Genomic DNA, 56,013 nt, shown 5'->3' on the forward strand with positions numbered 1-56,013 from the left:
GCAAGGCAGGCATGGCGGGGCACGGCACGGCCAGGCGGGGCGAGGCGAGGCGAGGCAAGGCAGGCGCGGCCCGGCTTGGCATGGCGCGGCACGTCAGGGCTAGGCATGGCGAGGCAGGCGCGGCTAGGCATGGCGAGGCGCGTCATGGCGTGGCTTGGCCAGGCGAGGCAGGCGGGGCGGGGCCAGGTCCGGCGGGGTCGGGCGAGGCTGGGCTCGGCGTGGCAAGGCAGGTTCGGCAGGGCACGGCTCGTCGTGGCACCGCATGGCCGGGTCGGCTCGGCAGGCATGGCGTGGTTCCGATTCTTCCTCTCACGCAAGGGAACTGACCTATGAGTGATCTTCGAACTCAACTGACCAGCATCTACCAAGAGCAGGGCGAGTTGACTCCGCAATCCGTTGTCGATGTCGCACGCAACGGTGAGCATCCGCTGCATTCGCGGTTCGAGTGGGACAACGAGGTTGCGGGCGAAGCGTACCGGCGGGTGCAGGCGGCCGAGTTGATCCGGTCGGTGCGCATCACTTACAAGGAGACGCCCGAAAGTGGCGCCAGGAGTGTTCGCGCTTTCTCGTCGTTGAACGATTCCGCTGATCCGACACGCAAGGGGTACGCACCGACCGAGGAACTCGTCGAGAACGAGCTGACTCGAAAGATTCTGCTGCGCAACCTCGAACGCGAAATCAACTCGCTGAAGGCGAAGTACGGCCACCTGCAGGAGTTCGCGGATCTGATGTCGGAGGCGGCGTCATGACCTTCTTCGGACTTCCGCGCTGGTGCCTCCCCGGCATCTGGTGCGGGTCGGCGCGGCTTGGGCTCCTCTCACGCCCCGGCGGTCGCGCCGTCGGGTCCGGTCACCCCTCCCCCCGTGGTGGCCGGACCCGACACGATCCGCGGGAGGAACTCGTGATCTCTAAGCAGGCCGACCAAGACAACGTGATCGACGGGACCGTGTATTGCTACGACCCGGTCCCGCATGAAGGTGCGTACGTCACGGTTGGTGGCGTTGACGGCCAAGTCATCATCGTGGCCCTCGACATCGACGACCTCAGGCACCTCGCACACCTCTATGAGTACGTCGCCAGCGGAGCCGGGACTGATCTGCCGCAAGAGGATCGGCTGCGCATCACGCACGCCGGGTTGCAGTGGATGAAGTCAGAGTTCGGATCGGAGCCGTCATGACCGCCCCTGCCCATGATCCGGAGAAGTGGCCGTTGCAGCCGGGTTTGGCTCCTCCGGAGGTGGAGGAGGCGTTGCAGGCGTCGCTTGCTGATGCGCCGGAGCCGTCTGCCGAGACGCGTGCTCGCGTTGCTCACATTCTTCGTCGCGCCGACCGCGAGCACTCCGAGCGTGAGAAGCCGACCGGCACCTAATGCTTTCCCGCCCCGCAGGGGTTACGGGGCGGGAACCTCAACCACCGCAACACTTTCGAAGGGACCAGCCACATGACAGTCACCGAGTTCGTAGTCACCAACGGGGGGTGGTGCACGCTGCTTGCTGCCCTCCTGATCCTCGCGGTCATCCTCCTTGTCGACCTCGTCGTCGGGTCGATGCGCCGATGGGACCCGGACTATCCGATCGAAGTCGACCGCGGCGACCTCGTGACGCCGACCGACGTCCTCGAGCAGCGTGACGGCGGTGCCCGATGACCGACACGACGAACAACGTCGACGCGGTGCACACGCAGCCACATCCGTTGGCAGGCAAAGTGGTTCACGCGACCATCAGACGCATCGACGGTGACACCACAACTCAGCTACGCGTCGAGGACTGGTGGGACCGCATCTCCGGCGGATCGTGGCTGACCGCAAACGGTAATCCCGCGGCGATGCAGTACGCGTTCCGCGCGGGTTTCGCCGGCATCGCACCCGACGACGAGGTGGTGTACTGCCATGACCTCGGCATCGGGCGCGGGCACCTGCTGCATGATTCCGAGATCGTCAGCGAGGTGGCGTCGTGACGGCCGCCGACCGGTATGCGCGCGCCCGCATCGCCGACAACGTGAAAGCCGCGGCGTCGACCGTGACGGCCGGGATGGTGCGGGACAACGACGAAGCACTCGGACGGGCCATCCGGCAACTCGGTGAACGCTGCACCTCGTTAGGTGGCCTCGACTACGGCATCGTCCGCGAGTCCGTGCTCACCGCGACGTCGTACCGGGTGCATGTGGCGAACCAGCGGACCGGCGCCACGATGTCGGATCGGTCGTCGTATCTGCCGGAAGCGGTCGACCGGATTCTGGATCGTCTCGCTCGGGAGGCGTGGTGATGGCGGCAATCGACGACATTCGCGCCCGCTTCCTCAGCGAGGTCGAGTCCTATCCCGTACCCGCCGGATACCGGTGGACCGTCACGACATTCGCCGGATACGACAAGGCGTGCCGCGAGCACCGCCCCACTCTGCACCTCGAAGCCGCGGACGGCGACCAGGCCGTCGCGATGGTGTACCTCGTGGGCCAGGAGGTGTCGTGATGTTCACCGACATCGAGCAAGTGGTGGAGGCGTCGATCGACCTGATGGACGAGGTGGTCGACGTCGACGAGCCGACCGAGATGCTGCGGCACATCGTCCACCGGTTCGGAACGCAACCCGATCGGATGGCGCAGATCGTGATGTGCCTGAGCATTTGGGCGTCGGGTGTTCCTCGTTCGGGCCTCTATCGGGCGGCGAACGACCTGGTGATCGAACGTGCCCGCGACCGGCTGAAAGCCGGTGTCGGCGACATCGACGCCTACATGCGGGTTGTGCAGGAGTTGAGGGCGTCGTGAACAGCATCGACGCGACGGTGTTCGTTCCGGACCCGAAGAAACTCACACGGTGCCGTGGATGTCGCGAACGCATCTTCTTCGCCACCACCCGCGATGGCCGCAACATCCCGATCGACGAAAAGCCTCAGCGTGACGGGAATCTCGCGATCGCACCCGTCCCGCACGGCCAGACGCCGCACGCCGAGGTGGTGCGCCCAGCCCAGGCCGACGGGATGCGCGCCGCCGGCGTCCCGACATGGCGCGCCCACTTCGCGACCTGCCCCTCGGCTGACCAGTTCCGCTACCGCGCCCGCACACGCAAACCCTGAAAGGACCTGCCTCCCATGCCATTTACCCCAACCAGCGCGCCCGGAACGGTGCGCTACGAGGAACTCATCGCCCGCACGCACGAGTCAGCGCCCGCTCTCGTGGAAGGGGATGTGTCGACTGACGACCCCCGGTGGGTGCACGTCGACACCGACGACGGGCTGGTGTCGATCCCCATCAGCAACGTCATCCGCATCGACTGGAAGGAACGACGATGACCGACATCAATGACTACCGGCCGCCGACCGAGTTCGAAAGGGCTGTGCTCAACGGCCTGCAGTCGAAGCACGTGTACATGGGGACGGTGCCCGACGACGTGGTGGCCGATCGGCGACGTCGCAACCGTGTGGCGCGACGTTCGCGTCGCATCAACCGGATTCGGAGTTCCCGATGACTCAATCCACCCAACCAGCCCTCGAGCGGTCGACATCGGCGAGTCTCGACTTCGGGCACGAACTCACCCGCAGTGAACCGATCCGATGGTTCTGCATCGCGGCGGACCGTCCCGCGATCCTCGCGATTGACGAGGACCTCGAGGACCGTCGTGTCGTGACGGTTCGGTTCCACCCGAATGCTGGTGGCATCGCGGATGTGGCGGAACTTGCTGTCCCGCTGCATGATCTGACCGAGTTCGTCCACCAGGTGCGCGAACGCGATCTCCGGCTCGACGGATTCGTCGACGCGCTCGACGGCCGCCCGGCCCGCGGGTTCTCCACCCACTACCTCGACCAGTACTCACTCGGTCAGGTTGAGGCGCGGGAGCGTGCCCTGTGACCGCCGTCGACACGACTCCTGACGTCGACCTCGCGTCGCTGCCCGACCTTGACGCCGAGGTAGCGTGCCAGGGCACGGGGTGCGGCCATCCGGAATGCCAGTGCCCGTCACCCGCCGTCTGGCGTGTCCGAGTCCACGGAGTGCGGAACAAATCGGCGCGACGGTGTGGTGATCACCAGTTCCTCATGTGTCATCGCCACCTCAACCTGATCCGCAATCAGATCGCGATCCAGTTGTCCCGCATGCAGAGCATCGGGGCGCCGCGCTGCGGGTTCTGCGGCCGCGAGTTCCACCACCTGACGGACGTGATCCGCGAGGTGACACCGCTGTGAGCATCACGGAGTTCACTCAGCTCGCCGACAAGGCGCGGGATGCGGGCGCGAAAGCATGGGCCGAGGGGGACGCGCAGTGCCCTTACGCGTCAGCCGAACTCGTCGCCGCGTGGACTGCCGGCTGGGATGGGGCGCAGCAGCGCGCGCTCGGGCACCGCACCGAGATCCCCGCCGAGGACGGCATCTACACCGACATCACCGACGAGCTGTACCACTCCGACCGAGGGTCGCTGTCGTCGTCGGGTGCCCGGCTGCTTCTCGAACCTGGCGGGCCCGCGGTGTTCGCGCACCGCCGCGCGCATCCTCCCGCCCCGTCCGACACGTTCGACCTCGGACACGCGGTCCACACGGCAATCCTGGGCGAAGGTGGGGTGTTCGTCGACACGGGATTCGACGCGTGGACAACGAAAGCCGCGAAGGAAGCGCGCGACGCCGCACGGGAAGCTGGCCGCACACCGTTGAAGTCGGCGGACTACGCACGCGTCATGGCGATGCGCGACGCGGTCCTCGCGCACCCGCTCGGCGAGATCCTGTTCGCCGACGGCCAACCCGAACTGTCGATATACCACCACGACGAACACACCGGTGTCCGGTTGCGGGCGCGTCCCGACTGGATGCCGGGCGGTGACCGACCGATGATCGTGGACCTCAAGACCACGGTGTCAGCGGACCCGGCCGAGTTCGTGCGGAAGTCGGTGCCCGCCTACGGATACCACCAGCAGGACCCGTGGTATCGCGACGCCGTCCGCGTGGCAGGTCTCGGTCACGACCCGCAGTTCCTATTCGTCCTCGTGGAGAAGACCGCGCCACACCTCGTGTCCGTTGTCGAGTTGCCGACCGAGGCTGTCGCGCTCGGTCGTTTCCTCAACCGGCTTGCCGTCGACCTGTACGCCCAGTGCACCGAAAGCGACGAATGGCCCGGCCTGCCCGCCGTCATCTATCGATCCGATCTTCCCCCGTGGGCCTACACGGCCGCGGAATCAACCATCAGACGAACCGAGAGGACCCTCGCATGACCACCACCGATCTCGCAGAAACCACGAACGACGACTCGTTGTCGCTTCTGCCGCCTGCTCAGCCGATGCACGCGTCATCGGTGTCGATGCTCATGGACCACGCGAAAGCCATGGGCGCGGCCTACGACCTGGCTGAGAAGATGTGCGGCACACAGCTTGTGCCGTCCATCTATCGCGGGAAGCCCGAGGATGGGACCGCCGCCATCCTGTATGGCGCGGAGCTTGGACTCACCCCGATCCAGTCGCTGCAGCAGATTTTCGTTGTCCACGGCACACCCGCGATCTATGCCCGCACGATGGTGGCGTTGTTGAAGCGTCGCGGCTACCGCATCTGGACCGAGTCATCGACGGATGAGTCGGTGACGGTGATGGGTCAGGCGCCCGACGGAACGGCGGAGGCATCGACCTGGACGATCGAACGCGCCACCAAGGCGGGTTACGTCCCGACGATCGACGAGAAGACGGGCAAGTTCAAGACCAACTCCAAGGGCAACCTGATCGGGAACGAGAAGTACCTCACCGATCCGCAGGCCATGCTCTACGCCAAGGCCGCCGCCGAGGTGTGCCGCAAACTCGCACCCGAAGTGCTGCTCGGTATCTCGGTCGACGACGAACCAGCCGAGGAAGAAGCGTCGACGCCGCGGAAGGTCCGCAACGAAGTCCAGGCGCCCGGAGTCGAGGAGTTGCGTGCCCGCATGGGTATCGCAGCGGCACCGAAGGCCTCCTCCGATTTGGCCGCGAAACCGGAAACACAGCAGGCCGATGACACGCAGGCCGGAACTCCGGAACCCGAGGTGAAGAAGCCGACCGCGGCTCAGAACCGCGCATTGAACGCGCTCTACGAGCGCGCCGGACTCGCGAAGGAAAACCGTGAGGGGCGTCGCATCGTGTTCGCCTCGTTCTTCCCCGACCGCGAGTTGGGTGCTCAGCCGTCCGCCGACGAAACAGCCCACGTCATCGCACAGCTCGAGCAGCTCGTCGATTCGGGTGAGGACGACAGCGTGTTGGTCGCGTTCGCCGAGGACGTCATCACGCAGCACGCCCAGACGGCGCAGGAGGGCTGATCGGTGGGTGGTATCGCGACGACGGAGGCAAAGGACTCGAACGCCGGGGTGGTGGTGAAGGCACGCCCCGCACGCGACCTCGTGATCTACGCGACGAAGGCCGGCGGGTGGCGGTGGAAACTCCTGTCCCCCAACGGGCAGGTGGTGATCGCGACGTCGGGGCAGTCGTATCGGCGGCGCGAGTACGCGGTCGGCGCGGCGCGGCGTCTCATCCACTTCTTCACCGACCCCGGTGGCGCGGTCGAGCTCCTGGTGCTCAACGCCGACGGCACACCCCACTCCTCCGACACGATTCTTTGAAAGGACACGCCCCCATGGCTCTCGCCACCACCCCACCGTCGGATCTGAAACCCGCTGACGGCGAACAGGACCCGATCGACGAAGCGTATCTACGGTTCCGCACCAACGGGATCAAGCTCGAAGAACCACCCGCCAAAGATGAGGCCATCACCCTGATCGTGAAGGGCACGTGCGTCGGGGTGCACAACGACACGATGAAAGACGGCGAGGAGAAAGTCACCCATGTGATCGAGGTCGACTCGGCCTACGAGCGTGGGAAGGTGCCGATCGTCGACGAGGGGAAACCGGCCGGTCTGTTCGACTTCGTCTCCGACCAGGACCTGTGGCAGGAGGCGCGAGACTCGGCGTTCGAACGCGGCGAGGTGATCGACGACGTCATCACCGACTTCCTCCGCGACTACGTCACGGCGGGCAACGCCGACACCTCGGAAACCCCCAGCTCGGACGACGCCGACACGGCGCAAGCGGAGTTGGACGTCGACACCAAATCCGACGGCGACAAGGTGCTGCGCCCCGCGTTCTCCCACAGCAAGGGCGACGAGTGATGCCCGACCAGCCGACACCTGCCCAGCTCCGCGAGGCCGCCGACGTGATGGAAGCGGCGTGCGACGACCGCGAAGTCAACTGGGCCACACCCGACGACCTCCGCGAGTGGGCACAGCGACAAGAGGAAGAAGCGGCCCGCGGCGGTGTTCCGACGTGCTCACTGTGCCGACGTCAACGCACCGTCTCCGACGCCTACGACTACAACCCGCTGCAAGTCATCACGGGCCAGCCGGTTGGCTGGTACTCCGGCGATGACGGTGAAGTGTGCCCACAGTGCATGGCCAAGACGCTGAATGGTCAACGATGACGCGCCCTGAACCTGCGCTCACGATCCACCGCAAGATCGTCGGGATAATCGACCAGCAGACGTTCACGGTGGCCGGGTATGTGCGGCGGGTTCTCGCCGCCGCGAATCCCCGCGTTCCCGCGCTCCACGACACTGGCCTCGACCTCTGGTACGAGGTGTACCCCACGCTCACCAATAGCGAGAGCGTCGTCACCATCACGATCGTCGGCACCGGAAATCAGATCCCCATCGGCCGTATCGGCGACTACATCGACACGGTCGTCACACCTTCGGGTCTCGTGTGGCACGTTTACGCGCTCGTTGAAGAGACAGAGAGGTGAAGTCATGACCGATACCGCCCACGACCCCACACACCTCGGCGCACTCGAAACCGGCTACGAAGAGGGCCACAACGACGCCGTCATCGCGCTACGCCGAGCCATTCACCAGATCGGCCTCGACCCCGACAACCGCGACGCGCTGCTACGCAACGTCGAATCCGACTACGGCAACCCGTTCACGAAGCTGTTCGACGACCGACGCGAGTACGTGCGCGAGCAAGTCAGCAACGCGTTCGGCACGATCGTCGACGAGGACGGCGACGACCTGTTCGATGGCGAAGTCATCGACGCGATCCTCGACGCACACGCCGACTGGCTCGCGGCCCGGGAGGACATCTGCACTGCCGATCCGTGTGTCTTGCGACCTGGACACGACGGAGAGTGCCGACGATGACCCTCACACTGACCGACCTGTTCTGCGGCGCAGGCGGTTCCAGCACCGGCGCGGTCCAAGTGCCTGGTGTCGAGGTGCGTATCGCGGCGAACCACTGGGACCTGGCGGTCGAGACTCACAACTCGAACCACCCCGACGCCGACCACGCGTGTGTCGACCTGCACCGCGAGAAGCCGTCCTACTTCCCCAAAACCGACATCCTCTGGGCTAGCCCCGAATGCACCAAATGGACTGTCGCATCGGGTAAATCGGCAGAACACATCGACCCCGGCCTGTGGGAGGACCCGCTCGCCGACGAAGCGAACATGCGGTCACGCATGCTGATGTTCGACGTCCCCCGCTTCGCCGAATACCACCGATACCGCGCGATCGTCGTCGAGAACGTCGTCGACGTGTCCACGCGCGCACTGTACGTCGGGGCATTCGAACGCTGGTTGGCCGACATGCGCAACGTCGGCTACCACTGCCGCGAGGTGTACCTCAACGCGATGCACGCGCAGGCCGGCGGTCTGCCCGCACCGCAGTCTCGCGACCGCCTGTACGTGGTGTGCTGGCGCGACGGTGAACGTGCCCCCGACCTCGAGAAGTGGACACGGCCGCGCGCCTGGTGCGAGACGCACGGGTGGATCGATGCGATGCAAGCCTGGAAAGATCAGCGGAAGCGGCGTGGCCGCTACGGGGCACGCGCACAGTACGTGTATCGCTGCCCGCGCAAGGAGTGCCGCAACGCGGTAGTGGAGCCGGGATGGTTGCCCGCGTCGTCGATCATCGACTGGGAGTTGCGGGGCACCAAGATCGGTGACCGGGCAAAGCCCCTGTCACCGAAGACGATGGCGCGCATCCGCGCGGGCCTCGAGCGGTACGGCACCGGCAGTCCAGTGTTGGCGGAGTACTACGGCCAATCCGGTTGCCGCCCAGTGGCCGAGCCGCTGTCGACCGCCACCACACGTGAGCATCACGGTCTGCTGGTTCCGGTCGAGGGGCGTGAGGGCAAGGAAGCGCGCTCCGCTGGCGATCCTCTGCGCACCTTGACGACCCGCTCAGAGACGGGGATTCTCGTCACCCTACGCGGACACAACGCGCCGAAGACCACCGACGATGTACTCGACACGTTCGCGGCATCGGGCAACCATCACGGACTCCTGATGCGGAACAACTCAAGCAAGGGCAGCGGAGCCGAGATGGTCACCCCGACATCGGAGGTGATGCGCACCGTCACAACTGTGGGTCACCAGTCACTCCTAGTGCCCTCAGGTGGCACGTGGAATGACACCGCGTATCCGTCATCGGAGCCGTTGCGAACCCGCACCACGCGCGAGACCGAGGCGCATGTCGTGACCGCTGCCGACATCAACGACTGCGAATTCCGCATGTTGGAGCCGTCGGAGATCAAGCGCGGCATGGCGTTTCCCGCCGAGTACGTGATGCTGGGGAACCGACGCGAACAGGTCAAGATGGCCGGCAACGCCGTGGTGCCGCCCGCCGCGCGTGACCTTGTGGGTGCCGTCGCCGAAAGCCTGGGGGTGGCGTGATGACCGACTACGCCGACTTCCTCACAGCCAAGGTCGATTTTGATCGCAACTTCGGATTCGACATCGATCTCGACGACGTACACCCCACCCTGTTCCCGCATCAACGCCTCATCGTGCAGTGGGCAGTCAAGGGTGGGCGACGCGCGATCTTCGCCGCGTTCGGTCTCGGCAAGACGTTCATGCAACTGGAAACCCTTCATCAGTGCATCACTCGCGAAGGTGGGCGTGCATTGATTGTGTGCCCCCTCGGCGTTCGTGGCGAATTCGCCCGGGACGCCGCCAAGTTGGGGTACGACACCGCATTCATCCGCCGTGACGCTGAGGTTGCCGGGCCCGGCATCTACATCACCAACTACGAATCGGTGCGCGACGGAAAGCTGCATCCGGCGCAGTTCACCGCGGTCAGCCTTGACGAGGCATCGATCCTGCGATCATTCGGCTCGAAGACCTACCAGACGTTCCTCCCGATGTTCGCCGATGTGCGGTTCCGGTTCGTCGCCACCGCCACCCCCTCGCCCAACCGCTACAAGGAATTGATTCACTACGCGGGATACCTCGGCGTTATGGACACCGGGCAGGCCCTCGCGCAGCCGCTCAGCGAGCCGGTGCTGACGCCTGCCGGGTGGTCGACAATGGGTGACCTTCGGCCCGGCGATCAGGTGATTGGCGTCGACGGCAAACCCACCGACATCCTCGGCGTCTACCCCCAGGGCGAGAAGCCGATCTACCGCGTCGAGTTCAGCGACGGCACGTACACCCGCACCACTGGCGACCACCTGTGGCTCACCCGAACCCAGTACGAACGCAACGCCGCAACGAAGTTCATCAAACGCAACCCCGGAACTACTGGCCGACTGTACTGGTCCACGAAAACCACCGACGAGATCGCACAGTCACTCGTCTGTACGTCGACTGGCGCCAAGAACCACCAGGTGCCGATAGCTGACCCGGTGATGTTCGACGCCCGAACCGTCGACCTGGACCCCTATCTGCTCGGTTTCCTGCTCGGCGACGGTCACCTCCGGCAGACGTCGGTGAACTTCACCACCGCCGACGAGTGGATCGTCGATCATCTCGCGGCCACAGTCGCCGACCTCGGCTTGGGCGTCAGGAAGAACCCGCATGTCCGCGCTGACGGTCAACCGAACTACGACTACGCGATCTCGGCTGGCGCGGCCGGACGCACCGGCCGCGGACACGAGTCCAACGCGGTTCTACGTGCTGTCCGCCGGTACGGGATGATCGGCAAGCGCGCGTGGGAGAAGTTCGTACCGGACGACTACCTGTACAACACGCCTGACGTCCGTCTGGCGCTGTTGCAGGGACTGATGGACGCAGACGGCACGATCTCCAATGATCCGCGAAACCGCACCACCAGGCTGTGCACAACGTCCCGGCATCTCGCCGACGACACCCTGTTCATTGCACGATCGCTCGGCGGCACCGCAACCGTCGCTGAACGTGTGGGCCGCAAACCGAACGGTGACCCCGGCCGTATCCAGTTCATCGTGACTCTGCGCCTGCCGAGCGGTACCGTACCGTTCCGGCTGCCACGCAAGGCCGACCTCGTGCGAGACCGCGGCAAGTACCCGCCGCGCCGGTACATCACCGCGGTCATTCCGGACGGCACCGAGTTGGCACAGTGCATTGCCGTCGATCATCCAGATCACCTGTACGTGACCCGCGATTGCCTGGTCACGCACAACACGCGGTTCTTCCAACGTGACTCCACCAAGGCGAACAATCTCACTCTGTATCCACACAAAGAGCGTGAGTTTTGGTTGTGGCTCAACACGTGGTCGATTTTCGTACAGTCACCGGCTGATATCGGGTGTGACGCAACCGGATACGACCTGCCGGGTGTGGACATGGAATGGCACGAGGTCGACGCCGACCACACGGATGTGAAGTTCGACCGCGACGGCGCCGCACCACTCTTCAAGGGCACGGCGATGAGTCTCGTGGATGCGTCACGGGAGAAGCGGGAAACAATCGCGGCGCGTGTCGCCAAGCTCGCTCGACTCGTCGCCACGCACGACTCCGTGACCGGTGGGGATCAGATCATCCTTTGGTGCGACCTCAACGCCGAACAGGCCGCGATCGAAGCAGCGATGGACCGCATGGGGTTCAGCTACTCATCGGTCTACGGCTCACTCGATCCCGACGAAACCGAACGACGCTTACAGGCATGGCGCGATCGAAAGACGAAGTGCCTCATCGGAAAACCCGTGATGCTCGGGCAGGGCATGAACCTGCAACAGTGCAACACCGCGGTCTACGTCGGCATCACGCACAAGTTCAACGACTTCATCCAATCCCAGCACCGCATCGTGCGATTCGGACAGACGCGCCGCTGCCGCATCCATGTCATCTACGCCGACTCCGAGCGCGAGGTCAAAGCCTCGCTGCTCGAGAAGTGGGCACAGCACAAGGAGTTGACCAACAATATGACGAAGGTCATCAACGAACACGGCCTGTCGCAGACCTCGATCCGCGACGCCCTCAAACGCTCCATAGGCGTCACCAGATCGGAAGCATCCGGCGACGGATGGCTACTCGCCAACAACGACTGCGTACCCGAAACCCAAGGCATGGAAGCGAACTCGATCGACCTGGTGGTCACGTCGATCCCGTTCTCCAATCACTACGAGTACACCCCGGCCGTCGAGGACTTCGGCCACACCGACGACAACCAGCACTTCTGGCAACAGATGGACTATCTCACCCCCGAACTGCTGCGCATCCTCAAACCGGGCCGCGTGTACGCCTGTCACGTCAAGGATCGCATCCTGTTCGGCAACGTCACCGGAGCCGGAGTGCCCACCGTCTCACCGTTCCACGCGGAGGCGATTTTCCACGCCCAACGCCACGGATTCGACTACATGGGCATGATCACCGTCGTCACCGACGTTGTGCGAGAGAACAACCAGACCTATCGACTCGGCTGGTCTGAGCAGTGCAAGGACGCAACGAAAATGGGGGTCGGGTCACCCGAATACATCCTGTTGTTCCATAAGCCGCAGACGAACCGCGAGAAGGGCTATGCCGACACTCCGGTGGTGAAGTCGAAAGATACCTACACCCGCGCCCGCTGGCAGGTCGACGCGCACGCCTTCTGGCGATCTTCCGGCGACCGCCTTCTCACCACCGACGAACTTGCAGCCCTTCCGCCCGAGCAGCTGTCAAAGCTGTTCACTGACCAGACGTTGCGGCAGGTGTACGACTACGAGTCACACGTGCGCATCGGGGAGGAGCTCGACGGCCGCGGATCACTCCCCGCGACGTTCATGTCGCTCGCACCTGCATCGTGGCGTGACGATGTGTGGCACGACGTGAACCGGATGCTCACCCTCAATGGCGAGCAGAAGCGGCGCAACGTCCAGATGCACGTATGCCCGTTGCAGATTGACATCGTGGACCGTCTCATCAATCGATTCTCGAATCCAGACGAGCTCGTATTCGATCCGTTCTCTGGACTCGGCACGGTGCCACTCCGAGCACTCAAGGCTGGGCGTCGAGGCCGTGGCGTCGAACTCAACGCCGGATACTGGCTCGACAGCGTGAAGTATCTCGAGGCCGAGGAACGCCGCAACGACATGCCCACCCTGTTCGACTTCGAGGCTGGTGCGTGATGGCCCTGTGGTTTCCCCTGCGCGTCAACCTGACTCAGATCGGCCACTTCGAAGCCCAACGCATCGAGAACGGCCCCATCCCCGACGGCGGCACCGTCGCCGACGCGATCAACACGTACCGCGTGACGATCACCCAAACGGGCCATCCCACCGTCAGATTCGACCTGCAGCACCGCTATGGCGACGGCGCCTGGGCACTCATCACCAAGGCACTCGCACGACTCAACGACGAGACGAACAAGGAGGTGCCGAGCACCTGATGGCCAATACTGGCGGATTCCTCGAAGAATCCATCTGGCGTGACAAAGACTTCCGTGCGTTGCCGCGTACCGCGCAGGCAACGTACGCCCAACTGATCTCACAGAAAGAACTCGACCGCGCGGGCCTGATCCCGCTGCAGATCACCAAGTGGGCCAAGGCGTGCGACTCCATGTCGGTCGACGACCTGTGGGCCGATCTGAAGGTGCTGCAGACAGCCCGGTTCGTCTGCATCGATGAGGACACGGACGAGCTGCTGGTGCGCTCGTACATGCGGCGTAGCAACGTGATCAAGCAACCGAACCTGCTGAAGAACGCACTCAAGTGTGCGGGTATGGCGGCGTCGGAGTGGCTGCGCCACGAACTCGCTGTAGAGCTGCGTCGGATGGGCCGCAAGGACACGGTCGCGGTGGCCGATGAGATCGATCCGAACGAAGGATTCGACAACCCATCCGAAAGGGTTTCAGAACCCATCGACAACCCATCGACAACCCATCCCGAACCCTTGAACCCTTCCGGAACCCATCGCGAACCCCGGGGAGAGGGTGAAGGTGAGGGAGAAGAAGTTACCTCTGGAGGTTTAAGGGTTGGGGGGTCGCGCGCACACGTACACGCACGCGAGGCCGAACCCACCCACCCCGAACCGCCCAATCCCCGCTGCCCCCAACACCTCCACGACGACTACCCGCCCGCCTGCGGTGCTTGCGCTGACGCGCGCCGCCATCGCGAACGCTTCGACGCCGAACAAGCCCTCGCCAACGTCCAGGCCCGCCGCCGAGAACTCGAAACCCTAGCCGCCGCCACCGCAGCCGAGATCGTGGCGTGCGACCTGTGCGACGAACGCGGCTACGTCGGGACCCGGGTGTGTGACCACGACCCGACCGCGGCCGAACGCAACCGGCGTGGCGCCGCCATGGCGCGCGCCGCCCTCGCGAAAGGACGCGACTCGTGAACCAACCCGTCCGCCTCCCCACGGATCACGCACTCATCCGCTGCGACTCCGCCAGCCCCCAAGTCGTGTGCACCGCACCCGCCCGGTTCCGCGTCACGATGCACCCACCACGCCAGCCAGGGCAACGCGTGTGCGGCAACCACGTGACGGTCCTGTGTGAACACTGCCTCGACCTGATCGTCGACCACGTACGCCGTACCTTCGCCCACGCCCGAGCCGGTGGCCCGCCACCCGCATGCCCCGTCTGCGGCATGCCGTTCACCCACATCCACCACATCGTCCGGGAGGTCGAAAACCTGTGAGCACCAACGTGATGCCCCCGATCAACACCGCCAGCACCGAGCAAGCCAACTGGGTGTTCGACTGGCTGACCAAGGCGAACGTGAAGCTCCAACTGTCGACGTCGACCAGCGACGGAATGGGCAAGGTGTTCCAGGCGCTCTTCGGAGACGCCACCGACAAGACGACGACCCCACCCCAAGGCGTGTGGGTCGCCCGCTACAGCGACATGTCGGGTGTCGTGCCGTTCGCCACCGAGCTCGACGCCTACCGCCACGCAAACGGCACGACGATGGAAGTGGTGCTCGTGCCGTGGGGTAGCGACGTCCAGAAGGCCGACGTCCAGTGAGCCGCAGCGACATCATCGACGACATCGACGCGTTGATCGACGAGCAACTCGCCGCCGGCGAATCGGGACACGAGCAACGCGCCCGAACCGCGGACCGTCGGTGTTGGCACTGCGGACGCGACTGGCACGGCCTTGCCATCACGAAGCGGCTCGAGGAGATGCGCGCCGAGTACCGGCGACGTGCCGCCGAAGCCTACGAGCGTGGCGAGGAAGCGGAGTATGCGACGTCCGCGATCCTCGACGGCTACCGATACGACCAAGACGACTCCGACATCCTGTGCCCCGGTAGCGACTTCATCGGCCCGATGCCCGCCACCATGCGACCCTTCGCCGGGAACCCCCACACGGGCTGCACCTGCCCGCTCTGCCGAGTGATGTACGGCCTAGGCGGCGGCTACTCGCCTGGCGGTGTCATCACGTGCGACTCACCTGGTGCCGTGATCCCTGGTGACCGATCACCGTCATGGCTTGGCTCCCTGCCCCACAACCCGTGGCTCATCGCGGCCCGCGAACCAGAACCACGTTGGTGGAGAGTGGATCTCACCCATGTCGACCGCGAGAACGTCTTCATGGAGTTGGAAGGCCCAGATCTCCCCACCCTCACGGTGCGCGTGGGTCGCGGACTCAGCCAATACCAGGCGGTGATGCACCTCGTCCGCACCACGGAAGACGGCACCTACGCTCACCGCACATTCGACGACTCGGGAACTCCCCTCACGCTCGACATCCACACCCCCAACATCGACGATTGCGACGGCCACCTCCTGTGGCACGAGATCACCGGACCCGGAGGCGATTACGTCCACTCCCGCGAGATCGTCGCGGCGTCCCCGCACATCGACTGGTTCACCACACACAACCTCACGCACCTCCTGCCCCGACGTACCCGAATGCGTCTCGCACTGGAACGCTTCAACGTCCAGATGCAGGCATGGCAAGAACGGCTCGTCGAACAGTTCACCGAGATCGGCAACACCTTCCGCCGAGCCACCGACCGGATCGAGTACAGCTACCGCGAGGCATTCACCAACGTCGCCGACGGGATGCGCGTCGGAGTCGACGTCGACGGCCAAGTCCGCACCGGCATCGCCAGCAACGTCGAACAACGAGGTGACGAAACGACATTCGACTTCACACCCGACGACGCCCCACCCCGATTGAGCCTGTTCGGTCTCGACGTATTCGAAGACCCCGCGCTTCCCGCGGATGCCAACTCCGTCGCATTCGACTCCACCCAGTTCACCCGCCCCACGAACCGCGCGACCCGACGCCGCACCCCACCCCGCCAAGACCCCTACTGGGTGCAACGCGCCGACCGACGACGAGGCCGCCAATGAGCCACGTCGTCGGGATCGACCCGAGCCTCACGAACTGCGGCGTCGCGGTCCTCGAGAGTGACATCTCGAGTGAATTCTCTACCGCGAAAGTCACACTCCTGCGGTCCGTCGGACACGCGGGACACAACGCCGACGACTGGGCCACCCGCTCCAAGCGCATCGTGACCCAGGCACGCTACGTGCTATCCCTCATCCCCCGCGACGTCGAACTCGCGGTCATCGAAGGCCCCGCATACGGCACCAACCTCCCATCGACCCACGACCGTGCCGGCCTTTGGTGGGGACTCCTCTCGGGACTGCTCGCAGCCCAAATTCCCACCGCGGTGGTGAACCCCAAGACCCGCGCCAAGTGGGCCACCGGCAAAGGCAACGCGCAGAAACCCGACGTGCTCGCCGCAGTCCGCAACCAGTGGCCCGACATCCGAGTACCGAACCACGACTGCGCAGACGCGCTCGTGATGGCCTCCATGGGTGCCCTGTGGTCTGGCTGGACTCTCCCCTTCGACGTCCAGACGTGGCAACACAACGGCCTCCAATCCGTCACCTGGCCCGAAAGGACACCCGCATGACAACGTACGAACCCTTGGACGTGAAGCGTGTCCAGACATCGAACGGCAGCCACATCGAGCCACCACTGCAAGACACCTGGTCTGAGATCGAGAAACTGCGCTGGCACGCAGGCGTCGTCCTGGTCGACTCGGGAGTGCGAGTCACAATCAACGACAGCGAGAGGTACTCAGTCAACGGCCGCGACGTCCCCGTAATCGGAATCCAGGTCGGCAACACCATGACCTCAAAGCGATTCGACGACGCGTGGAACTACCTCAACGGCGTCTCCGCCGGCGGACAGCAGGCGTCGCGAGCGGCAAGCACCACCCTCGCAGAAGCCCAATCGTGGGCAGCATGGTTCGCAGCCGAACGAGACTGGAACTGGCACAACGAGAACTGCGGATCAATCTGCCGATGCGACCGGGACTGGATCGAACCGTGACGATCTGCCCCCGCTGCCACCTCGAGATCCCGGCCGCAGAACACGACTGCGACTGCACGCCAACACCACCCCGCCCAGCCGAAGCCGAACGCCGCACCGTCACGGTCTACAGCGAAAACCTCCGCGTCAACCAGGACCGCACCGCCAGCCACCGAGGAGCAGCAACCCCATGACGACCCCGGACCCCGGAATCGACCGCACCACCCAAGACACGATCGTGCGGAAACTCCAAGACATCCGCGACTGGCTCGCCGACGACCTCGACTCAACCCTCATCCGCGACAACGCATTCCGCACCGACCAAGAACGCGTCAGCGGATCGAAAGGCGAAACCCCCATCCCCTACGACACCAACGCTTCCGACGCCGCCCACCAACTCCACGGCACCCTCCGCGAAGCCGTCCTCGACACCTGCACCCAACGCGGCTACACCTGGCCCGGCGAACGCCGCACCCCCTACCTCGCCGCCTGGCTCATCCGCCACGTCACGGCCCTCGCCGTCACCGACCACGCGACCCACCACGCCACCGCAATCGTCTCAGCCCATGCCGCCGCCTTCCGCGCCGTCGACACACCCGAACGCCCCCACTTCCACGGCTACTGCGAAATCTGCGGCACCGCACTCTGGGCACGCAACGAAGCCACCGCCATGACGTGCCGAGACTGCGGCAACGTCATCGGCATCGAATACCAACGACAACGCGTCGACGCCCAACTCGAAGCCCAACTGTTCACCGCCAACGAACTCGTCGACATCGTGCGCGACCGCCTCAACCAGCACATCAAACCCAAAACCATCCACGACCTCGCATACCGACGCCGCAACCGACTACCCGTCCGAGGCCGCACCCGCGACGGCCAAAAGCTGTACCGCGCAGGCGACGTCTTCCACCGACTCAGAGAACAAGCACAACGACGACAACACGCATGACCGATCGAGGGTGCTTGACAAACACCCGAAAAGACCGAATCCTAAAAGCTCAGGTTGAGGTGCTGTGCCCACACGAGGGCCAGCACCTCCCTCATTTCCAAGCCAAGCAACACGAGGCACACACCCATGCTCATCCTCTGGCTCCCCCTCCTCCCCATCTACTGCCTCACCCAAGCAGCACGATGGATCACCGAACACCACAAACCCGAAGGCATGCGAGAAGCAGCCTGGCACAACGCCATCCAAGCCGAACAGCACCACTAACAACGTGGGCATCAACAACGGACACCGCTGGCGCACCATCAAGCACGACTTCCAGGCCAGATGCCGCGCGACCAACGCGCCCTGCCACATCTGCCACCAACCCATCAACTGGAACGCCCCACCCCAACACCCCGAAGCCTTCGAACCAGACCACTACTACCCCCGCAAAACCCACCCCCACCTCGCCTACGACCCCGGCAACCTCCGCCCCTCCCACAGCCGATGCAACCGCACACGAGGCGACACACCAATGCCACCACCCACCTGGACCAAAGCCACCGGATGGTGACCGAAACCCCAGGTAGGGGGGGTGAAATCACCACAACCCCCACGCCACGGCGCCTCCGCCGGTAGTGCCCAATTTGGCGGGCTGGGTGGGACATGTACATGTACCGAGGAGGTGTACGCCAATGGGTGACGTACACAATCGGACGCGCTACCTGGCTGGATGCCGGTGTGACACGTGCAAGAAGGCGCAGTCGGAGTATCGGCGGGATTTGCGTCGGCGGAAGAACGCGGAGAAGGCGGGCGTACCGGCGCCGCAGTCGGGTTCGTTGTCGGCGGTACCGCCTCCGAGGTCTGACCCGCCGGACGCGCCAGCCGCTCCCGATGAGGATTCGGTTGAGGCGCAGGTGCGTCGGGAGATCGAGGGTTTCGCGACGGCTGAGGAGAAGCCGGGCCGGGTGGCGGCGGCGATCGCGTTGGCCAGGCTGTTGGACAATTCCGCGGCCTATGCACAGCATTCAGCAGCGGTGGCGCGGTTGAACGAGACGATGGCGATCCTCGAGCGCGGTGGTCGGAAGAAGCGCGGGAAGTTGTCGGCGGTCAAGGAGATGACGGCGAGCTGATGTGGGTATGAAGTCTCGTGAGGTCGAACGAAAGGGGCGCGAGGAACCGCGGGTGTTCACGCCGCCTTTGCGGGAATTGACTCGGGAGACCTCGCACGGATGGGCAGCAATCGCGTTTGCCGAGACGGTGCTGGGTGTCACCCTTTTCCCCTGGCAGAAGTGGCTTTTGATCCATGCGCTCGAGTTGGACGAGGTGAGTCGATACCGGTTCCGCACCGTAGTCGTGCTGGTGGCGCGACAGAACGGGAAGGCGCTCGACATCGATACGCCGATCCTCACCACGAACGGTTGGTCGACGATGGGTGAACTATCGGTCGGTGACGAGGTCTACCACCCAGATGGGCATTCAGCGCGCGTGACGGGTGCGTTCGACGCGACGGCCAACCGTGAGTGTTTCGAGGTGGAGACGACTGATGGGCGGAGGCTTGTCGCAGATGCTGACCACCTGTGGACGGTGCAGGATCGCAGACGCTGTGTGAGCAAAGGCCGGCGTGGAGAGCGGCAGTTGCGAACCTACCTGTGGGAGACACTGACCACGCGGCAGTTGATCGAGCGGGGGTTGATGCGCAGCAAACGTGAGTGCGCATTCCGGCTTCCGGTGCAACACGCAATCCTGTCCCCGGACACCGAGTTGCCGATCGATCCTTGGTTGCTCGGACTCTGGCTGGGTGATGGTTCGTCGTCGTCTGCTCTGATCACAGTCGGCGATCGGGACGTTGGAGAGATCACGACGCTCATCAAAGGTGCAGGTGCTGAGATCGTGTCGTCGAAGCGCGCTCGGACAGCGCACGAGGTGCGTTTTCGGATAGCGCCACGCAAGTTCGGATTCCAGGCACAGTGCACGAGGCTGGGCGTGTGGGGCACTGGAAACAAGCATGTTCCAGAGCGGTACCTCACGGCTGGAACTCGCCAAAGAGAGGCTTTGCTGCAGGGGTTACTCGACAGCGATGGATCGATCAGTGCCGCCGGACAGGTGGAGTTCAGTGCCACCAACCGTCGGCTCGCAGACGATGCGCTGTATTTGGCGAGGTCGCTGGGTTGGCGGGCGACTCTGCGTGAGTCGCGTGCGACGATCGCGGGGCGGGACTGCGGACCGCGTTATCGGGTGACTTTCACACCGAGTGCTCACGACGCCTACCGGCCATTCCGGTTGGGAAGGAAGACAAGTCGCGTCCGCGACGATCTGAAGTCGCGCGGCGGCGAGCGTCACGCTGTATCGATTCGGTGCATCACACCAGTGCCGTCCAGGCCTGTTCGATGTATCAAGGTGGATCGTCCGGATGGGCTGTTCTTGGCCGGACGCGATCTTATGCCTACTCACAACACCCTCGTCATGCTGGTGCTGGCGTTGTGGCACATCTACGCGCTGGAATCTCGAACGGTCATCGGGACGGCTCAGGATCTTGCGAATGCGGAGAAGGCGTGGGATGAGGCTGTCGCGATGGCTCGGGCGGAGCCGGAGCTCGAGGAGCTGATCGAGGATGTGAAGCTCGGTCATCCGCGCCGGTTCCTCGTCCGGCCGTCGTCGGAGGATGACGAGCTGCTGACCGAGTACCGGGTGGCGTCGGCATCACGCCGCGGGGCCCGCGGCTTCTCGGGCGACCTGATCTTGCTGGACGAGCTGCGCGAGCATCAGTCGTGGGACTCGTGGGCGGCGGCGACGAAGACGACACTCGCCCGGCCGAAGGCGCAGGTGTGGGCGTTCTCGAACGCCGGTGACGCCGTGTCAATCGTGCTGCGGTATCTGCGGACACTCGCACACCGGGCCTTGGATTGGCCTGACGGTGACGGCGACCATGACGTACTGACTAGCGCTGATTCCGACGAGGACGCCGCCGAGTGGGAGGACGATCTCGGCGAGGACACCCTCGGATTGTTTGAGTGGTCGGCAGCGCCCGGGCTCAGTCGGCGTGACCGGGACGGGTGGGCGCAAGCGAATCCGTCGATGGGTCACACCGACGTGGTGGAGAACTGCATCACTGAGCGTGCGATCGCGGCGGCGGTCCGTACGGATCCACCGCATGTGGTTGAGCAAGAGGTGTTGTGCCGGTGGATCAACACAGCGGCGTCGGGTCCGTTCCCCTCAGGTGCGTGGGAGTTGACGACGGTGCATGAGGCGGCGATCACGGAGGATTCACGTCGGGTGGTGTGTGTGGATGTGTCGTGGAATCGCGGTCGCGCATACATCGCGCGTGCCGGGTTCGACGCCACTGGAGTCCCGGTGGTCGACATCGGCGCCGACCGTGCGGGCACTGAGTGGGTCGTCGGTTGGTTGGCTGACCATGCGGACCGGTTCGACGGAGTGGTGATTCAGACCAACGGCGCCCCGGTGACGTCGCTGTTGGTTGACATCGAAAGTGCTGATGTCGATGTGACGGTGATCCCTTGGGCTGGGCCGGATCTCGGGATCGGATTCGCGCTGGTGTACGACCGGCTTGAAGCGACGGTATCGGACCCGGGGGCACCGCGCCTGCAGCATCTGCCGCATCCGGGTCTTGATCGTGCGGCATCCACCGCGGTGCCGAAGGTGCTGGGGCAGGGTGCGGTGGTGATCGATCGGGCGAAATCCCCAACTGACGCCGCGCCGCTGCAAGCGATGATCGGCGCGGTGTGGGGTTTGTGGCAGCTACCAGAGGAGCCGGTGTCATCGGCGTACGAAGACTACGATCTCGAGTTCCTGTGAGGGGGTGCACGTGGGAGTGACCTCCTGGCTTGGGTTCTCGCCCAAGCCACTTCCGCCCCCTCAAGTGACGGTGCAACCGATCCTCGATCTGGTGCTCGAGAACATCCGCGGCCAGTCGGTGGAGACGTTGTGGCGGGAACAGCCTCATCTTCGTACGGTCGTGGGGTTTGTGGCGCGGAACATTGCCCAACTCGGTCTGCACGCGTATGTGCGTGACGAGGACGATGGCCGCACACGGGTACGGAACACGCCGCTGGCGTTGCTGCTGCGGAAACCTAACGCAAACACAACTGGCTATGAACTGATCCACGCGACCTGCGCAGATCTTTGCCTGTACGACCACGCTTTCTGGTTTTTCGGTCGGGACTCGAACTCGGATTCCGGCTGGGTGATCCGGTCTATCCCCCCGACGTGGGTGGTCGGGACGTACGACACGAGCGCGTTCGGACACGGCGGCTACAAGATCCGGTTTCCGGAAGCGGCCGGACAGGAGATCCGCGTACCCGCCGACCAGATGCTGGTGTTCCACGGATGGGATCCGATCGACACGCGGCGCGGTCACTCGGCGGTGGCGGCACTGAAATCGATTCTGGCGGAGCAGATTCACGCACAGATCTACCGCGATCAGAACTGGCAGCGCGGCGGACGGGTCGGCGCCTACCTGACGCGCCCAGCGGGCACGAAGTGGGAGCCGGAGGTGCGCAAAAGGTTCATCGATCAGTGGCGCGACAAGTACACCGGCGACGACGGTGCCGAAGCCGGTGGCGTGCCGCTCCTTGAGGACGGCATGGAGCTGAAGCGGCTTGGGTTTTCGGCGAAAGAGGAGCAGTACGTCGAGGCGAACAAATTGTCACTCGCGACGGTCGCCCAGGTGTTCCACGTCAACCCCACGATGGTCGGGCTACTCGATAACGCAAACTACGCCAACGTGCGGGAGTTCCGTCGGATGCTCTACGGCGACACTCTCGGCCCGATGATCGAGATGATCCAGCAGCGCGTCAACGCGTTCCTCGTGCCGGTGGTGACCGAGGAAGACACCGACGACACCTACGTCGAGTTCAACATCGCGGCGAAGCTCGCTGGATCGTTCGAGGAGCAGTCGGCAGTCATGCAGGCAGCGATCGGCGGCCCGTGGATGTCGATCAACGAAGGCCGTGCGAAACAGAACCTGCCGCGCATCGAGGGTGGCGACGATGTGTTGCGCAACCTCAACCAGACGACCGCAACCGAACCTGCCGGCGGCACCGAATCCCAAGGAGGACACGGATGAAGACGAAGTCGTGCCTGATCAAGGTCAAGGCCACCGGCGACAGCGACGACTCGCTCGATGAGGGCCAGTTCATTGCTTACGCAAGCGTGTTCGGCAACACCGACTCCTACGGCGATGTCGTGCAGCCAGGTGCATTCGTCGGAAACCTCGCTCAGTGGGCCGAGTCAGGGAACCCGATCCCGCTGCTGTGGGGCCACAACATGAGCGACCCCGACTTCAACATCGGGCACGTCATCGAGGCGATCGAGGACGATCACGGGTTGAAGGTCACCTGCCAAATCGACATGGATTCACCGAAAGGCCCCCAGGTGTATCGCCTACTCAAGGCGGGGCGTGTGACACAGATGTCGTTCGCCTACAACATCGTGTCGGGCGAGTACGTGCAGCCGATCGGCGACGAGGACGACTACCAGCCGGGCTACTACAGCCTCAACGAGCTCGAACTGTACGAGATTTCGGTTGTCCCTGTCGGGGCGAACCAGGAGACCGAGATCCTCGCGGTGAAGACCGCCGCTGCAGCACTGCAGGCGAAAGCCGGGCGGGTGCTGTCTGCGAAGAACGAAGGGGTGTTGCGCGACATCAAGTCTCAGCTCGAGACCGCGACGGCCTCCATCACAGATGTACTCAACGCCGTCACCGGCGATGAGTCGAAGTCGGGAACGACCCCGGACCCTAAAGACCAGGATGCGACCAGCGGTGAGGAACCGCCCGCGGGGAAGGACGATCAACCTTCTGCCGCCAAGGCCACGCCAAGTCCGTCCGTCCGCCTGGCGGCACACCTCCAATTACTTGCTCTCTCAGGGGCAGAAGGGATTCCATCGTGAATCTGAAGGAACAGCGCGCTGCCGCATATAAGGCGGCGCAGGACATCATCGCCAAGGCGAAGGACGACGGCGTGGAACTCACCGCCGATCAGGCGGGCGAGGTGCAGAAGTTCATCGACCAGGTGACGGAACTCGACGGCAAGATCGCCGAAGCGCTCAAGTCCGAGGCGCTCATCGACGCGATCGATGCTCTCGGCGCCGGGGGAGACAGCACTCCTCCCCCTGCCGGTGACAGCGGATCCGAACCTGCGAAGAGTCTTGGCGCCCACTTCGTCAAGCACGCAGGTCCTCGACTGAAGTCGATCCAGGGCATGTCAGGCGCCTCGGTCGCTGCACCGGAGTTCAAAGCCGCTACCGACGTCCACGGCGCCGGCGGATCGGGCTTCACCAGCGTGCTGACCCAGGTCGATCGCACCATTGTCCAGGGGTACCGGCCAGGACCTGTCATCGCGGACCTACTGGGTCAGGGACAGCTCGCCGCTGGCACCAACGCCATCTCGTACTTCGTCGAGGGGGCGCGTGAAGGCAACTTCACTGCTGTCGCCGAGGGCGCGCCGAAGCCGCAGATCCACTACGTCGACCCCACCCCCGTCACCGATGCGTTGAAGAAGATCGCGGGCTTCGTCAAGTTCACCGATGAGATGCTCACCGACCTCGACTTCGTGAAGTCGGAGATCGACGGGCGGCTGCTCTACGATCTCGCGATCGCCGAGGAGCAGCAACTCCTCAACGGTTCTGGTGCCGGCGCGAACTTGCGGGGTCTGCTCAACAGGTCGGGCATCCAGACCGAGTTGCGTGGCAACGCCGCATCTAATGACACCATCGCCGACGCCTTGTTCCGGGCGATGACAAAGGTGCAGACGGCGACCGGACTCGCGGCCGACGGCATCGTGATCTCGCCGTTGGACTATCAGGAGCTGCGGCTGGCAAAGGACGCGAACCGGCAGTACTACGGCGGCGGCGTCTTCCAGGGGCCGTACGGAAACGGTGGTATCCCGGAGAATCCGCCCATCTGGGGTGTCCGGACCGTGGTGTCGCCGGCGGTAGCTGCTGGCACCGCGTTGGTCGCGAACTTCGCGCAGGCCGCGACCCTCTACCGGTCCGGCGGTGTGCGGGTGGAGTCGAGCAACTCCCACGCCGACGACTTCACCAACAACCTGGTGACGGTGCGGGCTGAGGAGCGCGTCGCGCTCGCGGTGCGAAAGCCGCTCGCTTTCGTGAAGGTCACGACCACAGTCGCTGCCTGATCCAGTCACCTGAACCCGAGGCTGGCCTTGTAGGTGATCTCGCGCCAGCCTCGGGTTTCCGGCCCGAGATGATGAAGGACCCCACCATGGCTGCCACTGACCCGTACACGATCGACATCTACGGGATCCCCCACACCGTTCTCCTCGACGAAGAAGAAGCACAACGCCGCGGACTCAAACCACAACGCAAGGTCGCCGCGCCCGAGAACACGGCGGCGGTGCCGCAGAACAAGGCCACCATCCCCGCTGCGAAGCGGCCTCGCAAGTCTGAACCCGAAACAGGCACCGATGCCTGACCTGGCTCTCACTCCAGACGCTCTCACCCCCGAAGGTCTCGTCGCCCACATGGGCGGCAAGATCAGCGCCAGCACACCTGGGCTGCAAGGACGGATCGATGGAGTCGTTGCCGCGATGCGACGCCGGTGCGGGTGGCACGTTTTCCCCGAGCGCCAGGACACCATGAGGGTCGACGGCCCCGGAGGGTGGGTGCTGAGCCTGCCCACCCTCCGGCTGGTCGACCTAGTCGATCTTCGCGAATGCGGGATTGCCGTCGGCACCGACGAAATCCAGTGGTCTGAGACGGGTTTGGTCAAGAAGAGCGGGCGAAGGCAGTGGACTACCGACTACCGCGGGATCGAAGCGACGATCGTCCACGGGTTCAACGACTGCGCTGACATCATCGACTCGATCTTGACAGTCGCGGGCCGCACCAGTTACCGACCGCTCGGTGAGACGTCCATCCGGGTCGGAGAACGACAAACGGACTACGAAGTCGTCGCTTCCGAACTCGCAACGTGGGATCGGTATCGCATCTGATGGGCTTCTACGGTCAGACCATCACGGTGTTGCGTCCGGCGAAGATCTCGGACCGCTACAACCCCAGGGGCGAGCGCCTCTCCTACGAAATCGCGGAAGGTGCCCAGCGCATTCCGGTGTCATTCGGAGTTGAACTGCAACCGCGACTTGAAGTCGAGACCGACGAGAACGGCACCCGCGTCGCCACCCGCACCGTCTGGTGGTTGTGCACCCCAGACGGATTCGATCTCGACGTCGAAGCAACCGATCGGATCGGGTACGCCGGCCGGGACCTCGACATCGTCGGGGAGGTCCACCGATGGCCGTCAGTCGACCACCCATCCGGCGTCGACCACGTCGAGCTCGCCCTCGAGTACAAGAACGGATAAGGACCTGCCATGCCTGAAGTTCCAAATAAGATCACGATCGATCGCCGACGCCACAAGGTGTTCATCGACGGTGTCGAATTCCCCTGGGTGATCGCCGAGAGCGGCCCCGAGGTCGAGGATCTCGCGAACCGCAACGCTCTGCCGATCGTGACGATCCCCATCATCGCCGCCGACGTCGAGGTCATCCCGTCGGACGGTCAGAAGTCAGTCGCCTACGGCGATCGCGCGGGCAAGACCAGCGCGGACGTGATGAAGGCGCTCGATGACTGACTCGTCGCCGTGTCGTGTCGTGTTGGACTACGACAAGGATCAGGTGGTGTTCGACGGGCAGGTGTTGCCATTTCCGCTCACCGCAGTGCGGGCGCAGGCCGTGGTCGCCGACGGCCGCGCGACCGTCACGCTGGTCCTCGAGGTCGACGAGGTCCAGTCGATCGCCGAACCACCACGCAAACCTGACGACGTCGCTGACACCTGGACGGCGCCCGCTCCGGAGCAGGTGTTCGAGGACCAGCTCGACGCGATCCGCAAGGCCGCACAGTCTCGTGGCTGACGATCTCGTGCGGATCGACGGGAACGCGATGTTTCGCCGTCTGAACCGAATGTCGCTCGTGCGTAACGGTGTTCGCACGCGAGGCCGCACGGTCCTCGCGCGAGCTCGCCGCATCGACCAGACGGAGAACGACGGGCGTGCCGACATCACGATGAGTGAACGCACCATGCGGAACGGCCGTTTCGTCGTGCACATCGAATCAACCGACGCCGACGGCGAACACGGCAACACCACGACAGAACGCCGCCGCACCCTGCGACGCGCAACCGGATCCAGATGACCGACAACGGATTCCCCGACGCCCTCTACAAGGTGATCGGGGCGCTCAACACTGCCCTCCCACTGGCGTACGTCGGCGACGAACTCCCCGCCCAGGCGGCACTCGAGAATCGCCTTCCCATCGTGCTGGTCCAAGACGTACCCGGAGGATCGAAACACCTTCCATGGCAAGCCGCCACTGGCCCCCTGACCGACATCTTCGCCGCCGACTTCTACATCCTCGCGAAATCACGCGCCCAGTCACGTGACCTCGCGGCCCGCGTACGCGGCATCCTGTTCTCCCTCGTGTGGCGCAACGACATCGCGATCCACCGCGTCATCGAGGAATCAGCATTCTCACGCGCACCCGACTGGAATCCACGCGTGAAACGCGAACACGGCGAATACGCCTTCGAAATCGGCCGCGACACCGACTGACGGCCCACGGCGCACCCGCGCCCCACAGATCCGGACCTGCCAGGACCGTTCACCGCAGACCCCGCCCCTGGGGCTGCTTCCACATGCCTACACGCATCAGAGGAGGACGTGATGGCAGTCCCAACCATCGACGGGTTCAAGGCCGAGGCCGCCCGAGTCGGAGTCACCGGCCGCATCGACATCGCGGCATTGATCGCAGTGTTGCCGCACGACATGAGCAACCTGACAACCACGGGCGCCGGCGCCTACACCAACCTCGGATACATTTCCGACGACGGTGTCACGGAGAACCGCGACGAAGACAACCAGGAATTCGTTCCGTGGCAGGAGAACTCGGCGATCCGCTACGAGATCACCAAGTCGGTCACGACGTTCGATTTCACCCTGTGGCAGTCGACCCTCGCGACCGCCGGCTTCTACTACGGCGTCAGCGCGTCCGACATGTTCAAGAACACCGACGGTTCGGTGTTCTTCGACGAGTCGGGCAAGCCCGACGTCACGCAGCACAAGCTCGTCCTCACGGTCGTCGACGGTTCGCGAGCGCGTCGCACCTGCTTGGCCGCGGCACAGGTGACCGAGCGCGGCGAGATCACCTACAAGTCCGACGAAATGATCGGCTACAACGTGACGGTCACGGGATTCCCCGGCACCACCGGCACGGCGAACGAGGACGACATCTCGTGCCGCCGCATCTTCCTCGAGGGCTGGGACACCACGGGTCTCACCGCCTACACCCCGCCCAGCGGTGGTGGCGGTTCGTAACCCGCACAGACGGGTGCGGGGTGGGGAGTTCAACCCTGGCAGGTCCGCCTCACCCCGCGCCCTTCCACCGAATAGTGGCCTGCCAGTTGATGAAAGGGGCCTGCCATGGCTGACATCGATCTCGACAAGTACCTCGCACAGCGTGAGGAAGCACGCGCCAAGGACGGTGCGAAGACGCACAAGTTCGACTTCGGTGACGGAGAAGACAACCAGGTGTTCGAGAAGGGCGACGGCGACGTCTTCACCTTCCGATTCAACGCCCGCGAGTGGGTGGTGCGTGACCCGCAGTTCCTCACCGACCCGGAGAAGGAGCAGCTCGAACCGCTGTCGGCGGACGTCGACGTCGCCGCCTGGTACATGGGCGAAACGCAGTACGACGAGTTCCTCGCGGCGGGCGGCGAGTCGTGGATGTTCAACCAGGCATTCACCGACTACGGCAAGAAGATTCGCGACGATCTGCAGGGAAACCCTACTCGGCGGAATCGCTCCTCGCGCCGCGCGGCGTCGAAGAAACCGAAGCAGCGTTAGACGCGACGTACCCCGGGCTGTGCGATCCGTCGCGCGCGCTCGGGGTACTCGCCCGCTACCACCGCGGTGAGATCACGCTCCGCAAACTGCGCGTCCTGATCGAGAACCTGCCGCAGGGGTCGGCGATTGATCGGGCCCGCACCGACGGTCAGCAGTGGGGCTGGAACGAGCAACTCCTGTGGATGTTGATCCGCCTCATGCAGATTCAGACCGCGAGCATCGCGAACCGGCTGGGTAAGCCGCGGGTGAAGGTGCCGAAAGAGCATCCGAAGTATCCGTGGATCGACACCGACGAGGACGGGCCGCAGAAGTTCGGTGACCGCGGCGACCACAGCAGCGAAGAGGTCATGGACTTCCTCGACTCGCTCTGAGTCGAGGAAGTCCACGCTGCCTGCCTCGCCGTGCCGAGCCCAGCCTCGACTCGCCGAGCCGAACCGTGCCATGCCGAAGACCCACCGTACCGATGCCGTCGCACGGCCTCAACCAGTGAATGGAGGTGACTATCCGTGGCTGACGAAATCTACGTTCCCGTAATGCCTTCCATGAAGGGCTTCATGGCGGAGGTCATCAAAGAGGCGTCGGGTGCGGCGAAAGCTGGCTCGGCCGCGATGCAGAAGGAATTCGGCTCCGGTGGGCGCGAGTCAGGCCGGTCGGCCGCGCGTGGCGTCAACGATGGGCTCAGCCGCGGCGACATCGGGGTCAACTCGGTGAAAGCGCGGATGGCGAAACTCGCCGCCCAGATGCGAGCCATCGGTCGCACCGCTGGACGTCAGGGCGCTGCCGGAATCAACGACGGGCTGAGCGCAACCGACTTCAACCGTGTCGGCTCCGCGCATGGTCGACGCTACGGTGCGGGCTTCGTGTCGGGTGTGCGAGGCGGGTTACGTGGCGTGACAGCCGCTTTCGGCGTCGTTACGGCGTCCGCCGTCATGACGGTGAAGCACATCGGGGGCATCGCGACGGGACTCAAGTGGGCGGCACGAGCCGCAACACTCCTGAGCGGCGCTCTACTCGGTTCTGCCGCCATGATGAACAGGCTCGCCGGTGTCGGCTTAGCGAAGCTCGCGACATGGCTTCGTGTGGTGTCGGCGCTCGTTGGGCGTCTCGCTCGCGACGTCGCACGAGCCACTGCCGCGTTCATGCTCCTCGCTGCCGCCGCACGCGCTCTCGGCACCATCACGCGAATCTCCCGACTCGTCGGCATGGCGACTGTCGGAATCGCAGCTCTTGTCGGTGTCGCGAGCACGGCGGGCCCCGCGCTGGTGGCGCTCGCCGGTGCCCTCGCGACGGTCGGGTCCGCTGCGGGTGGTGCCGCGATCGCCGGACTATCGGCGCTCGGTGCCGCCATCGCGGGAGTGAAGCTCGGGGTGTTCGGGGTGGCCGACGCATTCAAAACGATGGGCACCTCGTCGGGTGGCTCCGCTGCGAAGGCCGCCGACAACACGAAAGAGATTGCTCGCGCGGAGAAGTCGCTCGCCAAGGCGGTCGAAGGCGAGAAGGAAGCCCAGGAGGGCGTCGCCCGAGCACGAGACATTGCACGAAAGAAGCTACGTGACCTCGACCTCCAGTTGCGTGGCGCCGCGCTGTCGGAGAAGGACGCGCAACTCGCCCTGCGTGAGGCACGCGCCGATCTCGCCAAAGGCGGATTCGAATCGGGCCTCGAGCGCGAGCGCGCTGTGCTGCAAGTCCAGGAAGCGGAGCAACGTCTCGCCGAAGTGCAGCGCGAGAACGCCGACACGGCGCAGGAAGCGGCGACCGCCCGCGCCAAGGGCGTCGAAGGCTCCGACGAGGTCGTCGAGGCGCAAAAGCAACTGCGTGACGCGACCCAGTCGACGAAGGATGCGCAGGACGCACTCAACGAGGCGCGCGCACCGAAGGACGACCCGAGCAGCGGTGGTGTCGACAAGCAGGCCGAGGCGATGGCGAAGCTGTCGACCAACGCCCAGGCGTTCGTCAACGCCACCATGGGGGTGAAACCCGCGTGGGACGCGATGCAAAAGTCGGTGCAAGACAACCTATTCGACGGCCTCGACACCCGTGTACAGACGCTCGCTGACACGTGGCTCCCGAAGCTCGGCACGGCACTGTCGACGGTGACGGCCGGATTCAACCGCGGGGCCAAGAACGCCGTCGACTGGGTCAATTCGGCACAGGGTGTGCAGATCGTGGGGACGTGGCTCACCACATCTTCCGACATGGCCGCCAAATTTGGGACCGCACTCGGAAACCTCGTGCCCGGTATCGCGGCGATCGCGGCTGGCGCAGGCCAAGCGTTCGGCCCCATGGTCGGGGACATCGGAGCAGCAGCTAAAGGCCTGTCGGACATGCTCGTGCAGGCCCAGCAGTCCGGCAAGATCAAGCAATTCTTCGAGTCGGCCGCCGCGAGTGTCAAGACGACCTTCCAGAACATCGCGGCGATCGCAGGCCCTGCGATCAGTGCGTTCATGCAGTTGGGCAAGACGTCGGCCGCGGGACTTGCGCCCGGTATCCGGTCGATCGGCCAAGCGATCGCGCAGGCAACGCCCGGTCTGATGCAGATGGCCGAACGCCTCATGCCGGCACTCGGTCAGGCGCTCACCAACGTGGCACCGTTGATTCCGAGTTTGGTGCACTCGTTCAGCCCTTGGGCAACCATTTTGTCGATCATGGCGCCACCGCTCGCGAGTCTCGTCAGTCACCTTGGTCCGATGGGGCCGCTCCTCGTTGCCGGAGCGGTTGCGGTCAAGGGGATCTCGGCCGCGATGGTCGTCTACAACGGCGTCATGGCCGTCGCGTCGGTGGCACAAGGCGTGTTTGTTGCTGCGACTGGACGAAGTACGGCGGGTCTGGAGGGAAACACGATTGCTTTGGCCGCGCATCGAGTCGCTACGCTCGCCGGTGCCGCAGCGTCCGCGGTGTTCGGCGCGGCGCTAGCGGTCGCGCAATCTCCCATCACCTGGATCATTGTGGCGATCGGTGCTCTCGTCGCGGCTCTAGTGTGGTTCTTCACGAAAACCGAACTCGGCCGACAGATCTGGGCCACCGCGTGGAACGGCATCAAGGCGGCAGTCTCGGCCGTGTGGGGCTGGTTGTCCACCACCGTGTTCCCCGCGTTCAAGGTCGCGATATCGGCGATCGGCGCGGCGGCGGTGTGGTTGTGGCAGAACGCGATCCAGCCCGCATGGAACGGCATCAAGGTGGCGATCGGTGTCGCCTGGACCATCATCTCGGGCTACTTCACCGCATGGTGGACCGCCATCAAGGTCGTCGCGTCCGTGGTGATGTGGCTGTGGAACAACGTGGTGGCACCCGCGTTCCAAGGTATCGGCTCAGTGATCGCGTGGGTGTGGAACAACGTGATCAAGCCCGCGTGGGTGGGCCTACAGATCGAGCTCAAGGCGATTGGCGCAGCTTTCGAGTGGGTGTGGAACAACGTGATCAAGCCCGTCTGGGATGGGCTTGGCGCCGGAATTTCGTGGGTCGTGGACAACGTGATCAAGCCGGCATTCTCCGGCATCAAAACGGCGTTGAAGGTGGTGGGCGACTTCTTCGGCGATGTCGTCGAGGGCATCAGGACGGTGTGGGACAAGCTCAAGGGCTACGTCGCGACGCCGATCAACTTCGTCATCAACACGGTGTGGAATCGGGGGTTGCTTCCCGCGTGGAACACGATTGTGAAGTTTTTGCCGGGGCTCAAGAAGATGGAGCCGCTGGCGCCGGTGGCGTTCTCAGAGGGTGGTCCTGTTCCTTTGGCGAAGGGCGCGACCCGCGGTAAGGACTCGGTGCACGGCCTCCTGATGCCCGACGAGCACGTGTGGGATGTCAAGGATGTCCGCAAGTCTGGTGGGCAGGGCACTCAGTATCGGATGCGGCAGATGGTGGACGCGGGCAAACCGTTCACCTGGACGCCTTCGGGTTTGGCTGCCGCTACCTCGGATGGCGGGCAACTCCCCCGCTTCGCCGATGGTGGCGCTGTGTCGGCGGGCGACAAGCTCGCTCCGATGCCGGGTGAGGGCGGGCTGCAGGACATAGCGAAGCTGATGGGCCGCATCATTTCTCGACTCTGGCCGAAGGGCGTGTCGTCGATCGGCGGCTGGCGACCTCCAGACGGATACAACGAGCACTACTCAGGGCGCGCGCTCGACGTGATGATCAACGACGCGAAAACCGGTGATCAGGTCAAGGACTTCTCACTCGCGAACTCCAAGAAGTTCCCCATCGAGTGGACTCTCTGGAAACAGAAAGAGTGGCACCCCGACGGACGTGTGGTCCCGATGGGAGACCGTGGGTCGCCGACGCAGAACCACATGGACCACGACCACGTCTTCTACGCACCACAACCGGCCAATCCGAATGTGGTGCCTGACGGACTGATCACGAACGGTTTCGGCGGCCCGTCCACAGCCGAGATGCTCGGCATCATCAAGAAGCGGATCACCGAGATCGTTGATAAGGCGCTGAATCCGATTAAGGAGGGCATCGCGCGGGTTGTTGGTTCGCCGCCGCCTGAGTGGCTGGGAATCCCGCCGAAGGCTCTTGATGCGTCGAAGACCGAAGCGATCAACGCGGCGTTCGATCTCGCGGGGAAGCTCGGCGACAAGCTGTCGTGGGCGTACGACGAGGCGAAGAAGATCACGTCGTCGGTGACGAGTTTCATCAAGAATCCCTTTGGTCTGTTGCGGGATCAGGGCGGCTTCCTGCCGACCGGAATGTCGTTGGTACGCAACGAGACTGGCAAGCCCGAAGCGGTCCTCAACTGGGATCAGATCGACAGCCTGCGTGAACTGCTGGCCGGCATGTCGGGTGTGGGGCTGTCCGATGACGCGTTCTCGAAGCAGCAGCAGAAGCGGGACGACGATCTCAAGCGCCGTCACGAGGACCAGGTCGCGGCGCTGGCCAACTCGCCGGGTGGCGTGAACCCCGCGACGGCGAAGGCACTCAAGGCGCGCCAGGATCGTGAGACCGCAGAACTGAGTTCGAGCGCGGCTCGCACGAGCCGATACCGCGACGAGGGCAAGACGCTTGCCGATCTGCCGAAGACCGCGGGCCTGGAGATCGGGAAGGACACGGCTGACTTCTTCGGGTTCGGGCAGTTGTTCGACGCGGTATCGGGTGTCGTGCAGAACGCGACACAGCAGGCGAGTTCGCCCGCCACGACCGGAACGTCTGAACTGTCGTCGTACAGCGCGCCGGGCAGTGACGCACAAACCGCTGGCACTCAGGGCGGTTCGTACAGCGCACCGACCTACGGCGACGGATCAACCGTCCAGCAGAGCGACACTGCTCTGACAAAGATGCCCGATCTGAATCACCAGTACGACCCCAAGGGCGGCGCCGAACAGTGGCGCGGAATGATCGAGCAGGCACTCAAGAGGCAGGGATTCCCGGTCAATCCCGCCGAGGTCAACGCGTGGGTTAAGCAGATCGACACCGAGTCTGGTGGCGACCCGAACATTGCGCAGCAGATCACCGACGTCAACGGCACCGGCGAAGCGGCCGGAGTTGGTCTCGGCCAGATGATCCCGACGACCTGGGCGGCATACCGCGACCCGTCGCTGCCAGACAATCGACGCGACCCGTGGGCAATGATCAACGCGATGGTGCGCTACGGCCACCAGAAGTACGGTCCAGGACTGCTGGGCGTGATCGGGCAGGGCCACGGCTACGACCGCGGCGGCTGGCTACCACCGGGCATCACCCACGCGATCAACGCGACGGGCAAGCCGGAAGCGATCCTTACGGCTGGCCAGTGGTCGTCGATCGATTCGATGCTCGAGGAGCTGCCGTCGGCCGCAATGTTCTCGACGGTCGCCGATATGGCGTCGGCTGGCATGTCGACGCTCGGTGGCTCGGCAACTGTCGACGGCGACGGTGCCACAGCCTCGGGCGATCGCGGTCCGCTGGTCTACAACGAGAACGTCTACACGATGGACGTCGACGAGATGGTGTCGAAGCAGACCCGCGAGGTGCGACGCGCATCCCGCTCCGAGGCTCTGATCGGCGGCTGGGGATGACGCGAGCAGTCCTGACCGACCACGTGATCATCGACTGGGTCGCGGCGTCGGGCGAACGAATCCGACTGTCCGGGGCGAAGTCCGCCACCGAGCTCGGCGCCTGGTTGGCCGCAGGCAACATCGGGGACCTCGGGTACACCGACCTCAAGGCGCTATTCGACGCCGCGGCCCGCCAGTGGGGTGAAACGTGGACCGGGTCGACACTCGACCACGCCGAGTGGGATCTCCCCCTGTTCATCCTCGGACGCAATCCGGACGACTTCCGACGCCGCGTGGAGCACGTCAAACGGTTGTGTCGCAACGATGTCGCGGGCTGGCTCATGGTGTACACCAATGCCCTCGGCTGGCGGTGGGTGCGTGCACGCCGGGGCTCACTCAAACCGACACTCGAATTCGATCCCCGCAAGACCAGCGCGGCGAACTTCGACCTCACCCTGATTGTCGAGTTGCCGGTGCCACGCGTTGCCGACGACAACGACTCGTGGAGCAACAAGAACGGGTCCGGTCGCGGAACACTCGCCTTGTATCCCGGTGACACCTGGGATGGGTGGCCGCAGTTCACGTTTCGCGGGCCTGGTGCCCTCACGCTGTCGTTCGCAGGGAACACGGTGAAGCACCCGCAGGTGTTGGCGAACGAGACGATGCTGGTCAACACCGATGAGGCGCGCCCCACCGTGCGGGCGGTGACTGACGCGGGGATGCGACGCAACCTGTGGCCCCTGATGAAGGGGAAGAAGTACCGCAACCCCGTGCCAGCGGGTGAGGTGACGCGCGTCGACATCACGGTGACGGGCGGCAACACCAACACCGCGCTGTATGCCGTGGTGCCGCAGGCTGTTGAGGGTTTGATGTGACGTCGCTGCGTCAACGCTTCGCCGATCTCGCGGCCGAGGAACAGGCCGAACGGGATGAGCTGCTCAATCCGCGCGCTGTCGTCGAGCTCAAGACCAAGACGATGCAGACGTGGGGCTACTCCGGCGACTACCAGGATCTGAAGTTCACCGAGAAGAAGTCTCAGCCCGGCGCCCTCTCGATGCTGCTGCCGTGCGATGACCACTACGCCGAATGGTTCGAGGGGCAGCCGAAAGCCGCTGTCCGGCCGATCGTGATCCGCCTGCCCTACTGGACGACCCTGTGGTTCGTCACGGACTTCAAACGCACCCGCAAGGGGTTGCAGCGGTACTACGAGGTGACGGCCGTCGGGGCGCTTGAGCACCTCAACTGGATCCGGTTGTGGCCGTGCCCTGGCTTTCCTGCCGAGTTCCAGCCGATTCACTATTGGCCGGCGATCGGACCTGCGGCGAGTAACAACGCGTTGGCGTTGGCGGCGAACCTTGTTCGTTTGCAAGCACCGCTGTACAGCATCCCCACGGGCAATCTGTTCCAGCTCAAGACGTGGAACCTGATTCGCAACGCATTCCACCCGATCATGGTGAATCCGCGTGGCAAGTTCCTCGGTGACACTACGAAGTGGATGGCCGCGACGTGGCGGATGGACAAGGCGCTCGACGCATTCCTTGAGGTCGAGAAGGCCACGGGAGTGCAGATCGTCTACCAGTTTTTCGACCCCGAGGTCGACGAGCAGCCGTTCCCCGAGTTCGCCGTCCTGACCGAACCGAAACTCATCATCGACTTCGTCGAGAAGGGTGAACCTGTCGGGTGGACCGGCACGATCGTCGACGGGTTGCTGCGCACGGGGATTGAGACGGCGTCTGACCTCCTCGGGTGGGTGCTGTACCCGATCCTCGGGGACGACGGCTACGAGGACTATCTCGACGTCGTCGACGGGATGATCGCGAACAAGCCGATCGCGGTCTACACGAGCGGAAAGTACTCTCCTGCAGACGAGATCGAGGAGACGACTCACGTTGCTCTCGCATCGCGCGTGACGGCCGGCGGGAAGAGTCCCGAGTGGCTGAACATCGCGATGGTGACGGGCGCGAACATCGGACTTGCCGCCATCGGGACGGCGATCGCCGCGGCCCTTCCCCCACTCGGTGCCATCACGGGCGCCTTGCAAAACCTGTCGCTCGGTGTGTTCGAGCCGCTTGTGAAGAACACGGTGATGGCGTTCCACTCGTCGGAGGATCTCCAGCGGGCCAACGAGTCGGGGCCGTGGCGGTTCAAGGAGACGTTCGCCGAGTCCGGCTCGACTGGTCTGTCGATGGAGACGGCCGCGGGCATGAAGTCGGCGCATTGGGCGACGAGACCGTATGTGTCGATGGCCATCTCGGTCATCAACGGTGCCCCGTACTACGTCGGGAAGGACGTGAACATCGGGGATCTCGTGGGGGTGGAACGCCACGACGGGAAGGTCGAAATCGAGTACGTCGAGGAGATCACCTACGAGGACTCGCGGTCGGTGCGGGGCCGCTACACCCTGCAGATCGGCAAGGGTGACGCCGAACGCGAACCGGGATCGATCGCGCTCGGCAAGATCCGATCGTTCGGCCAGTGGCTCACACGAAACGCGTTGGGAGAGTGACGCGAATGCTTCGTGTATATCCGCTGTGCAAAGCAGATTTCACCATCTCGTCGGGCTACGGCCCGCGGGATGGCGGCTTCCACTACGGGCTTGATTTCGCCGCGAAGGACGGCACACCGTTCTACGCCTGCCAGTCCGGGACCGTGCAGTACATCGGAGCCGCTGACGGCTACGGCCAGTGGATCGTGATCGACTCCGACGACTCGGAGGGCGGCGGTTGCCTCGAGTACGGCCACATGTGGAATGCGTTCGCCACCGGACTCGCTGTCGGATCGCACGTCACGGCGGGGCAACTGATCGGCTACGTCGGCGCCAACGGCCAGGCGTCCGGCCCACACCTACACCTTGCGGTCCATACCTTCAACTACCGCTCCGCGTACACCGATCCGGCGAAATGGCTGGCGGGCAGCGGATATCCCGGCGCGCCCGCGCCCACACCAACACCTTCAGGAGGTACCGCCGTGGCTGATAGGCCAGCGTTCCGCGAGATCGACATGATGGGCAACAACCGCTCCAATCGGTGGGGCGCGAAGATCGTGTACTGGCTGCTGCATACCGAGGAAGGCAACTCGACCGCGGTCCAGCTCGCCAACAGCCTCAACAATCGTGACGACGCCAGCTACCACTACGTCGGCCGCGACTCGATCGTCTGCGATGTCGTCGACACCGACTACGGATCGTGGTCGGTCCTCGACGCCAACAACCGGTCGATCAACTACTGCTTCGCCGGGTCACGCGCCTCGATGTCGCGTCAAGAGTGGCTCAACCGGTACCGCAACGACATTCGGATCGCCGCGTACCTCGCGGTGCAGGACGCCCGCAAATACAACGCCGCGATGCTGACGGTTCAGGGGCGACCGTATCCGCTCGGCAATCGACCATGCATCGCCGACCACAACTTCGTCACCGTGGTCCTCGGTATCGGATCACACACCGACTGCGGCCCCAACTTCCCGTGGGATGTCCTCGCATCCGACGTCAAGACCTACGCGACAGGAGCTCCCGTGACCCCTCCGGTAAATCAGATCAACCTCGAAGCCGACCGCGCGAAGAACTGGATCGGGAAACGACTCGACCCGATCGGCGCGACAGACGAGCACCCAACCCCTGATGGCCGAGGCAAGTGGGTGAAGTTCGAGAACGGCTACATCTACTGGACGCCGACCACAGGCGCGCACGCCATCCCCACATTCATCTTCGAGACGTGGGCCGGGTTGAAGTGGGAGCGCGGTCCGCTCGGCTACCCGACCGGCGACCACACGGTTCTGAAAGACGGTGTGGTGCAGGGCTTCGAACACGGAGCCATCTACCGCAAGACCGGCCAGCCGGGATTCTACGTGACCGGCGATATCCGGTCGCACTGGAATCGCAGCGGCTTCGAGAACGGCCCCTACGGGTGGCCCGTCTCGAACGAGATCGTCACCCGGAGCGGTACCCGCTACCAGGTGTTCGAAAAGGGGCGACTCATCTGGTCGCCCGACAAGGTCGTCGGCCTGGTCCCCCAGGACGGCCCCGACATCATCAACTGAGCAAAGGACATGATCATGACCATCGGACAGAAGATCTCGTACAACGCCAAGGCAATCAGCGCACTGATCGGCGCCACCCTCACTCTCGTGGCCGCGGTGCTCGCATCGGTTCCCGCCGATGTCATCCCGGCGCAGGGCGCCGCATGGATCGCCGTCGCGATCGGTTACGCCACCAGCTTCTCCGTGTGGCTCACCACGAACGGCCCGAAGATCGGTGATGCCGTCGACACCTTCACCGGCGAGACGGGACCCATCGTCGGTGACCTCAAGTCCCAGATCGACGAGTGACAGAGGGGGCGCACTGCCCGTGGTCGCCACACAGTCGCGCCGTAGGCGTGTAGTCGAAAGGTGCTCGGGTGACAAAGAGAGAGCGGCGACGGATCACGCTCGCCCACATCGTGATCGTCGTCGTCCTCACGTTGTGGGCGGCGTCGATGATCCTCGACGCCGTCGTGTCGACCTACGATCCGCCGGAATCGTTGAGCCTCGCGTTCATGGCGATCATCGGTCCACTCGTCGGCACGCTGATCGTGCGGCGAGATCGCGACGACGCGGACGGAGATAAGTCATGACCTGGGTGAGTCTCGCAGTGTTCGTGGCGGGCGTGGTCTTGGGGGCGCTCGTGAAGGCCGGGTATCTGCGTATCAAGGGTGTGCGGGTGAAGGTGCCGTACGTCGACCGATCGGATGCGTCGGTGGCGGTCGCGGTCATCGTGATCACCATCCTGTCGCTCGTGACGATCGTCCAAGCGCAAGCCGCGCAAGAACGTAGTGATCAGTGCAACAAGCAGTTTCGTGATGCCCTGACTTACAATTCGGCGCTCAATATCGAGTACCGCGAGCTTGATCGCGCTCGGGACAAGGCGCTACAGGATCGGCGCGAAGCATTCGACCGGATGATGCAGGCGATTGACCCCCGCACCCGCGTGGCGTCGGAGCCTGCGATCGACGCGTACAACGAGTCCGCGGCACGCGTGAATGCACAGCTCGTTGAGATCGAGCAGCGACAGACCGCGGCTGACGCGTCGCGCAAGCCGTATCCGGATCCGGAGTGCGGCCGATGATCGATCTGCTGTGGCTCGACGGCACGTGGTCCAAGCCCGGTGCGCGGTCTCCGGTGTCGGAAGCATTGCGTCGCGCCGTCGCCGGCGCGCGGGTCCGGTTCCGCTACGTCGACTATCCCGCGGCGTACGGTCCGGCGACCGACCGCTGGGATGTGTCGATCGCCGAGTCGGTCGACCAGGGGGTGCACGCACTCACGGACGCGGTGCGCGCGACACCGAATCTCGCTGTGGTCGGCGGATATTCACAGGGCGCGATGGCGGCGGTCGACTTCGCGCGCGACGTCCTGCCACACGACCATTCCCTCGAGGTGCTGGCGGTCGCGGCGCTCGGGAACCCATATCAGCCGGTGCATGTCGGGCGCGGTGGCATTGCGGCCCAGCTCTCCGTGCCGCGCACCCTGTTGTCGTACTACGTGCCGGGTGACCCGATCGCCGATCTTCCGCTCGGGTCTCCGCTGCGGTCGATCGCCGATGTCACCGAATGGATGTCGATCCGCTCTCCCGAGGCCTCGTGGCTGTGGTGGCAGCGGTCGGTCCTCGACCGCGCGATCGATACGAAGTATCAAGCGTGGTGGCAGCCGTGGCGGTGGCGCGACCTCGCGTCGACTGTCGACTACGTCAACGGCTACCTCGGCACCAAGCACACGGGCGACTACATCACCGGCGGCCACGTGCAGCGGCTCGCCCGACAGATCGAGACGCTGGCATGACCGACCGCCCCACCCCGTACGCGTTCGACGACCCCACGGTTATCCGCCTCGGACGGTTCCTCGAGAACACTCCCCTGTCGAACAACATGCGCGCCCCGCTCCCCGCGCCGCTGTCGCAGTTCATCGCCCAAGCCATCACGAACTACACCCTCGGGTTGGCGTGGGACGCCGACCAGCGCGCCTGGATCGAACTCGGCGCGTGGGAAGCGACAGCCGACCTCGGCGACATCCACATCGAGAACGTGGGCGACGGCGGGGTGGTGCGAATGATCCACCGCAGCACCGGCATATCGGTGCTCGGCGAAAACCATGACGACGCCTACCGGCTCCTCATGGACAAAGTGAGGAAGGTGAACGGTGGCTGACGATCCGATCGAACGGCTCGCGGTCGACCTCGAAATCTACGGGGTACCGCAGGTGGCGGGACAGCCACCGATGACCGACACGTATCTGCATGTGCGGCGCCGCCAGGACGGTGCTGCGGAGCGTGCGGTGATGGGGTTGCCCGCCTATCAGGGTGAGCAGGGTCCGGCGGGGCCGCCCGGTGCGATCCATCAGGGCGAGCGCACGACGGCACAACTCGACGCACTCGCCACTGTCCTCACCGCCGATCAGACGAATTGGGCGTACCGCAACACCGACACCGACGACCAGTACGTGTGGTCGGGCGAGACGTTCATCATCTACCACAACGTGTACGGCACCCCCGGCCCGACGGGGCCAGCGCCCACGATGCAGCCCGGCACGTTGACGATCGATGGCGACACGATCGACGATCCGGACTACGGGGTGCGGATCAACGGCTCGGGCGGCACCTATTCGGTCGGTTTGGACCTTCCCGAGCTGCCCGAAGGCCCACAAGGTCCGGTCGGCCCGTCGGGGTCGGTCTTCACATCTGTCGACGTCGACCAGACGATCACGAAGTCCGACGGCGACACCCTGGTGTACAAGTCATCGACGGGCAAACTGCAGTGGTCGCCCGGTGGTGCGTGGCTGCAGGAGTACGTGGTGCCGCCGGCGGCGTTCCCGACCGGTACCTATTCGTCGTCGACGACGCGGGTCGGACTCGTCACCGTGGTGATCCCGGCGAAGACGTTCCCCTACCGGTTGGACTTCGTCGGTGGCGTCGACTGCTACGCGCCAGGCGGATTCCAGGTGAACCTCGAAGTGCGCAACGGCAACATCTCGACCGGTGATCTCGTGGGACTGGGTAAGGGGCAGCCGTCGGAGGGGTGGCGCGAGGTGGCGTTCCGTGCGCATTCCGACGTCGCGATCAACCCCGAGTCGACGGACGGCATCATCTCCGCCGGTACCGAGGTGACGTTGTATGTGTCGGCGGTCAAGACGGCGGGGGCGTGGAACAACTGGCAGGTGCGTAATACGCAGGCTCAGTTGCGGATTCGGTTGATGCGGGTGCGTTGATGGCCACAGGTCGCGATCGCTTCTACTTTCCGCCGCCCGAGGTGGTGGACTCGACGCCCGTGGACAAAGCCGCGACGATCGCCGACGGCATCAACTACTTCCCCCAGACGATCACCGACAGCTTGGTGCAGGGATACACCGGGAGCGCATCGACGGGGCACAACCCGAACGACATTTCGGTGACGATGGCAAACGTGGACAACCGGCTGACGAACTTGGAGGGAGGCGGTGTGCGGCAAAGTATTACGTCGTCGACGACGATTGATCTGACGGGTAAGGCCAAGGTGAAGGGTGTTCTGATTGGGTCGTCGTCTGCTGCGTCTGCGGGCGGTAATCAGGCGGGTGGTGCGCCGGGCACTCCTGGTGGGTATGTGGAGCTACCGGAGATTGACGTGGCGTGGCTTGCTACGCAGGTGCCTGACATCAGTGCCGTGCAGGTGGTGGTCGGTACATCGGGCGGGGAGACAAAGCTCGGTCAAAGGTCGGATGGGTCTTGGGTTTTCGAGACCCGGATGGGTTTTTCGGTCAAGGTTGACGGGTATTCTTTCGTTCCTTGCGATTCTGGTCCTGGATTGGGCGGTGCGGGCGGCGGCGGTCACGGTGGCGGAGACACGCCAGGTGCCCCTGGTGGTAGTTCCATGCTCGCTCTAGGCGGCGCGGGCGGCGCGCATGGAGGGAACGGACCAGGCCAGGCGGGGGGTAACGGTTCACAAGCCCCCATCGACGGACCTGCCAAGTCTGGCGGTGGTGGCGGTGGGGGCGGTGGTGGTGGTGGCTCCACCAGCTTCGGCGGCATTGGGCAATCGGGCGGCGCAGGTGGACATGGTGCATTCCCTGGTGGTGCGCCTGGCGGTGGCGGCGGACGTTCGAGCAACCCTGGAGGAGGCACAACCCCCGGCGCGGGCGGCAGCTCAGCTAACGGCTACGCGGAATTGGAGGCAGCATGAGCGAGCTAGTCATCAACAACGTGCAGGGGTGGGCACCGACGACTCGCCTGTACCGGGGTGTCATCGAGGATGACGACTACTGGCTGATCTCCGCGATCACTGTGTCGGGGGTTCGCAACGCCACCGTTGATGTGGTCGCTGCCGCCAACGACATCGACTCACACAGCGACACAGCACCCCCAGGGGTCGGGCATGTCGAAATCTATCGAGCCACCGTGACTGAGACGCCCGTGTGCGACTGGGTACAGACCGCGGGGCCTCCTGCGCCCGAAGCCGACGACTACGAACTCACCTATACCGACGACACTCACCTCATCGCCACACGCGATGGCATCGAGTATCGCGCCGAGCTACAGCAGGTCCGCATCGGCTACGCGATCACGGCCATCGACGCTGACGGCGATCCACTCAATGGGCTTACGCCGCAATGGGTTTTACCGCACGGTACCACCTTCGACGAAGCCCTCACCCACATCCAACAACACCAGGAGGCGTGATGCCGACAGTCGAATACATGACCGTCACGGGCCTGTGGTCCCACATCATCGACGACGGAATCGTCGACGGCGACCCTAACCCCGACGTCGTGCACCCCACCGGCAAGGTGATCTTCGCACCCAAACTCCCCGCCGGGTTCGTCGTCGGCGGCTCCCCCTCCGAAAACGTGACGATCGCCGAACTCCCCGCACTCATCGCAGGCGGAATCCTCACCGACCTCCAAGGCAACACCGGCGTCAAGCTTCCCAAGTCGATCGACGGCGCGCCGATCCGATGGGTCGCGAAACCCGATGTGCGATACGGCAAGCAGACACTCGCGTCCCGATCCGTCACGTTCGACCCACCGACCACCGGATCGACGCTGCACCTTAACGACCTGTTCGACGACATCGGCGACCTCTCCCCCCTCGTCACCAACCAGGTCAAGACGTACCGAGACGAAGCACGCACAGCGCGCGACGAAGCACAACAAATCCTCGACGACGTCGAAGCAGGCGTGGTGCCGGACTCGGCCATCGCGTCGAAGATCACCACCGCGGGAACCAACACCCGCGCGGCCGTCGACGCGCGCGTCGCCGCCGGCATCAACGGGATCGTCTACGACGGAGGGATCGACGAATGAGCGTGTTCGGTGCGGGCCTACGCCCATGGAAGCGTCAGACGGAGACGAAGCGGGCTGCGGACTCGTCGGTACCCGGTAAGGGTGAGCTCGTCGTGTCCGACACGGGCAAGGTGTATGCGGGTGATGGGGCGACGCAGGCGAAGAACTTATCGCCGATGCTCCGCAAGACCGACGCGGACGCGACTTATGCCACGGTCTGGCAGCCGTCCACGGTGTACGCGGCGGGCGCTCTGGCGATGCTTCCAGCCCCGATCAACGGTCCCGGTACGCGCACCACGGCGGGAACCTCGCGGTTAGCGTTCGACGCAACCGAGCAGGCGTTGTGGACTCCCACGGGTGGTGGACTCGCCAAGCCCACCGGCACCATGCAGACCAGCAAGCTCTTTGGCTCTGACTCCACCGACCCATCTAAGACGGTGCAGGTCGACATGGTGGAGATCACGAAGGCCGACATTGGTCTCGGATATGTCGACAATACCTCCGATGCCGACAAGCCCGTGTCGACGGCGCAGGCTGCGGCGATTGCGGCTAAGCGTGCCGGCGGGCCGAACCCCGTTGCTGGCCGGTACGTCGTGCCGTGTGGTCCGAATACGGCTTCCACCAATGGTGCTCTCGGGAACGGGACACTCCGTGTCGCTCCATTCCTGGTCGACAAACCCCTCTCGATTGACCGACTCGGCTTCGAGATTACGGTCGCAGGACAGTCGGGATCACACTTTCGGCCCGGTATCTACGCCGACAACGGCAACGGTCATCCTGGCGCACTCGTCCTCGACGGAGGGCAGGGTGCGGCTGATGCGGTAGCGGGTGTGACAGTGACTGCGACCGCGACACTGCCGCCTGGTCTGTACTGGATCGGTGGTGCCGTCCAGGACGCGGACACCACACAGCCGACGATGCGGGTCACCGGAGCCGGATGGATACCGCCAATCCTGCTCGACCTCGGCAAATCGGCCCCATCGAATGGCATCACCTACATAGGCCACTCGATGACCGGCGTGACCGGCGCACTGCCATCGACATTTTCAACCACCGTCACCGGGCAGATCACCATGCCCCGTATCTGGATGAGGACCGCCTGATGCCCGTAGCTGCCGCGCTCCCCGGTGGGCGCTACCTCCAAACACTCAACCCCTCCAACGGTGTCGATGACACCGCATGGCTGAACACCGCCCTCGCTCAGGGCGGCTACATTCGCGCACGCGCAGACGAAACCTACCGGCTCAGCAACCGGCTCATCCTGCCCAGTTCCACCGCGTTTGATTGCCGCCAGTGCCGATTCCAGGCCGTCGACACAGGTAGCGGGTTCGCCACCCAACTGCTCGTGAACAAAGCGGCCATCACGGTCATCGCCTCCGACGAGGACGCGAAATGCTACGCCGGGTCGAAGGTTATCGACTTCTATCCCGGTTCCAACGCGGCCACCAAGTTCACGGTCGGACAGACCGTGGTGATCGACGGGGGCGGTGGTACCGCTGATGCCGTAGTCCCGTTGGTCGCGACCGTGACCGCCGTGAACGCTGACGCCCGCAACGATGGAACCGCAGCCACCCCACCCAACACCATCACCGTGGACAAAGCCGCGAAAACCACCACGAACTACTGGGGCATCAAGGCGTACACCCGCGACAAGGACATTCGCGTCATCGGTGGCGACTGGTATCGCGGCGCTTTCGCTGGCGGCGGCATCGGGGGGCACTCCCTGATGTTTCGCCACGTCGACAACCTCGATGTGCAGATCGAGAAGTTCACCTCCACGAATAACACCGCCCACTACGGCATCTCGGTCGCGGACATCTCGAACTACCGACTCGCCATCGACAACGCACAGTCCGGACGCGACGGCATCCACATCATGGGACCGGCGTACTCGGGCGAAATCGTGCACGTGAAGGGATACACCGCAGACGATTCCGTGTCCTTGACCGCAGCAGACTATGCGGGTGCGCTCACCGACTCGTCCGGCGACATCATCGGCCTGACCATCGGCTCGATCAACACCCAGACCGTGCACTCGCAGCTCAAGATCATGCCCGGTGTGAACAACGTGATCGACGGCGTGAAGGTCACCGGGGTCATCCAGGGGTCGTCATCGCAATCATCCCCGGTATTCATCGGTGAGGACACCGGCAACAAGGGCACGATGGGCGGCACTATCGGCTCGGTCGATGTGGGTACCGTCCTCGCGACTCCGGCCGACACGTCGAAGCCGCAAATCCTGCTCGCCAACCCGAACGCCCGCTCTATCCGAGCCCGCACCAAGCTCGCCGCATCGGCGGGGTGCGTCTGCGCCACCGGCATAGGCGGCACGGGTAGTGCCGGGTCACCCACCCCGGCAACCATCCAACGGCTCATCCTCGACGTCGACGCGACCGGACCAGCAAGGCTGTTCAACGCCGGATCGTCCAACACCCAGATTTCGACACTGGTTCTCGATGGCCGCTACGACCAGGTATCGGGCGCGTCCGTGGCGTTGGCGCTGGGATCGAAGGTTGATCGTGTGGACGCCCGCCTCGATGCCGCACTTACCGCAGCTTTCGGCTCAGGATGGAAGCGGTTGGGTGGGCAGATCGGAGTCGACGTGTCACTACTGACACCCGCTGACGGCGACCTCGCCCTCAACACCAACGCCTCGCTCGGGTGTGGTGTCGGCCCGGTGGTGTGGAACGCTAGCGCCGGGAAGTGGAAACACCTCTACACCGCAGCGACGACCTAGACCCACCCATAATTCGAAGTCACGGCTCCCGCTCCTCATCGAGCACCACAGCGATCCGCTCGGTGAGGTCGGGAGCTTCGGCGCGCTGGCCGTGCACGACCTCGTCGCACTCCACCGCGAGCGCCATGAGCACGGGGTCGGGTGGTTGCCAGCTTTCGGGGTCGGCGGCGTTGCGCTCGGCCTGCCGACGTCGCATCACCGTACGAATGTCTCGCGCGGCAGCCGACAGGAGGTCACGGTCTGTCACGACGTCGAGGGTAGTGACCAGATACTAGAATCTGGTACGTGGCGGAGTTCGCGATCGGTGACCGGGTGAAAGTCGTGTCGTTCGACGCAAGCGTTCTCCGTCGACGTCACACCAATCCTGCGATACCGCGGACTCTGAAAGGATTTGCCGTGATGGACGATGCCGAACTCGAAGCGATCGCCGCGAAACGCGATCCGCACGACATACCGCGACTGATCGCAGAGATACGCCGCGTACGGGCGGCGTTCTCGGTGGCCCCAGGCGGCGGTGGTGTCGGCGGCAGTGGCGGATTCACCCACAGGGGCACATCTCCATCCGGTGGAGGTGGGGGCGGAAGTGGCCCCGGCTCTATGTGGTTGTGACTACGTGGAACGCTATGGTCGTGGTCCCGATGACGGCGACATAGCGCCCGTCGACCGAAGCGGGAATTGGCACCCGCCACCAGAACCACCCTTGATTCTTTCCCGCCTTCGTCACCTCCGGCACACCTAGCAGCACTACGGTGCGCGTTCCATCGGGGCCGAGAATCTCGAGGTCGATGAAGTCGGGTGCCGGTTCATCGGACGCTTGCGTGAGTATCACTATCGGGACCATCGGGTGAACGCCTGCGGGACGGTTAATCTCGTCGCCCACGCCGCCCCAGACGTGCATCTTCCCGTCGACTGCTGCCACCGCATCGGCAAAGAATGCGCCAGTCACTATCATCGGATCATCGACCCCTTTCCGGTCGGTCACGCCCCCGGCAGTTCGCACCTGCGCGGGGGCTTCGTAATGAGCATAGGCTGCTCGTTCAGTCTAGGTGCTCGAGTCTGCTCGGTGCCAGCGGTGAGCCGGTCGGGTGAGTCGTGCACATCTACAACGACGAGCGACTCGCCGATGCACGAACTCGAACACCTCGACTGACGCCAACCACAGCGCCCCATCTCTTCGGAGGTGGGGCGGTTTTCGTTGTGCCGCAGTCGATCTGCTCTATTTGCGTGGCGAACGTGTCCGATTCGGCGTAGAAATGAGAGCGGCCCCGGAGGTGCTGGTAACACCGCCCGAGGCCTGACCCGCTCACTTGAGATAGCAAGGAGGGGCTGCCGTGAAGGCTACCCAACTCTGCCCGAATCCGGGCGCCACCCCCGACATCGACCTCAAGATCGAAGTGTTCCTCCTCCGCTGGGAGAACACCCACACCCGCAACGCCTACCGCGCGGCGATCCACTCCTGGGCCGACTGGTGCGCCGAACGCGGCCTCGACCCGATCTACGGCATCCACCGCACCGACATCGAAGCATGGGTACTCGAGCTGAAAGACGCGCGAAACCTCAAGCCCACCACCATCAACCACCGTGTCTGCGTACTCCGTACGTGGTTTGAGCTCGCGATCGACGACGGACTGATAGACCGCAACCCGTGCAGGCTCGTCCGCAAGGTGCGGGTACCGCGCGACAACTCGCGCAAGTCGCTGTACCGCCACGAGCTACGCCAGCTCCTCATCGTGGCCCGCGATGAACGACCCGCCTACTACGCGCTCGTCACCCTCATGGCGTACTGCGGGCTACGCGTCTCCGAGGCCGTGGGCATCGACGTCGAGGACACCCGCGTCAACGAGCAGTCACACCGCTGCGTCCGCGTCACCCGCAAGGGCGGCGAGGTCGCTCTCATCCCGCTACCCCCGGTGGTGCAACGCGCCGTCGACGACGCCGCAGCCGACCGCACGACAGGGCCGTTGATCGTCGGAGTGATCAGCGGTAAGCGGATCTCCCGGCGCTGCGCCAACGAGGTCATCAAAAGGATGGCCCGCAAAGCCGGGATTGAGCCGGAGGTGTCGTCGCACTGGCTGCGCCACACCTTCACCATCACCGCGCTCGCGGGCGGTATCGACCCACAGGTCGTGCAAGAGTCACTCGGTCATGCCGAGCTATCGACGACGCTCAAGTGGTACGCCAGAGCACGCTTCAGCCTCGACGACCACGCCGCCTACGCCGTCGCCGGAACGGTCGGGTCGGTAGCGTAGGGGTTGCGTGACTACCATCCCAAATCGACGGTTTACCCGGAAACAGCGGTCAGGTGGCTGAGCCCGGCCGCGCGGAACTGATCCCGGACATCTTGCGACAATGCGCTCTCGTCGCCGATGACCAATCCCGGCAGTAATCCCGCGGATTCACCGGTCAGCGCCTGCGCCGAGTTCTGCTGCAGCGTTGTCCGCACGATGCCGGCTCCGCGCTGCAGCGGAGGAGGCCGCCCCAACATCGTCGGCGGTCCCGACGCCGCCAACCTCGCAACACTGAGATCACCCCCTCGAGGTGCGCGCATACTCACCAGGACACGCACGCGCTGACCCGGCAACAATCCGACCCATCCGGGCGCGCGAGCGACGACATCGGCGACGGCGGAGGGAACTCGACGCTCCCCGACGGCCAGCACCGTCACCCGAGTGGTCACCTGACCCCGTTGTGCGGGCCCGAAGTTCCGCGGGTCGTCGCGAATCGACATCGTGACCGTCGCCTTGCCCGACATGCCCGACATCGGATGCGCGTCGCGCGTCTCGAGCCGAAGCCACAGCGCGAGTGCACATGTCACCGCCATCCCCGCGCCGATCACCACGATGCCGACCATTCGCCAGGCCACTTTCCACCGCCGATACGCGAACAGAGCTGCAGCACAGATCATTCCGCCGATCACCAGCACAGCAGGCATCGACCACGACGGCCCGTGCAGCCCGAGCAGCGTGACCAACCACACCACGAGCGCGGGTGTGACAAGCCGTAGATCCACCGGGGTGTCAACCTGCGGTCACGAGGTCGCGAAGCTTGGCGAGCCGTGCGGGTCCGATTCCGTCAACTTCGCCGAGTTGGTCGACGGACGTGAACTTTCCGTGCTGCGATCGCCAGTCGATGATGGCCTTCGCCGTGACAGGGCCGACCCCCGGGAGAGCGTCGAGCTGCTCGGCGCTCGCAGTGTTCAGATCGACCTTTCCGCCCGTGCTGCTCGCCGACCCCGAACCCGTTGTGCCAGTGCCCGACTCGGGCGCATCACCGGCCGTCGGTGGCGACGACGGGCCCGCCCTCCCTACACCTGCGGCGACCACCGCGCTGCGCAGTGAGGCGTTGCCGTCCTTGCTCGCGTAGCCGACAAGCACCTGGTCGCCGTCTCCCAACACCTGAGCGAGATTCAATGACGTCGTGTCGGCTCCCTCGCGGGCACCGCCAGCGCTCGACAGCGCGTCGGCCACCCGCGACCGCGGCGCCAATCTCACCAACCCGGGCTTCCGCACCAGTCCGACGACGCTCACCACGATCTGGGCTGGTGCAGCTGAGGGCGCGGCGTCAGACGGCACTGCGGCAGAAGACGCTGCAGCGTGGGACGGAATCGACGTCGACGGACCCGCCGATGAGGGGAAGGCAACAGTCGGCACGACGTCGTCGTTGCGGAGCAGTCCGAATCCCGCTATCACACAGGCGATTACACCCACACTGATCAGCGCGATGGCACCGGCGGGAGCCACCGCGAATCGGCGTCGGGGACGATACCCATCGTCATCCGAATCGTCATCTGCATCCGGGTCGAGGCCGAAATCATCTAGACGATCGTCGTCGAATCCGTTGGCATGTAGTCTTTCTCGACTATCGAGAGAACGCCTACGTCCCACCTCGGGAGCCAGCCAACCCGGCGTCGTGTCGATCTCCCAGGAATCAGGCGACACATCGTCGTTTGCAGCCGACGAGTTCGCGTCGGGTTCGGGCACCCGGGTGGCTCCGACAGGCGTGCGGGCGGTCGCCGACAACCGGTCCAGCGGGGAGCGCCCGACCGCGGTGGACCCGGTGCGCTGTCCGCGCTCGACAACACCTCGCGCGGCGAATCCACGTGCCGTCCGGATTGGTTTGTCGCTCATAGCCTCTGACGCTACGGCGGGCACACCACGCCTTGGGGTCGGCGGCCACGCACCGACGCAGCGCTGTGGACGACGGTCAGGTTGTGGACAACCCCTCGGCCACCGACGGGCCCCTGGTGATGGGGTCGAGTTGGGTACCGATCACGACGCCGACCGCTCCGGGGCCGACGTGACAGCCGAGCACGGGACCGAGATCGACCGTGATGCTCGACGTCACGCTCCGCAGGCTCTCCCGCAGTCGGACGACGAGATCGGCTGCGGCAGCAGGAGCTTGGCAATGTTGCACGCCAAGGGTCACCGCGCGGCCGTCGGCGTAATCGACTGCTGCGTCTGCCATCTTGTCCAGCGCCTTGGAGAAGGTGCGCGTGCGTTCCCGAAGCGTCAGCGTCCCGTCGACGACGTGCAGGATCGGTTTGATCGACAACGCGGAACCGAGCATCTTGCTCGCGGCGCTGATTCGGCCGCTGTTGCGAAGGTTGTCGAGGTTCTGCACACAGAGCAGTGATTCGACGGTCGCCGCCTGGCGGATGGCGGCTTCGTACGCACGGTCCCGGTCGGCACCGTCCCGGGCGGCCTGCGCCGCGGCGATGGCCACGAACCCGACTGCCAGTCCAACTGACCGCGAGTCGACGACCCGCACCTGCCCCGAGTAGTCCTCTGCGGCGAGGCGCCCTGCGCTCCACGTGCCGGACAGTTTTCGCGACATGTGGACCGCGACGACGCCGTCGCCCTTACTGCGCTCGATGGCTTCGCCATACGCCCGCACCAGATCGTGCGGAGTCGCCCCGGCGGTGGTGACTCCCGGCGTCGACACGATATCGGCGGGGACGTTGTCGTCGTCTTCGAGATAGTCGACGCCGTCGAGCGTCAGATGCAACGGAACCTGGATGATGTCGTAGCTGTCAGCAACGGCAGCGGGCAACCGCGCGGAGGAATCTGTGACGACGACAACAGGCACCCGTCTACGTTAGCCGGTTCGCCGTGCGGCTCGGACATCCGGATCGTCGAGCACGCGCAGAATCGGCTCCGCCACCACATCGGCGACCGCCCGGTGGCACGCGAAGCCCCAGTGGATGCCGTCGGGGTTCATCACAGCATCTGAGTTCATCGCAGCGTCTGGGTTAGTCGCGGCGTCTGGGTTCACGGCATCTGGATCGTCGTATGCGTCGCGTGTCGGTGGATAGAAGTCGGCATAAGAGACGCCGTGCCGGTCGCACCACGCGCGCATCGCCGCGGTCGTCGGTATCCGCCCGGTGTGGACGTAGCCGTAGTAGGGGCTCCGATGCGTCGACGGCAGACACACGACCATCGGCAGGTCGGGGCGCAACTGGGTCAGCGCCTCGTGGATCTTGTCGAGGTAGTCGACGGTCACCGTCGGCGGCAGGGCCACCGGCCACCCGATCTTCGACGCACGCGGCTGGACCCACTGATACGCCGACCGGACGATCTGGCGCAGTCGGCCCGGCCGCACGTATCTGATCTGCTCGCGCAACGCGGTCGGAAGCGGCGACGGCAACGAATCCATTCCGCCGAACGCGAGGATCACCGCGCGTGCGTGCGGTACCGCGGCCCAGATGTTCGGGTCCTGGGTCATCGCCCACCAGACGTCCCGGCTGGTCCAGCCGATCCGTCCGAAGAGCCGCACCGGCAGACCACACCGCGCGCCGACGATGTTCGGCCAGATTCGAGCGTCGTCTGCGGGCAGCCCACCCTGCGGCCCGAAGTAGGCGAGCGAGTCGGAGAGGATGAGTAGGCAGTCGTCGGGCGTACCCGCCGCAACCGAGTCGGTCACTGCACCCCTGCGTCGGCAACCTCGGCCGAGGCGTTCCACACGTCCAGCCGCCACCGCGGCTTCTCACCGGGGAGTCCGTGGCCCGACAGTTGGACCCAGCTCGTGTTGGCCAGTCCGCCGAACACCGGCCAGTTGGCGACCGGAAGGTCGAGCAGTGCGGCGGTCATCGCGGCGATCACACCTCCGTGCGCGACGAGCACGACGGGCGACTCCGGGCTCGCGCCGCTCCCCCAGTCGTCCACACTCGCGAGCAGTTCATCGACGACCGGTAGGGCGCGGGCAGCGACGTCGACGCGGCTCTCCCCGCCCGGCGGGCGCCACGTGGCGTCGTCGCGCCACAGCGCGCGCGCACCGGGCATGATGTCGTCGACCTCGTAGTGCGTCATGCCCTGCCACTCACCGAGATGTGTTTCGCGGAGCCGTTGATCGGTCTCGACAGGCAGGCCGGTCAGCACGGCGAGCGCTTCCGCGGTGTCGCGAGCACGCCGCAGATCCGACGACCTGATGAGCATCGGATTGCGTTCGGCGAGTGCGGCGGCGGCCGACTTCGCTTGTCGCACACCGAGATCGGAGAGGTCGGTGTCGAGTTGTCCCTGCATCCGACTCGTCGCGTTGTACTCGGTCTGCCCGTGCCGCAACAGAATCAGCCTGCGGACCACCGGGGTGAGTCGTTCGACGGAGGTGTCGTGGTCGTCGGGCGCTCCACTCACGCCTGCGGCTCCAGGTCGATGACCGGGCAGTCCTGCCACAGACGGTCGAGCGCGTAGTAGGCGCGCTCGTCGGCATGCTGGACGTGCACCACGATGTCGACGTAGTCCAGCAGCGCCCAGCGACCCTCACGTGTGCCTTCGCGTCGGACGGGCTTGTAACCCGCCTCGCGCATCTTGTCTTCGATCTCGTCGGTGACCGCGTTGACCTGACGCTCGTTGTCGGCCGACGCGATCACGAACAGGTCGGTGATCACGAGTTGTTCGGACACGTCGATCACCGTGACATCGGTGGCGACCTTGTCCTGCGCGGCAGCGACTGCCACCTTCGCCATGTCCAGTGACTCGGCTGCTGCTGTCACGTTCGTCCTTTCGAGCGTTGCGTTTCCGCACGGTGTGTTGAGGTGTCGGAGGTTGTCGGTTCATCGTCGGCGTCGCTCGCCAGTGGCGCCGAGACACCCGGCGAGTTCACCCGCGGCCTGCGGTAGAGCCTGCGTTTGGCGATGTACTGGACGACGCCGTCTGGCACCAGGTACCAGACCGGTCGTCCCGTCGCAGCGCGTGCCCGACAGTCCGTCGAGGAGATCGCCAGTGCGGGAATCTCCATCAGATGAAGCGTATCGGCTGGCAGATGTCGCAGATGCGTGGCCAGATGGCTGGCGTTCAACTCGTATCCCGGTCGGCTCACCCCGACGAAGTTCGCCAGTTCGAACAGTTCCTCCCAGTCCTGCCACGACAGGATCGACTCCAACGCATCGGCGCCGGTGATGAAGTAGAGCGCAGCGTCGGGAAGGGTTTTGCGCAGATCCCGCAGCGTGTCGACCGTGTAGGTGAATCCCTCTCGGTCGATGTCGACGCGACTCACGCTGAACTGAGGATTCGACGCCGTCGCGATGACCGTCATCAGGTAGCGGTCCTCGGGGGGACTGACCTGCTTCGTCCGGTCGGGAACCTCCCCGCCGTCTTCGGTCAGCTTCTGCCATGGCCGTCCGGTCGGGACGAAGATCACCTCGTCGAGCGAGAACCGGTTGGCGACCTCACTGGCTGCCACGAGGTGCCCGTTGTGGATGGGATCGAACGTTCCGCCCATCACACCGATCCGGCGTACACGCGGACGGTCATGTGCCATGAGGGGTCAGTTTACGCGAGCGATCACACCGGCAGGAGGTCGGCGATGACCGCGGACAGCTGCGTGGCGTTGCGACACTCGAACATATCGATGATCTCCGCGTAGTCGTCGGCCGCGGAATCGCCGGTACCCCAGTCGCCATGCGCCTCCGGGTTGAGCCAATACGCGTGACGCGCACGCTCCACCAACTCGCGCAGCGAGTCCTCGGAGGCGTCATGGTAGTTGTTGCGGGCGTCGCCCAGGATCAGGAGCGCTCCGCGATGTGTCAGCGTGTCGCCGTAGGCGTCGACGAACCCGCGCAGCATGTGCCCGTAGTCGGAATGACCGTCACGCGTGATGAGCCGGGCCTGCGTCAACATGCGATGCGTCGCCTCACCGATGTCGGTGCCGCCGAACCCCTCGTCGTCGGTGAAATACTCGGTGACGTCGTCGACAGTGTCGACGAATGCGAAGATCCGAACCTTCGCGAACTGCTGTCGCAGCGCGTAGACGAGTTGCAGCGTGAACTGCGAGAACCCGGACACCGAACCCGATACGTCGCAGATGATCACCAGTTCGGGGCGGCCGGGGCGGGGCTTGCGGTTCTTGAGTTCGATCGGCACCCCGCCCGTCGACATCGACGCACGCAGCGTCGCACGGACGTCGACAGCACCCCGGTGGGCGCGGCGTCGTCGAATCTCCAAGCGGGAGGCCAACAGACGCGCGAGCGGTGCGACGGTCCGTCGGATCTCGGTGAGGTCCTTCTTGCCTGCCGCGAGAAAGTTGATGTTCTCGGGCAGTGTCGGCACCGCGTAGTCGCTGACCTTCTCGCGTCCGTTGCGGTCGGCCATCCGACGCTGCGTCTCCACCTCGATCGCGGTGCGTAGTCGGTTGGCCCGTTCGCGGGCGGCCCTGCGGAACGTCGGATCGTCGCCGACGCTCAGGTCGTCACCCGATCCGCCCGCCATCGCGGCGGCTATCCGTGCGATCAGCGTCTGGGGATCGATACTCGAGAGTGCCTGATACGCCGAGTACGCCTCCCCGCGGCTCGACTGG

The 56,013-nt window shown here is 64.8% G+C and carries 72 protein-coding genes (1 of these 72 only partly in view); 62 read left to right on the forward strand and 10 right to left on the reverse strand.

From position 1 onward, the window contains the following. Positions 1-329 precede the first annotated feature (329 nt). From B3T59_RS18230 to B3T59_RS18525, 60 genes are all read left to right on the forward strand, one after another. Positions 330-749: a hypothetical protein gene (locus B3T59_RS18230; RefSeq protein ID WP_287004605.1), complete on the forward strand. Its 420-nt coding sequence runs from the start codon at positions 330-332 to the stop codon at positions 747-749. A 152-nt stretch (positions 750-901) separates the two neighbouring features. Beyond that, positions 902-1,177 carry a hypothetical protein gene (locus B3T59_RS18235; protein WP_287004606.1) on the forward strand — a complete coding sequence of 92 codons (276 nt, stop codon included), beginning with the start codon at positions 902-904 and terminating at the stop codon, positions 1,175-1,177. Beyond that, the gene (locus B3T59_RS18240) at positions 1,174-1,368 is read left to right on the forward strand and encodes a hypothetical protein (RefSeq protein ID WP_287004607.1); all 195 of its coding nucleotides are present in this window, start codon (positions 1,174-1,176) and stop codon (positions 1,366-1,368) included. The genes B3T59_RS18235 and B3T59_RS18240 overlap by 4 nt, the downstream gene beginning before the upstream one ends. A 72-nt stretch (positions 1,369-1,440) precedes the next feature. Further along, positions 1,441-1,644: a hypothetical protein gene (locus B3T59_RS18245; protein ID WP_287004608.1), complete on the forward strand. Its 204-nt coding sequence runs from the start codon at positions 1,441-1,443 to the stop codon at positions 1,642-1,644. Then, positions 1,641-1,955: a hypothetical protein gene (locus B3T59_RS18250; protein WP_287004609.1), complete on the forward strand. Its 315-nt coding sequence runs from the start codon at positions 1,641-1,643 to the stop codon at positions 1,953-1,955. The genes B3T59_RS18245 and B3T59_RS18250 overlap by 4 nt, the downstream gene beginning before the upstream one ends. Then, positions 1,952-2,263: a hypothetical protein gene (locus tag B3T59_RS18255; RefSeq protein ID WP_287004610.1), complete on the forward strand. Its 312-nt coding sequence runs from the start codon at positions 1,952-1,954 to the stop codon at positions 2,261-2,263. The genes B3T59_RS18250 and B3T59_RS18255 overlap by 4 nt, the downstream gene beginning before the upstream one ends. Further along, on the forward strand, positions 2,263-2,466 hold the full coding sequence (locus tag B3T59_RS18260; RefSeq protein ID WP_287004611.1) for a hypothetical protein: 204 nt from the start codon (positions 2,263-2,265) through the stop codon (positions 2,464-2,466). The genes B3T59_RS18255 and B3T59_RS18260 overlap by 1 nt, the downstream gene beginning before the upstream one ends. Further along, positions 2,466-2,762, forward strand: coding sequence for a hypothetical protein (locus B3T59_RS18265; protein WP_287004612.1), 297 nt, complete (start codon positions 2,466-2,468; stop codon positions 2,760-2,762). Before B3T59_RS18260 ends, B3T59_RS18265 begins: the two co-directional genes overlap by 1 nt. Continuing rightward, on the forward strand, positions 2,759-3,070 hold the full coding sequence (locus B3T59_RS18270; RefSeq protein WP_287004613.1) for a hypothetical protein: 312 nt from the start codon (positions 2,759-2,761) through the stop codon (positions 3,068-3,070). The genes B3T59_RS18265 and B3T59_RS18270 overlap by 4 nt, the downstream gene beginning before the upstream one ends. Positions 3,071-3,085: 15 nt before the next feature. After that, complete coding sequence (locus tag B3T59_RS18275; protein WP_287004614.1) at positions 3,086-3,286, forward strand: hypothetical protein; 201 nt, start codon at positions 3,086-3,088, stop codon at positions 3,284-3,286. Further along, complete coding sequence (locus B3T59_RS18280) at positions 3,283-3,462, forward strand: hypothetical protein (RefSeq protein ID WP_287004615.1); 180 nt, start codon at positions 3,283-3,285, stop codon at positions 3,460-3,462. Before B3T59_RS18275 ends, B3T59_RS18280 begins: the two co-directional genes overlap by 4 nt. Continuing rightward, positions 3,459-3,842 (forward strand): hypothetical protein, encoded by a 384-nt coding sequence (locus tag B3T59_RS18285; protein WP_287004616.1) that lies wholly within the window; start codon positions 3,459-3,461, stop codon positions 3,840-3,842. The genes B3T59_RS18280 and B3T59_RS18285 overlap by 4 nt, the downstream gene beginning before the upstream one ends. Beyond that, positions 3,839-4,174: a hypothetical protein gene (locus B3T59_RS18290; protein ID WP_287004617.1), complete on the forward strand. Its 336-nt coding sequence runs from the start codon at positions 3,839-3,841 to the stop codon at positions 4,172-4,174. Before B3T59_RS18285 ends, B3T59_RS18290 begins: the two co-directional genes overlap by 4 nt. Further along, complete coding sequence (locus B3T59_RS18295; protein WP_287004619.1) at positions 4,171-5,190, forward strand: PD-(D/E)XK nuclease-like domain-containing protein; 1,020 nt, start codon at positions 4,171-4,173, stop codon at positions 5,188-5,190. The genes B3T59_RS18290 and B3T59_RS18295 overlap by 4 nt, the downstream gene beginning before the upstream one ends. Beyond that, positions 5,187-6,254, forward strand: a complete 1,068-nt coding sequence (locus tag B3T59_RS18300) for a hypothetical protein (protein ID WP_287004620.1) — start codon at positions 5,187-5,189, stop codon at positions 6,252-6,254. Before B3T59_RS18295 ends, B3T59_RS18300 begins: the two co-directional genes overlap by 4 nt. Before the next feature lie 3 nt (positions 6,255-6,257). Next, positions 6,258-6,554, forward strand: a complete 297-nt coding sequence (locus tag B3T59_RS18305) for a DUF1508 domain-containing protein (protein WP_287004621.1) — start codon at positions 6,258-6,260, stop codon at positions 6,552-6,554. A 14-nt stretch (positions 6,555-6,568) separates the two neighbouring features. After that, positions 6,569-7,099, forward strand: a complete 531-nt coding sequence (locus B3T59_RS18310) for a hypothetical protein (RefSeq protein WP_287004622.1) — start codon at positions 6,569-6,571, stop codon at positions 7,097-7,099. After that, positions 7,099-7,407 (forward strand): hypothetical protein, encoded by a 309-nt coding sequence (locus tag B3T59_RS18315; protein WP_287004623.1) that lies wholly within the window; start codon positions 7,099-7,101, stop codon positions 7,405-7,407. Before B3T59_RS18310 ends, B3T59_RS18315 begins: the two co-directional genes overlap by 1 nt. Further along, entirely contained in the window at positions 7,404-7,727 is a 324-nt protein-coding gene (locus tag B3T59_RS18320) for a DUF7352 domain-containing protein (protein ID WP_287004624.1), read from the forward strand. The genes B3T59_RS18315 and B3T59_RS18320 overlap by 4 nt, the downstream gene beginning before the upstream one ends. Positions 7,728-7,731: 4 nt before the next feature. After that, positions 7,732-8,121: a hypothetical protein gene (locus tag B3T59_RS18325; protein ID WP_287004625.1), complete on the forward strand. Its 390-nt coding sequence runs from the start codon at positions 7,732-7,734 to the stop codon at positions 8,119-8,121. Continuing rightward, entirely contained in the window at positions 8,118-9,653 is a 1,536-nt protein-coding gene (locus B3T59_RS18330; RefSeq protein WP_287004627.1) for a DNA cytosine methyltransferase, read from the forward strand. The genes B3T59_RS18325 and B3T59_RS18330 overlap by 4 nt, the downstream gene beginning before the upstream one ends. Next, a complete protein-coding gene (locus B3T59_RS18335; RefSeq protein WP_287004628.1) occupies positions 9,653-13,285 on the forward strand; it encodes a DNA methyltransferase in 3,633 nt (1,210 codons plus the stop codon). Before B3T59_RS18330 ends, B3T59_RS18335 begins: the two co-directional genes overlap by 1 nt. Then, a complete protein-coding gene (locus B3T59_RS18340) occupies positions 13,285-13,545 on the forward strand; it encodes a hypothetical protein (protein WP_287004629.1) in 261 nt (86 codons plus the stop codon). Before B3T59_RS18335 ends, B3T59_RS18340 begins: the two co-directional genes overlap by 1 nt. Next, entirely contained in the window at positions 13,545-14,495 is a 951-nt protein-coding gene (locus B3T59_RS18345; RefSeq protein ID WP_287004630.1) for a hypothetical protein, read from the forward strand. The genes B3T59_RS18340 and B3T59_RS18345 overlap by 1 nt, the downstream gene beginning before the upstream one ends. Next, a complete protein-coding gene (locus B3T59_RS18350) occupies positions 14,492-14,797 on the forward strand; it encodes a hypothetical protein (RefSeq protein ID WP_287004632.1) in 306 nt (101 codons plus the stop codon). Before B3T59_RS18345 ends, B3T59_RS18350 begins: the two co-directional genes overlap by 4 nt. Then, positions 14,794-15,123 (forward strand): hypothetical protein, encoded by a 330-nt coding sequence (locus B3T59_RS18355; protein WP_287004633.1) that lies wholly within the window; start codon positions 14,794-14,796, stop codon positions 15,121-15,123. Before B3T59_RS18350 ends, B3T59_RS18355 begins: the two co-directional genes overlap by 4 nt. After that, complete coding sequence (locus B3T59_RS18360; RefSeq protein ID WP_287004634.1) at positions 15,120-16,460, forward strand: hypothetical protein; 1,341 nt, start codon at positions 15,120-15,122, stop codon at positions 16,458-16,460. The genes B3T59_RS18355 and B3T59_RS18360 overlap by 4 nt, the downstream gene beginning before the upstream one ends. Continuing rightward, positions 16,457-17,029, forward strand: coding sequence for a hypothetical protein (locus B3T59_RS18365; RefSeq protein WP_287004635.1), 573 nt, complete (start codon positions 16,457-16,459; stop codon positions 17,027-17,029). The genes B3T59_RS18360 and B3T59_RS18365 overlap by 4 nt, the downstream gene beginning before the upstream one ends. Next, positions 17,026-17,451, forward strand: coding sequence for a hypothetical protein (locus tag B3T59_RS18370; RefSeq protein ID WP_287004637.1), 426 nt, complete (start codon positions 17,026-17,028; stop codon positions 17,449-17,451). The genes B3T59_RS18365 and B3T59_RS18370 overlap by 4 nt, the downstream gene beginning before the upstream one ends. A gap of 169 nt (positions 17,452-17,620) precedes the next feature. Then, entirely contained in the window at positions 17,621-18,382 is a 762-nt protein-coding gene (locus tag B3T59_RS18375; protein WP_287004639.1) for a hypothetical protein, read from the forward strand. Positions 18,383-18,650: 268 nt separating this feature from the next. Then, positions 18,651-18,935, forward strand: a complete 285-nt coding sequence (locus B3T59_RS18380) for an HNH endonuclease (protein WP_287004641.1) — start codon at positions 18,651-18,653, stop codon at positions 18,933-18,935. Between the two features lie 121 nt (positions 18,936-19,056). Next, a complete protein-coding gene (locus tag B3T59_RS18385) occupies positions 19,057-19,494 on the forward strand; it encodes a hypothetical protein (RefSeq protein ID WP_287004643.1) in 438 nt (145 codons plus the stop codon). 7 nt (positions 19,495-19,501) lie between these two features. After that, on the forward strand, positions 19,502-22,177 hold the full coding sequence (locus B3T59_RS18390) for an LAGLIDADG family homing endonuclease (RefSeq protein WP_287004645.1): 2,676 nt from the start codon (positions 19,502-19,504) through the stop codon (positions 22,175-22,177). Positions 22,178-22,193: 16 nt separating this feature from the next. Beyond that, on the forward strand, positions 22,194-23,447 hold the full coding sequence (locus B3T59_RS18395) for a phage portal protein (RefSeq protein WP_287004647.1): 1,254 nt from the start codon (positions 22,194-22,196) through the stop codon (positions 23,445-23,447). After that, positions 23,444-24,271 carry an HK97 family phage prohead protease gene (locus tag B3T59_RS18400; protein WP_287004649.1) on the forward strand — a complete coding sequence of 276 codons (828 nt, stop codon included), beginning with the start codon at positions 23,444-23,446 and terminating at the stop codon, positions 24,269-24,271. The genes B3T59_RS18395 and B3T59_RS18400 overlap by 4 nt, the downstream gene beginning before the upstream one ends. After that, on the forward strand, positions 24,268-25,518 hold the full coding sequence (locus B3T59_RS18405; RefSeq protein WP_287004651.1) for a phage major capsid protein: 1,251 nt from the start codon (positions 24,268-24,270) through the stop codon (positions 25,516-25,518). The genes B3T59_RS18400 and B3T59_RS18405 overlap by 4 nt, the downstream gene beginning before the upstream one ends. A gap of 86 nt (positions 25,519-25,604) precedes the next feature. Continuing rightward, a complete protein-coding gene (locus tag B3T59_RS18410; RefSeq protein ID WP_287004654.1) occupies positions 25,605-25,814 on the forward strand; it encodes a hypothetical protein in 210 nt (69 codons plus the stop codon). Continuing rightward, positions 25,807-26,334 carry a hypothetical protein gene (locus tag B3T59_RS18415; RefSeq protein WP_287004657.1) on the forward strand — a complete coding sequence of 176 codons (528 nt, stop codon included), beginning with the start codon at positions 25,807-25,809 and terminating at the stop codon, positions 26,332-26,334. The genes B3T59_RS18410 and B3T59_RS18415 overlap by 8 nt, the downstream gene beginning before the upstream one ends. Beyond that, positions 26,313-26,702 carry a hypothetical protein gene (locus B3T59_RS18420; protein ID WP_287004659.1) on the forward strand — a complete coding sequence of 130 codons (390 nt, stop codon included), beginning with the start codon at positions 26,313-26,315 and terminating at the stop codon, positions 26,700-26,702. The genes B3T59_RS18415 and B3T59_RS18420 overlap by 22 nt, the downstream gene beginning before the upstream one ends. 9 nt (positions 26,703-26,711) lie before the next feature. After that, positions 26,712-26,972 (forward strand): hypothetical protein, encoded by a 261-nt coding sequence (locus B3T59_RS18425; protein WP_287004662.1) that lies wholly within the window; start codon positions 26,712-26,714, stop codon positions 26,970-26,972. After that, complete coding sequence (locus B3T59_RS18430) at positions 26,965-27,252, forward strand: hypothetical protein (protein ID WP_287004664.1); 288 nt, start codon at positions 26,965-26,967, stop codon at positions 27,250-27,252. Before B3T59_RS18425 ends, B3T59_RS18430 begins: the two co-directional genes overlap by 8 nt. After that, a complete protein-coding gene (locus tag B3T59_RS18435; RefSeq protein WP_287004666.1) occupies positions 27,245-27,532 on the forward strand; it encodes a hypothetical protein in 288 nt (95 codons plus the stop codon). Before B3T59_RS18430 ends, B3T59_RS18435 begins: the two co-directional genes overlap by 8 nt. Continuing rightward, positions 27,529-27,948 (forward strand): hypothetical protein, encoded by a 420-nt coding sequence (locus tag B3T59_RS18440; RefSeq protein ID WP_287004668.1) that lies wholly within the window; start codon positions 27,529-27,531, stop codon positions 27,946-27,948. The genes B3T59_RS18435 and B3T59_RS18440 overlap by 4 nt, the downstream gene beginning before the upstream one ends. 111 nt (positions 27,949-28,059) lie before the next feature. Continuing rightward, the gene (locus B3T59_RS18445) at positions 28,060-28,710 is read left to right on the forward strand and encodes a hypothetical protein (RefSeq protein ID WP_287004670.1); all 651 of its coding nucleotides are present in this window, start codon (positions 28,060-28,062) and stop codon (positions 28,708-28,710) included. Between the two features lie 404 nt (positions 28,711-29,114). Then, complete coding sequence (locus tag B3T59_RS18450) at positions 29,115-29,609, forward strand: hypothetical protein (protein ID WP_287004671.1); 495 nt, start codon at positions 29,115-29,117, stop codon at positions 29,607-29,609. A gap of 135 nt (positions 29,610-29,744) precedes the next feature. Next, positions 29,745-35,231, forward strand: coding sequence for a hypothetical protein (locus B3T59_RS18455; protein ID WP_287004672.1), 5,487 nt, complete (start codon positions 29,745-29,747; stop codon positions 35,229-35,231). Beyond that, positions 35,228-36,085, forward strand: coding sequence for a hypothetical protein (locus B3T59_RS18460; protein ID WP_287004673.1), 858 nt, complete (start codon positions 35,228-35,230; stop codon positions 36,083-36,085). Before B3T59_RS18455 ends, B3T59_RS18460 begins: the two co-directional genes overlap by 4 nt. Further along, positions 36,082-37,716: a hypothetical protein gene (locus B3T59_RS18465; protein WP_287004674.1), complete on the forward strand. Its 1,635-nt coding sequence runs from the start codon at positions 36,082-36,084 to the stop codon at positions 37,714-37,716. The genes B3T59_RS18460 and B3T59_RS18465 overlap by 4 nt, the downstream gene beginning before the upstream one ends. A gap of 5 nt (positions 37,717-37,721) precedes the next feature. Beyond that, positions 37,722-39,245: a peptidoglycan DD-metalloendopeptidase family protein gene (locus B3T59_RS18470; RefSeq protein ID WP_287004675.1), complete on the forward strand. Its 1,524-nt coding sequence runs from the start codon at positions 37,722-37,724 to the stop codon at positions 39,243-39,245. A 15-nt stretch (positions 39,246-39,260) separates the two neighbouring features. Continuing rightward, positions 39,261-39,533 carry a hypothetical protein gene (locus tag B3T59_RS18475; protein ID WP_287004676.1) on the forward strand — a complete coding sequence of 91 codons (273 nt, stop codon included), beginning with the start codon at positions 39,261-39,263 and terminating at the stop codon, positions 39,531-39,533. Between the two features lie 68 nt (positions 39,534-39,601). Then, a complete protein-coding gene (locus B3T59_RS18480; RefSeq protein ID WP_287004678.1) occupies positions 39,602-39,817 on the forward strand; it encodes a hypothetical protein in 216 nt (71 codons plus the stop codon). Beyond that, positions 39,814-40,308, forward strand: a complete 495-nt coding sequence (locus B3T59_RS18485) for a hypothetical protein (protein ID WP_287004679.1) — start codon at positions 39,814-39,816, stop codon at positions 40,306-40,308. The genes B3T59_RS18480 and B3T59_RS18485 overlap by 4 nt, the downstream gene beginning before the upstream one ends. Beyond that, a complete protein-coding gene (locus tag B3T59_RS18490) occupies positions 40,305-41,018 on the forward strand; it encodes a cutinase family protein (protein WP_287004680.1) in 714 nt (237 codons plus the stop codon). The genes B3T59_RS18485 and B3T59_RS18490 overlap by 4 nt, the downstream gene beginning before the upstream one ends. Beyond that, positions 41,015-41,383, forward strand: a complete 369-nt coding sequence (locus tag B3T59_RS18495) for a hypothetical protein (protein WP_287004682.1) — start codon at positions 41,015-41,017, stop codon at positions 41,381-41,383. Before B3T59_RS18490 ends, B3T59_RS18495 begins: the two co-directional genes overlap by 4 nt. Beyond that, positions 41,376-42,440, forward strand: a complete 1,065-nt coding sequence (locus tag B3T59_RS18500; protein ID WP_287004684.1) for a hypothetical protein — start codon at positions 41,376-41,378, stop codon at positions 42,438-42,440. Before B3T59_RS18495 ends, B3T59_RS18500 begins: the two co-directional genes overlap by 8 nt. Beyond that, positions 42,440-43,387 carry a hypothetical protein gene (locus tag B3T59_RS18505; RefSeq protein ID WP_287004686.1) on the forward strand — a complete coding sequence of 316 codons (948 nt, stop codon included), beginning with the start codon at positions 42,440-42,442 and terminating at the stop codon, positions 43,385-43,387. The genes B3T59_RS18500 and B3T59_RS18505 overlap by 1 nt, the downstream gene beginning before the upstream one ends. After that, positions 43,384-43,884, forward strand: a complete 501-nt coding sequence (locus tag B3T59_RS18510; RefSeq protein WP_287004688.1) for a hypothetical protein — start codon at positions 43,384-43,386, stop codon at positions 43,882-43,884. The genes B3T59_RS18505 and B3T59_RS18510 overlap by 4 nt, the downstream gene beginning before the upstream one ends. Then, positions 43,884-44,507, forward strand: coding sequence for a hypothetical protein (locus tag B3T59_RS18515; protein ID WP_287004690.1), 624 nt, complete (start codon positions 43,884-43,886; stop codon positions 44,505-44,507). The genes B3T59_RS18510 and B3T59_RS18515 overlap by 1 nt, the downstream gene beginning before the upstream one ends. Continuing rightward, on the forward strand, positions 44,504-45,589 hold the full coding sequence (locus B3T59_RS18520; protein ID WP_287004692.1) for a hypothetical protein: 1,086 nt from the start codon (positions 44,504-44,506) through the stop codon (positions 45,587-45,589). The genes B3T59_RS18515 and B3T59_RS18520 overlap by 4 nt, the downstream gene beginning before the upstream one ends. Beyond that, positions 45,589-47,223: a hypothetical protein gene (locus tag B3T59_RS18525; RefSeq protein ID WP_287004694.1), complete on the forward strand. Its 1,635-nt coding sequence runs from the start codon at positions 45,589-45,591 to the stop codon at positions 47,221-47,223. Before B3T59_RS18520 ends, B3T59_RS18525 begins: the two co-directional genes overlap by 1 nt. A gap of 19 nt (positions 47,224-47,242) precedes the next feature. On the opposite strand, the gene B3T59_RS18530 is transcribed toward B3T59_RS18525, so the two are convergent. Beyond that, positions 47,243-47,470: a hypothetical protein gene (locus B3T59_RS18530; protein ID WP_287004696.1), complete on the reverse strand. Its 228-nt coding sequence runs from the start codon at positions 47,468-47,470 to the stop codon at positions 47,243-47,245. Between the two features lie 38 nt (positions 47,471-47,508). On the opposite strand from B3T59_RS18530, the gene B3T59_RS18535 reads away from it, so the two are divergent. Continuing rightward, on the forward strand, positions 47,509-47,832 hold the full coding sequence (locus tag B3T59_RS18535; RefSeq protein ID WP_287004698.1) for a hypothetical protein: 324 nt from the start codon (positions 47,509-47,511) through the stop codon (positions 47,830-47,832). Here B3T59_RS18535 and B3T59_RS18540 read toward each other — a convergent pair. After that, positions 47,819-48,205 (reverse strand): hypothetical protein, encoded by a 387-nt coding sequence (locus tag B3T59_RS18540; protein ID WP_287004700.1) that lies wholly within the window; start codon positions 48,203-48,205, stop codon positions 47,819-47,821. The two genes, B3T59_RS18535 and B3T59_RS18540, sit on opposite strands and share 14 nt — an antisense overlap. Positions 48,206-48,554: 349 nt before the next feature. Between B3T59_RS18540 and B3T59_RS18545 the strand changes: the two genes are divergently transcribed. Continuing rightward, positions 48,555-49,472 carry a tyrosine-type recombinase/integrase gene (locus B3T59_RS18545; protein ID WP_287004702.1) on the forward strand — a complete coding sequence of 306 codons (918 nt, stop codon included), beginning with the start codon at positions 48,555-48,557 and terminating at the stop codon, positions 49,470-49,472. Between the two features lie 32 nt (positions 49,473-49,504). Here B3T59_RS18545 and B3T59_RS18550 read toward each other — a convergent pair whose 3' ends face one another. The 8 genes from B3T59_RS18550 to B3T59_RS18585 form a co-directional block, all read right to left on the reverse strand. Beyond that, positions 49,505-50,233, reverse strand: a complete 729-nt coding sequence (locus tag B3T59_RS18550) for a ComEC/Rec2 family competence protein (protein ID WP_287004704.1) — start codon at positions 50,231-50,233, stop codon at positions 49,505-49,507. 7 nt (positions 50,234-50,240) lie between these two features. Then, positions 50,241-51,350 carry a ComEA family DNA-binding protein gene (locus tag B3T59_RS18555; protein ID WP_287004706.1) on the reverse strand — a complete coding sequence of 370 codons (1,110 nt, stop codon included), beginning with the start codon at positions 51,348-51,350 and terminating at the stop codon, positions 50,241-50,243. Between the two features lie 76 nt (positions 51,351-51,426). After that, on the reverse strand, positions 51,427-52,308 hold the full coding sequence (locus B3T59_RS18560; RefSeq protein WP_005205144.1) for a DegV family protein: 882 nt from the start codon (positions 52,306-52,308) through the stop codon (positions 51,427-51,429). Between the two features lie 9 nt (positions 52,309-52,317). Next, entirely contained in the window at positions 52,318-53,142 is an 825-nt protein-coding gene (octT, locus tag B3T59_RS18565) for a diglucosylglycerate octanoyltransferase (protein WP_005205146.1), read from the reverse strand. Then, positions 53,139-53,852, reverse strand: a complete 714-nt coding sequence (locus B3T59_RS18570; protein WP_005205147.1) for a histidine phosphatase family protein — start codon at positions 53,850-53,852, stop codon at positions 53,139-53,141. The genes octT and B3T59_RS18570 overlap by 4 nt, the downstream gene beginning before the upstream one ends. Then, positions 53,849-54,211: a ribosome silencing factor gene (gene rsfS / locus B3T59_RS18575; protein ID WP_005205149.1), complete on the reverse strand. Its 363-nt coding sequence runs from the start codon at positions 54,209-54,211 to the stop codon at positions 53,849-53,851. Before rsfS ends, B3T59_RS18570 begins: the two co-directional genes overlap by 4 nt. Then, a complete protein-coding gene (gene nadD / locus B3T59_RS18580) occupies positions 54,208-54,978 on the reverse strand; it encodes a nicotinate-nucleotide adenylyltransferase (RefSeq protein WP_064864591.1) in 771 nt (256 codons plus the stop codon). The genes rsfS and nadD overlap by 4 nt, the downstream gene beginning before the upstream one ends. A gap of 23 nt (positions 54,979-55,001) precedes the next feature. Further along, positions 55,002-56,013 carry the 3' portion of a vWA domain-containing protein gene (locus tag B3T59_RS18585; RefSeq protein ID WP_064864589.1) on the reverse strand. Its footprint extends 428 nt past the window's final position, so the window shows 1,012 of its 1,440 coding nt (coding positions 429-1,440); the start codon falls outside the window, past its right edge; it ends in the stop codon at positions 55,002-55,004.

Origin of the sequence: Gordonia sp. UBA7860, from assembly GCF_002500165.1 — a bacterium.
Taxonomy (GTDB): Bacteria; Actinomycetota; Actinomycetes; order Mycobacteriales; family Mycobacteriaceae; genus Gordonia; species Gordonia sputi.

Bases quoted from the DNA above. Each gene is read 5' to 3' on its own strand.
- B3T59_RS18230 (WP_287004605.1), top strand. From the start codon at position 330: ATGAGTGATCTTCGAACTCAACTGACCAGCATCTACCAAGAGCAGGGC.
- B3T59_RS18240 (WP_287004607.1), top strand. From the start codon at position 1,174: ATGACCGCCCCTGCCCATGATCCGGAGAAGTGGCCGTTGCAGCCGGGT.
- B3T59_RS18245 (WP_287004608.1), top strand. From the start codon at position 1,441: ATGACAGTCACCGAGTTCGTAGTCACCAACGGGGGGTGGTGCACGCTG.
- B3T59_RS18250 (WP_287004609.1), top strand. From the start codon at position 1,641: ATGACCGACACGACGAACAACGTCGACGCGGTGCACACGCAGCCACAT.
- B3T59_RS18260 (WP_287004611.1), top strand. From the start codon at position 2,263: ATGGCGGCAATCGACGACATTCGCGCCCGCTTCCTCAGCGAGGTCGAG.
- B3T59_RS18265 (WP_287004612.1), top strand. From the start codon at position 2,466: ATGTTCACCGACATCGAGCAAGTGGTGGAGGCGTCGATCGACCTGATG.
- B3T59_RS18275 (WP_287004614.1), top strand. From the start codon at position 3,086: ATGCCATTTACCCCAACCAGCGCGCCCGGAACGGTGCGCTACGAGGAA.
- B3T59_RS18280 (WP_287004615.1), top strand. From the start codon at position 3,283: ATGACCGACATCAATGACTACCGGCCGCCGACCGAGTTCGAAAGGGCT.
- B3T59_RS18285 (WP_287004616.1), top strand. From the start codon at position 3,459: ATGACTCAATCCACCCAACCAGCCCTCGAGCGGTCGACATCGGCGAGT.
- B3T59_RS18300 (WP_287004620.1), top strand. From the start codon at position 5,187: ATGACCACCACCGATCTCGCAGAAACCACGAACGACGACTCGTTGTCG.
- B3T59_RS18310 (WP_287004622.1), top strand. From the start codon at position 6,569: ATGGCTCTCGCCACCACCCCACCGTCGGATCTGAAACCCGCTGACGGC.
- B3T59_RS18315 (WP_287004623.1), top strand. From the start codon at position 7,099: ATGCCCGACCAGCCGACACCTGCCCAGCTCCGCGAGGCCGCCGACGTG.
- B3T59_RS18320 (WP_287004624.1), top strand. From the start codon at position 7,404: ATGACGCGCCCTGAACCTGCGCTCACGATCCACCGCAAGATCGTCGGG.
- B3T59_RS18325 (WP_287004625.1), top strand. From the start codon at position 7,732: ATGACCGATACCGCCCACGACCCCACACACCTCGGCGCACTCGAAACC.
- B3T59_RS18330 (WP_287004627.1), top strand. From the start codon at position 8,118: ATGACCCTCACACTGACCGACCTGTTCTGCGGCGCAGGCGGTTCCAGC.
- B3T59_RS18335 (WP_287004628.1), top strand. From the start codon at position 9,653: ATGACCGACTACGCCGACTTCCTCACAGCCAAGGTCGATTTTGATCGC.
- B3T59_RS18340 (WP_287004629.1), top strand. From the start codon at position 13,285: ATGGCCCTGTGGTTTCCCCTGCGCGTCAACCTGACTCAGATCGGCCAC.
- B3T59_RS18345 (WP_287004630.1), top strand. From the start codon at position 13,545: ATGGCCAATACTGGCGGATTCCTCGAAGAATCCATCTGGCGTGACAAA.
- B3T59_RS18365 (WP_287004635.1), top strand. From the start codon at position 16,457: ATGAGCCACGTCGTCGGGATCGACCCGAGCCTCACGAACTGCGGCGTC.
- B3T59_RS18370 (WP_287004637.1), top strand. From the start codon at position 17,026: ATGACAACGTACGAACCCTTGGACGTGAAGCGTGTCCAGACATCGAAC.
- B3T59_RS18375 (WP_287004639.1), top strand. From the start codon at position 17,621: ATGACGACCCCGGACCCCGGAATCGACCGCACCACCCAAGACACGATC.
- B3T59_RS18385 (WP_287004643.1), top strand. From the start codon at position 19,057: ATGGGTGACGTACACAATCGGACGCGCTACCTGGCTGGATGCCGGTGT.
- B3T59_RS18390 (WP_287004645.1), top strand. From the start codon at position 19,502: ATGAAGTCTCGTGAGGTCGAACGAAAGGGGCGCGAGGAACCGCGGGTG.
- B3T59_RS18400 (WP_287004649.1), top strand. From the start codon at position 23,444: ATGAAGACGAAGTCGTGCCTGATCAAGGTCAAGGCCACCGGCGACAGC.
- B3T59_RS18410 (WP_287004654.1), top strand. From the start codon at position 25,605: ATGGCTGCCACTGACCCGTACACGATCGACATCTACGGGATCCCCCAC.
- B3T59_RS18415 (WP_287004657.1), top strand. From the start codon at position 25,807: ATGCCTGACCTGGCTCTCACTCCAGACGCTCTCACCCCCGAAGGTCTC.
- B3T59_RS18425 (WP_287004662.1), top strand. From the start codon at position 26,712: ATGCCTGAAGTTCCAAATAAGATCACGATCGATCGCCGACGCCACAAG.
- B3T59_RS18430 (WP_287004664.1), top strand. From the start codon at position 26,965: ATGACTGACTCGTCGCCGTGTCGTGTCGTGTTGGACTACGACAAGGAT.
- B3T59_RS18440 (WP_287004668.1), top strand. From the start codon at position 27,529: ATGACCGACAACGGATTCCCCGACGCCCTCTACAAGGTGATCGGGGCG.
- B3T59_RS18445 (WP_287004670.1), top strand. From the start codon at position 28,060: ATGGCAGTCCCAACCATCGACGGGTTCAAGGCCGAGGCCGCCCGAGTC.
- B3T59_RS18460 (WP_287004673.1), top strand. From the start codon at position 35,228: ATGACGCGAGCAGTCCTGACCGACCACGTGATCATCGACTGGGTCGCG.
- B3T59_RS18470 (WP_287004675.1), top strand. From the start codon at position 37,722: ATGCTTCGTGTATATCCGCTGTGCAAAGCAGATTTCACCATCTCGTCG.
- B3T59_RS18475 (WP_287004676.1), top strand. From the start codon at position 39,261: ATGACCATCGGACAGAAGATCTCGTACAACGCCAAGGCAATCAGCGCA.
- B3T59_RS18485 (WP_287004679.1), top strand. From the start codon at position 39,814: ATGACCTGGGTGAGTCTCGCAGTGTTCGTGGCGGGCGTGGTCTTGGGG.
- B3T59_RS18490 (WP_287004680.1), top strand. From the start codon at position 40,305: ATGATCGATCTGCTGTGGCTCGACGGCACGTGGTCCAAGCCCGGTGCG.
- B3T59_RS18495 (WP_287004682.1), top strand. From the start codon at position 41,015: ATGACCGACCGCCCCACCCCGTACGCGTTCGACGACCCCACGGTTATC.
- B3T59_RS18505 (WP_287004686.1), top strand. From the start codon at position 42,440: ATGGCCACAGGTCGCGATCGCTTCTACTTTCCGCCGCCCGAGGTGGTG.
- B3T59_RS18510 (WP_287004688.1), top strand. From the start codon at position 43,384: ATGAGCGAGCTAGTCATCAACAACGTGCAGGGGTGGGCACCGACGACT.
- B3T59_RS18515 (WP_287004690.1), top strand. From the start codon at position 43,884: ATGCCGACAGTCGAATACATGACCGTCACGGGCCTGTGGTCCCACATC.
- B3T59_RS18520 (WP_287004692.1), top strand. From the start codon at position 44,504: ATGAGCGTGTTCGGTGCGGGCCTACGCCCATGGAAGCGTCAGACGGAG.
- B3T59_RS18525 (WP_287004694.1), top strand. From the start codon at position 45,589: ATGCCCGTAGCTGCCGCGCTCCCCGGTGGGCGCTACCTCCAAACACTC.
- B3T59_RS18555 (WP_287004706.1), bottom strand. From the start codon at position 51,350: ATGAGCGACAAACCAATCCGGACGGCACGTGGATTCGCCGCGCGAGGT.
- nadD (WP_064864591.1), bottom strand. From the start codon at position 54,978: ATGGCACATGACCGTCCGCGTGTACGCCGGATCGGTGTGATGGGCGGA.